We start from the raw sequence: 57,671 nt of genomic DNA, 5'->3' as shown, positions 1-57,671 counted from the left end.
CGCAATCTGGGTTCCTACTTCGCCGACTTCATCCTCAAATACCGGGGATTCGCATTCTATACCGACTTCATGGGCCGCAGCTGCGACGAACCGCTGTTCGATCCCCGGAGCAACGCCTTCGTGTACAACGGTCAGGGTCTCAACGTGCAGACCAGCTACCTCTTCGACAAGAAATGGGAGATCGCCCTGCGCAACTCGACGCTCTTCCCCGAAAGCGAGGTGCAGCCTTTCGCCGGTTACAAACGCTGGAACCAGACGACTTTCGGCGTCACCCGCTACATCATCGGACACAGCCTGAAAGTGCAGGCCGACATGTCCTACAACCACCGCAGCGAGTCGATCGCCCCCAATTACAACCGCTGGGAGATCCGGTTCCAGCTGGAACTGGGACTCTGATACGAAATACCCACTTTCAAATGGAATGCACCCCAAAGCGAGATAACTTTGGGGTGCATTTCAATAGAACCGTATGCTTTTACAGGATTTTGAGCGCGATCCGGGCGCAGGCTTCGGCATCGGCCAGAGCGTGGTGATGGTTCGCCAAGTCGAAACCGCAGGCGGCCGAGACGGTGTGCAGCTGATGATTGGGCAGCTGCGTGCCGAACGTCCGCCGCGAAGCCCGGCAGGTACAGTAGAACCGATAGCCGGGATAAGGCATGCCGTAAAGTTCGAAGACGGCGCGCAGGCACCCTTCGTCGAAGGGCGAATTGTGGGCCACGAGCGGCAGGCCCTCGATGCGCGGGGCGATCTGTTTCCACACCGTTTCGAAATCGGGCGCTTCGGCCGTATCGTCATAAGTCAGGCCGTGGATGGCCGTGGTGAAGCGGCTGTAAAAATTGGGCCGCGGGCGGATCAGGCTGTAAAACGAATCGGTCACCTCGCCGCCGCGTACGACCACCACGCCCACCGAGCAGACGCTCGTGCGCTTGCCGTTGGCCGTTTCGAAATCTATCGCTGCAAAATCTTTCATATCGCTTTCCGGGACTTGTCGCCGCCGCAAATATAGGCATTTTCCGCGGCGGCCGCACCCTGCAAACGCAAAAAAATCCCGTTCATTGCGAACGGGAGGGGTGAAGTTTTCAGGATCGGTCAATAGATTCGCCGTCGGCGGGAATCCGGAGTGCGGTTTTCTTTCGACACCGCAAAACTACGCTCCCCCTGTTTCGCCGTTGCGATGCCACGATGACAATACGAAGAGAAGAACGTTTCAAATATGTTACAACGCTCCGGCGACCGGCGCCGGGAACCGCCGGCATATCGCCCGCCTGACAATCAGAACGCCCGCAACCATACTGTCGCGGCGGGCTTGGTCCGGAAAAATTTTAGCCGGCCGAATATCGTCCGATTATAATTATACTATCTTTGTATTCCTGAATACCAAAACAACACTACCTATTATGAAACACCTACCCCTGCTTCTGCTGCTCGGCGGCCTGCTTTCCGCATCGGCAGCCCGCTCCGCAGACCCCGTCCGCTACGTGGACGCCGCGACGCTGACCGTCATCGGCAAGGCGCTTCCCACCGAACAGCCCTACAACCGCATCGACACCACCCGCTTCCGGGTGCCCGCAAAGACACCCGGCTACTGCTACCACCCGACGGGACTGGCCGTCGTGTTCCGCACCGACAGCCGCACGATCCGCGCCCGCTGGGAGACATCGGGCAAAAATCCGAGCGACAACATGGCCGCCGTCGCACAAAAAGGGCTGGACCTCTACATCCGCAGCAACGGAGAGTGGGTCTTCGCCGGAGTCGGCAGACCGAAGATCAACGGCAAGAACGACCGCCACGACGCCGCAATAATCAGCAATATGGCGGAGGGCGAAAAGGAGTGCCTGCTCTATCTGCCGCTTTACGACCAGCTGAAGAAGCTCGAAATCGGCGTCGATGAAAAGAGCGTCATCACCCCGATGGAAAATCCCTTCCGCCACAAGATCGTCGTCCACGGTTCGAGCATTACGCACGGAATCGCGGCCGGACGCGCAGGCATGGCCTATTCGTCGCGGCTCGGACGCGACACGGGACTTTACTGCATCAATCTGGGATTCAGCGGACAGTGCACCATGCAGCCCGAATTCGCATCGTATCTGTCCCGCGTCGAAGCCGACGCCTTCGTCTTCGACTGTTTCTCGAATCCCAGCGCCGAGGTCATCAACGAACGTTTCGACGCTTTCGTCGATACCATCCGCCGCACGCATCCCACCACGCCGCTGATTTTCCTGCAAACCATCCGGCGCGAAACCCGCAACTTCAGCACCCGGATTGAGAAATTCGAACGCGAGAAGCAGGCCGCCGCCGAAGCGCAGGTCCGCGACCGCATGAAGACCGACAAAAACATCTATTTCGTCGATCCGGGCGATCTGCTGGGCAGCGACCATATCGCCACGGCCGACGGAACGCATCCGACCGATCTCGGATTTACCTACATGCTCGACCGTATCGAGCCGCAGATCCGCAAGATACTCGGCAAATACGGCATACGCTAACCGCCCCGCCGCAGGGCGAAAGCAGCGCCGCCGGAGTGAGGACTCCGGCGGCGCTGCCGTTTTATAGGGAAAAATCCGCTCTCCCGTTACGTATCGGGCACGTCTGAAGTGTTCTGTCAATAGTGCGGTGCTGCCGCATGCACCCGCTTAAACAGATAAACCAAAACTACCGACTTCAGCCAATGAATTTCCTTACCCGTTTTTACCGCATCTCTTCACCGGTTCCCCGCCGGCAGCTCGATCCCGCACAAGAGCAGAAACTATACAAACGGCTCCGGCTGCAGGCATTCATCGCCGCAACGCTCGGATACAGTCTCTATTACGTGTGCAGGACGTCGCTCAACGTCATGAAAAAGCCTATCCTCGACAGCGGCACGCTCGACGCCACGCAGATCGGGGTGATCAGCTCGGCCCTCCTGTTCGCATACGCCGTCGGGAAGTTCGTGAACGGATTCATCGCAGACTACTGCAACATCAAGCGTTTCATGGCCACAGGACTGATCGTATCGGCCGTGGCGAACATGCTCATGGGAGCGCTCGGCGTCGCACACTCGGTGATTCCGACAGCCGTCATCTTCATTTCATTCGCCGTGATGTGGGGTCTGAACGGTTGGGCGCAGTCCATGGGTGCGCCGCCCGCAATCATCTCCCTCTCGCGCTGGTATCCGCTCAAGGAGCGGGGAACCTATTACGGATTTTTCTCGGCAAGCCACAACCTCGGCGAGTTCTTCTCCTTCATCTTCGTGGGGAGCATCGTTTCGATAGCCGGCTGGCAGGCCGGATTCTTCGGGTCTGCGATTGCAGGCGCCATCGGAGCCGTCATCGTGCTGCTGATGCTCCACGACACGCCCGAATCGAAGGGACTGCCGCCCGTGGAGACGCTGGCGCACGAAGAGCCGGCAACCGGGCAGGAGTTATCCGTAAAAGAGATTCAGAAGCAGGTATTGCGGACGCCTGCGGTGTGGATTCTCGCGGCCGCGAGCGCATTCATGTACATATCCCGCTATGCCATCAACGGGTGGGGCGTGTTGTTCCTGCAGGAGGCGAAAGGCTTCTCCGATGCACAAGCCATATCCATCGTATCGATAAACGCCCTGCTGGGAATCATCGGAACCGTATTGTCCGGATGGTTTTCCGACAAGTTGTTCAAGGGAGACCGGCATATGCCCGCCCTGATATTCGGCATACTGAATTCCGTGGCGCTGATTCTGTTCATATACGGCGGCGACGCATTATGGGTGAACATTCTCAGCATGGTGCTGTTCGGCATTGCGATCGGCGTGCTGATCTGTTTCCTCGGCGGGCTGATGGCCGTAGACATCGTGCCGCGGAAGGCGACGGGTGCCGCGCTGGGAGTGGTAGGCGTGGCCAGCTACATCGCTGCGGGACTGCAGGACGTGGCGAGCGGATGGCTCATAGACGCAAACATTACGGTGGCGGAGAACGGCGAGAAGATATACGACTTCTCGCAGGCGGCGATCTTCTGGATCGCGGCATCCGTGATTTCGTTCCTCCTCCCGCTCCTCAACAGAAAGAAAAAGCAGGCCGCATAGCAATTCCGAATAACCGGAATCTATAGACAGGACGAAAAACGGCCCAAAAGACAAGCCGCCCGGTTCATTCGAGAACCGGGCGGCTTTATCGTAGGGCATTTCACCTCCGATCAGGGTATTCACCCTTCACCGGCCCCTACTCCCACTCGATCGTTGCGGGCGGTTTCGAGGAGATGTCGTAGACTACGCGGTTCACCCCCTTGACCTTGTTGATGATGTCGTTCGACACATTGGCGAGAAACTCGTAGGGCAGGTGCACCCAGTCGGCGGTCATGCCGTCCGTCGAAGTCACGGCGCGCAGCGCGACGCAGCTTTCGTAGGTGCGCTCGTCGCCCATGACGCCCACGCTCTTCACGGGCAGCAGAATCGCGCCCGCCTGCCACACCTTGTCGTAAAGACCCGCATCGCGCATGGCGTCAATGTAAATCTTGTCCACGTTCTGCAGGATTTCGACCTTTTCGGGTGTAATGTCGCCCAGAATCCGGATCGCAAGGCCGGGTCCGGGGAAGGGATGACGGCCGATCAGCTGCTCGGAAATACCGAGCGAACGTCCCACGCGGCGCACTTCGTCCTTGAAGAGCAGGCGCAGCGGTTCGACGATCCGCAGGTTCATCTTCTCAGGCAGGCCGCCGACGTTGTGGTGCGACTTGATCGTAGCCGAGGGACCATTCACCGACACCGATTCAATCACGTCGGGATAGATCGTCCCCTGCGCCAGCCAGCGCACGTCCTTGATCTGGACAGCCTCTTCGTTGAACACTTCGACGAAGTCGCGGCCGATGATCTTGCGTTTGGTTTCGGGATCGCAGACGCCCGCCAGATCGCCGAGGAACTTCGCGCCGGCTTTGACACCCTTGACGTTCAGTCCCATGTTCTTGTAGGATTCGAGCACGTCCTCGAACTCGTTCTTGCGCAGCAGGCCCGAATCCACGAAAATACAATAGAGGTTCTTGCCGATGGCCTTGTGCAGCAGCACGGCCGCCACCGAGGAATCGACGCCGCCCGAAAGTCCGAGCACGACCTTGTCGTCGCCCAGCTTTTCGCGCAGTTCGCGCACGGTGGCTTCCACGAAACTCTCCGATGTCCACTCCTGCTTGCAGCCGCAGATGCCTGCGACGAAGTTTTTCAGCAGCTGCGTGCCGTCGGTCGAATGGTACACTTCGGGGTGGAACTGGATGCCCCACGTCTGCTCGCCCTCGACGTGGAACGCCGCGACGCGCACGTCTTCCGTGCTGGCGACGATCTTATAGTTCGCCGGAACCGACGTGATCGTATCGCCGTGCGACATCCATACTTGCGTGGTTTTGGGCAGGCCGCGCATCAGCGCGTCGTCAGCATCGCCCACCGTGAGCATGGCGCGGCCGTATTCACGGCTGGGGGCGGGCTGCACCTCGCCGCCGAAGGCCGATGCGAGGAACTGCGCGCCGTAGCAGACGCCCAGCAGGGGCAGTTTGCCCTTAATGGCCGAAAGATCGGGTGTCGGAGCGTTCTCGTCCCGTACGGAGAAGGGACTGCCCGACAGAATCACACCCCGCACCGAAGCGTCGAGCGCCGGAATCTTGTTGAAGGGGTGGATTTCGCAATAGACGCTCAACTCGCGCACACGCCGCGCGATGAGCTGCGTGTACTGCGAACCGAAGTCGAGAATCAGGATTTTTTCCATAATATAACGTAAGTCCGACGAATCTGGGTTCATCAATTTCGGAAGGTTTACAAGCCATGAAACTCGTCGGACTCACGTTACGGCGTCTCAGACGCCGGTTTCATGCTTAAAATCCCTCTTGATCTCCCTTTGTCAAGGAAGACTTCGAATCCTTTAATTACTATTTCTTTACCGGACGGTTGTAGCTTCCCGAAAGACGCATTTCCGCGGCGAAAGCCTCCGGTCCCACTTCGCGGATACGTTCGACGCATCCCCGGCGGTCGGAACGGAAAACGACCTGAAAGACCTTGGCGATAAAGTTGTCGAACTTTTTGCAGGTCTGAGGCGGCATCAGCGTACATTCGGCGCAGCTCTGCCAGCCGTGTTCGATGCAGCATGCCCGCACCTTGCACCACGACGCCTTTTCGTTCGGGCGGCACCCCGGACAGCTTCCTTTGCCGAATTTGCGGCAGTTTCCGCAAAAAAGCCCGCAGGCCGCGATTTCGGGATTCATAACTAACGTTCGCTGCTGTAGTTGGGCGCTTCGCTGGTAATGGCCACATCGTGCGGATGGCTCTCGTGCATACCCGAAGAGGTGATGCGGACGAAGCGCGCGCGCTGCAGGGTCTCGATGTCCTTCGCGCCGCAGTAGAACATGCCGGCGCGAACGCCGCCGACCAACTGATAGACCGTCTCGCTCAGCGTTCCCTTGAACGGCACACGGGCCGCAATGCCTTCGGGAACGAGTTTGCTGAAGTTGTTTTCGCACCCTTTCTGGAAATAACGGTCGGCCGATCCGGCCTTCATGGCGTCGATCGACCCCATGCCGCGGTAGGATTTGAATTTACGGCCGTTGTAGATGATCGTTTCGCCCGGAGCCTCCTCCGTGCCGGCGAACATCGAGCCGATCATCACGCAGTCGCCGCCTGCAGCCAGTGCCTTCACCAGATCGCCCGAATAGCGCAGACCGCCGTCGGCGATGACGGGCACGCCGGTTCCGGCCGCCGCCGAAGCCGCGTCGAAGATCGCGGAAAGCTGGGGAACGCCCACGCCCGCGATGATGCGCGTCGTGCAGATCGAACCCGGACCGATACCGACCTTCACGCCGTCGGCCCCGTTTTCGATCAGGAACCGGGCCGCTTCGGCCGTAGCCACGTTGCCTGCGATCACCTCCAGCGAAGGATAAACCTCCTTGATCTCCCGCAGCTTGCGCACCATGGCGATCGAATGCCCGTGCGCGGAATCGAGCACCACGGCATCGACGTCTTCGGCGACCAGCGCCTTGACACGCTCCAGCGCATCGGGCGTAATGCCCACGCCGGCGGCCACGCGCAGGCGGCCCTTGGCGTCCTTGCAGGCATTGGGATGGTCCTGCACCTTGGTAATGTCCTTATAAGTAATAAGCCCCACCAGATGGCCCTTGTCGTCCACCACGGGGAGCTTTTCGATCTTGCTGTTGAGCAGCACCTCCGACGCGTGCGACAATTCGGTGCTATGGGTCGTAATCAGCCGGTCGCCCGGAGTCATCACCTCTTCGATGCGGCGCATCATGTCGCGCTGGAACCGCAGGTCGCGGTTGGTGACGATGCCGATCAGGATGTTGTCGTCGTCCACGACCGGAATGCCGCCGATCTTGTTCTCACGCATCAAGTTCAGGGCGTCGCCGACAGTATTCTCCTTGGAGATGGTCACCGGATCGTAGATCATGCCGTTCTCGGCGCGTTTCACCCGGCGGACCTGCGCGGCCTGCTCGGCGATCGACATATTCTTGTGAATCACGCCGATTCCGCCTTCACGGGCCAGCGCGATAGCCAGCGGCGCTTCCGTAACGGTGTCCATGGCAGCGGACACAATGGGGATGTTGAGTTTGATATTTCGCGAAAAACGGGTCTGAATATTGACCTCTCGCGGCAACACTTCCGAATAGGCGGGTACGAGCAGCACATCGTCGAAGGTAAGTCCTTCGGGCTGAACCCTTTCATTGATAAAAGACATAATGAACGTGGATTTTTGTTGCATGCAAAAGTAATCATTTTTTTTTGAAACGGCCTAAATTCCGGGCCTTCCCTTCGATTTTTTTATCAACAATTTATGATAAACGCAACAGCCTGCCGTATCTCAACGCGATACGGACCGCAGGCATCGCCACCGCCTTTGCGGTCGGACTGCGGGCAACAGCCCGGCGATCCGCCGCTGCAAAAAAACGGGGCGCCGTTCCGCGCCCCGCAATTCACTTTAAAATATCTCCTAATACTGCTCCTTCTCGCTGGGGAAGTCGCACTCCTTCACATCCTTGATATATTGCTGTACAGCCCCCGTCATCAACTCGTGCAGGTCGGCGTAGCGGCGCAGGAAACGGGGCGAAAATCCCTTGTTGATGCCCAGCATGTCGTGAATTACCAGCACCTGACCGTCGCAGGCACCGCCGGCGCCGATGCCGATCGTCGGGGTGGGAATTTCACCCGTCACGCGGGCGGCCAGCGCGGCGGGAATCTTTTCGAGCACGATGCCGAAACAGCCCGCTTCGCTCAGCAGGTGGGCGTCGCGCACCAGCTTCTCGGCCTCGGCCTCCTCTTTCGCACGCACATTGTAAGTGCCGAACTTGTGGATCGACTGCGGCGTAAGTCCGAGGTGCCCCATCACCGGAATACCGGCCGAGAGGATGCGGTTGACCGATTCGAGAATCTCCTCGCCGCCCTCGATCTTCACGGCGTCGGCTTCGGTCTCCTTCATGATGCGGACGGCCGAATCGAGCGCCACCTTCGAATTGCCCTGATAAGTGCCGAACGGCAGATCGACGACCACCAGCGCGCGATTGACGGCGCGCACGACCGAGCAGGCGTGATAGATCATCATATCGAGGGTGATGGGAAGCGTCGTTTCATAACCGGCCATCACATTGGCCGCCGAATCGCCGACAAGAATCACGTCGATACCCGCGGCATCGACGATCTTCGCCATCGAATAGTCGTACGAGGTCAGCATGGCGATCTTTTCGCCGCGCTGTTTCATCTCCGTCAGCCGGTAGGTCGTAACGGCCCTGACAGTACTTTCTACAGACATAGTTCACTGCGAACCCGATGGAGCATTTAACATTTCACTCGTTCGCAAGGTTCCGACATGGAATCCATCGGATTCGTATTACGGCGCAAAAACGCCTATTCCATATCGACAATACCTCCCGGACCTCCCTTTGCAAAGGAAGACTTACTGTTATCTCCTGTAAATCGGGGCAAATATAGCGCAAGCCGGGCGCAATGCCAAATTTATTTGAACCCGGCCGTCCGCCGGCCATTCTCCCGGCCCGGTCAGCGTCCCGGCCCGATCCGGCGGAAAAAACTCCACAAAACGACGCCGCCCGAAACTGCGACGTTGATCGAATGCTTGGTCCCGGCCTGCGGGATTTCGATCGCGCCGTCGCACCGGTCCACGGCCGACTGCCCCACACCCATCACTTCGTTGCCGAAGACCAGCGCATACTTCACGCCGGGCGCGGCGCGGAAGACATCGAGCATCACGGCGCCCTCGACCTGCTCGACGGCCAGCACCTCGTAGCCGTCGGCGTGCAGGCGGTCGATACACGCTTCGGTGGTCTCGTAATAGCTCCACGGCACGGTCAGCTCCGCGCCCAGCGCCGTTTTATGAATGTCGCGGTTGGGCGGCACGGCCGTAATCCCGCACAGGGCGATATGCTCCACGGCGAAAGCGTCCCCCGTACGGAAGAACGCCCCCACGTTCTGCAGCGAACGGACGTTGTCGAGCACGACCGTAACGGGCATTTTCGCCATCGCGGCGAACTCTCCGGCCGTGGGACGCCCCAGCTCCTCGTTGGTGATTTTTCGCATAACGTGTTCAAATAAGTGATTTCGGGGTCAAAAGTATCACAAATTTGGTAAAAAGGCAAATGTAAGCACTGGTATTGATAATCAGGTAGTTTTTCTATCCAGTTCACTCTATACAGGTTGTCGAATCGGTAGTCGGCGGCATCATCAAGCGAGAGTTCAGTTACCAAAGCATTACCTCGTTCGGGAATGCCTTTTATTTCCTAAAACAGTGATTTACCGTCTATTGCATTTTTGTTCATCTTGATCGGAGACTCTGCTGAAATTAGTTTTGTACCCCTCAAAAAGCAGAGTTTATGCGCAGCACGTTCAAGGTTCTGTTCTACCTGAAAAGGAACAAGGAAAAAACACAGTCGGCGGTTCCTGTCATGGGCCGCATCACGGTCAACGGTACTATTTCGCAGTTCAGTGCGAAGCTCACGGTTCCGGAGCGTTTGTGGGAAGTCCGCGGGGGCCGCGCCAAGGGCCGGAGTCTCGAATCCGACCGCATCAACCGCCATCTGGACGAGATCCGCTCGCAGCTCGACCGTCATTATCGGGATATCCGCGACCGGGAAAGCTATGTGACGGCCGAGAAGGTCAAGAACGCCTGGCTGGGATTCGGGAAGCGTTACCGCACCCTGCTGTCCACTTTCCGCAGCTTCACGGAGGACCTGCACGGGCGTATCGGCGTCGACCGCTCGAAAAACACGTGGTACCGTTATCTTGCCACGATGAAACACCTGCAGGCGTTCCTTACGGCGAAATACCGTGTGAGCGACATCGCCCTTGCCGAACTGGAACAGTCCTTCATTGAACAGTTCCATGTCTATCTGAAAACGGAACGGGCGCTTAAACTCACGAGCATCTGCCGTTATCTGGACTGCCTGATCAATGTGGTCAAGATCGCCTTCAACGACGGGATCATGCCCCGCAACCCGTTCGCCTCGTACCGATACAACGAACCCGCGCCGGAACGTGCCTTCCTGAACGAGGAAGAGATCCTCACGCTTCAGCATGCCGCGTTCCGCACGAAGAAACAACGTATGATCCGCGACCTGTTCCTCTTCTCCTGTTTTACGGGCATCTGCTACGCGGATCTGAAAACCCTTGCATGGAAACAGTTCGAACAGGATACGCACGGTGACTGGTGGGTCACAGGCAACCGCTGCAAGACGGACACGCAGTATGTCGTCAAACTGCTGCCGGCTGCCTTGTCCATTCTGGAACGTTACCGGGACGGCACGGATTACGTCTTTTCTTTTATGCCGCACCTGAATACGGTGGATCGATCCCTGAAGCGTATCGCCGTCTTATGTGGCATCGAAAAGAAACTGACCTTCCATGTTGCACGTCATACCTATGCCACGACGATCTGCCTGATGAACGGCGTGTCGCTGGAGACGCTCTCGAAGATGCTGGGGCATAAACGCATCACCACGACGCAGACCTATGCGAAGGTGACCCAGCCAATGGTCGACCGGGAGGTGGAGATGCTCAAAGAAAAATTGGCGGATAAATTCATGGCTGTATAGAAATAGCAGATAGTTGGGAAAAACGATACGGAGCCATGTGAGAACAACATATATCGTCTCACCCTTAAAAGCAAAAAAGTCTGATGTATCCTTGTAATCTCTTTCCGCCGGCAGGGAATTTATCGCCGGAGATGGAAATACGCAAGGCCATGCAAATCGCCCGAGGGGCGAGCCTTGCGTATTTCCATCCCCGGCATTTTGCTGAACGCTACCGTCGGAAAAGGAGGCTTTCTGCGCCCCGGACGGCACCTAACGGGTATTTGCTCCACAGCACGCATATCTGAACTCTGATAGTCGCAGTCTACGACAAGCACGTCATGCCTCAAAGTGTAATGCAGGTAACTGGCGAGCAGTACCGTGAAGGTTGATTTCCCACGCCGCCTTTTGGATGGCAAATTGAAATACTCGGATTGGCAGAAATATAGAAATATTTCTTTAAGCATCGCTTTATCCCTTTATCTGAAAAATCGCCTGCATCCATAATTGACTGTCTGTCCATCTGCCGGAATAACTCTTTCTGCCGTTCCAATTCGCATTGTCTGTTCAAAACGGTCGTCTATTGTTCTTCTTCTCGTGGAGATAATTCAGCTCGTCGCTGTAAATGTCCATGACAAAGCGCAGCATATTGTCGACCAAGGCCGTAAGCCTTGTACTCTCATTCCCTAACAGGTGGAGTATTTCCGATACTTTGTGCTTGGTTCGGGTACTGACATAGATCGCCGATCGGTTGCGACAATCCACCGGCGCGAAGAAGGTGCGTTCGAAATCCGGCAGCGCGAGCTTTTTACGACGGAATCCGGCCGGTTCCTTTACGCCACTCGTTTGGGTGTCGACATCTGTTTTCTCAGCAGTCGGTGCCGATGCTCCGGATACCGTTTCCGATGTGTTTTCCTCAAGAGCGTTCGTATCTTCCTCTTCCGGTTCGGGAATCCTGCGGCCGACTTTCGAATCCAAAGGGGCCTGTCCGGCGATCATCTGACGCATCAATTCTTCGTCGACTTCGATACGGGAACGTTTCGGAGGTTCTGTTGCGGATTTGTCAGTTTCTTTTAATGAATCCATGGTACAACGTTTTTAAGATTGATTGTCAGCCATACGGGCATAGAGCATGTATGTCTGGTTTATTGGGTTAAACCATTCAAAATACCGTGTTTTATTTCGTGTGGTTTATAGCGGGATAACGACTTTCGAATCCAAAGAGGCCAGTCCGACAATCATACGGCGCACCATCTCTTCGTCGACTTCGATGCGGGGAGGCTTCGAAGACTTGGTGGCGGGTCTGGTTTGTTCTTTTAATGAATCCATGATACAACGTTTTTAAGATTGATTGTTCGTTTTGCAGTCGTAAAGCATGTGTGTGCGGTTTTATGTTTTAAACCATTCAAAATACCGTTTTCTGTTTAATGCGGTTTATATCGGAATAATGAACGGAATAAGAAAACTTGCCTTTCATGCTGCAAGATACAACCGACAGAAATACCTCGATTCCGATGTCCGCTCACGACCGCTCCAGTCCGTTCGGCGGGCTTTTTTTTCGTACCGGACGGTTGTAATATTGCACCGGGAACAGCCCCAGTCCCGGAAGCCGTAGCGGAGGAGTTTTCAAACTTTCGATAGCAGTTCTCCGGCGCGGCTTTTTCCCATCGCCAGATGGGAGCAAGCTGTACCTTTGTATGCCGAAAAACTTTTCGGCATACAAAGGTGCTCGCTCTGCGAGGCCGGGCGTTCTCCCGAGTCGAACGCCTTTTTAACCGATATTATGGATACCAACCCAAAACTGACAGACATGACAGGAAAGAAGCCTCGAACACCGAGTTATAAATACTCTTTCCGGCTCAATGAAGAGCAGAACATCCGCTTCAACGAAGTGCTCTCAAAGGCCGGATCAGAGCATAACCGCAGCCGTTTTATCGTCAAACGTATCTTCTCCGAGGAGTTCGTCGTTATCAAACGCGACCCTTCGAAGACGCAATTTGTCGCCCGGCTGAACGACTTTTATTTCCAATTTCAAAAGCTCGGGAATAACTATAACCAGATTGTAAAGGCCATCAACGCGCACTTTTCCAACGTTGCTATCCCGCATCAGATCGCTATGCTGGAGCAGCGAACCCGCGAGCTGAAAGCCCTCAGTATCGAGATTCTGAACCTCGCAAAACAAGCTAAGGAGTGGTTGCGAATATAAGATCGGGCTCCTCGCCCGGTGGAGCGTTGTATTATAACAAGGAGAAAGTGGATAAGGATGACGCCGAAGTGCTCCTCTGGCAGAAGATGTTGGATCCGTTCGACAAACACGGACGGATGGATGTCGAGGGCCTAGCGACCGCTCGGAGTGAGCATCTCCCCCCCCTTCAACCAAACAATAAACGGCTTCAACCAGTTGGAGAAAGGTTCAAGAAACTTCCAAGTCATCTCAATGACTAAATACCGTAACTGGGACTTGATCCGGTTCTTCTGACGAGTTGTGTCTTTGGTGATCGAGTTCTTCAATCTTATCAAGGAACACATCACCAACGATATGCTGTCCGGCGTGTAAATGCCTTTCAACTTGTTGCCCTGTAAACTCCACGCTTGCTTGCATCTGTCCACGGCGTCACTCTTACGCAGCATTTCACTGCTCTTGATCAGTACATCGGCCGGATTGACCACGATGTTGTCGATCCTTAAGGTTGTCAGGTATTTGTATGTCCAGAACCCGCAGAATTCTGCTTTATACACCGAATGATATCAGCATCCGGATAACTCCTCGTTAGAAATCCGCGCAACGCTTCCGGATCCGGATTTTGCCTGAATGTCTTCAGTACAGAAGTCGAGGACAAAACCGTAACCGACCAACTCTTCAAATCTTTGCGCTCTCATGGCTATCGTCATTTTAGTTAGTAAAAATTGACATCTTTAAATCTAACCAAAATCTCGATAGCTTTTTTTCTGCTATCCGCTATCCTCGCAGTTTACTCGGATTGTAAACAATAGGAATTGATGTGTCACTTGTGTTCGGGGAGCTGTCACTCGTTGTCGCCGGCAAACCACTCGGCGAACGAGGTTGCGGTTTCGTGGAGCTTCAACGAATGGAGCGCAACGCCTTCGGGAAGCCGGGCGGCGATGCGGCGGGCGAAATCGGCGAGCATGTTCTCGCACGTGGGCTGGTAATCCACCGTCAGGATGTTGCCGAACCGCTCGGCGAGCACCCGGCGCAGCTCCGCACCCGACGCCGAACCGCGCAGCACCAGCGCATGATCGAACCGCGAGACGATCTCTTCGTTCACAATCCGCTTCAGCACCCCGAAATCCATCACCATCCCGCATTTGGGATCGGCCTCGTCTTCGGCCGGGGTGCCTTTCACCGTCACGAACAACCGGTAGGAGTGCCCGTGGATTTCGCGGCACGGCCCGTCGTATCCGTCGAGGGCATGCGCTGCCTCGAATGAAAATTCCTTGGTCAATCTGATCACTGTCATAGGGCAAAGATAGTGCAAGGTGAGCGGAGTGCCAAATTTATTTGAGCACTTCCGAACCGCAGCCTATCTAAGACAAAAGTCAAAGATAGTGCAAGCCGGGCACAATGCCAAATTTATTTTGGGAGGGGGTCGCCGAGAGACAGCCGGCCCAAGACAGCACGCAGGCCGCAGGCAAAACCGAACGATTCGTCGGCTCTACCCGCGGCCCGTGCACCCGGTCCTCCGGAACGCCCGCTCAGCGGCGGCCTCCGAGTTTCAGATAACGGTCGTAGAGGCGGTCGTAAACCGCGTGACGCTCCATATCGGGCAGGTATTCGTCCGAGAAACCGGGACACATCGCCCGCTGGGCCTCCTGCACCGATCCATAGAGCCCGGCGGCGACCGCCGCGAACATCGCCGCACCCAGGGCGCAAGCCTGATCGCTGGCCACCACCCGGATCGGAACGCCGATGACATCGGCCATCGTCTGCATCACGAAAGGCGATTTGCGGGCGATGCCGCCGATGGCGAGGATGTTGTCGATGGGCACCCCCTCTTCGAGCATCCGCTCGTCGATGGCCCGGGACCCGAAGACCGTCGCTTCGACCAGCGCCTTGTAGATCGCCGGCGCCGATGTCGCAAGGGTCAGTCCGTCCAGCGCACCCCGCACCCGGGGGTCGGCATCGGGCGTCCGACGGCCGTTGTGCCAGTCGAGCGCCACGGGATCGTCGGGTGTCAGGGGCAGCCGTTCGGCCTCGGCCGTCAGCTCCCCGAGAATCCGCTCTTCGAGCTGCGGATCGCTTCCGGCAATCTGCCGCAGCGGCCACGCCATCACCCGCCGGAACCAGGCGTACAAATCTCCGAAGGCGGCCTGCCCGGCCTCGAAACCGATATACCCGGGCAGCACCGAACCATCGACCTGACCGCAGATGCCGCGCACGGTCCGGTCGCCGACCTCGTCGTAGGTGCCGACCACGATGTCGCACGTCGAGGTTCCCATCACCTTGACCAGCGTTCCGGGGACGATCCCGGCCCCGACGGCCCCGACATGGCAGTCGATGGCCCCCACGCCGACGGCGATGCCCGGTTTCAGCCCCAGCCGGGCGGCCCACTCGCCGCACAGCCGGCCGACGCACGCATCGCCCGTGACGGTGTCGGAATAAAGATGTCCGCGGAAGATGCCCAGCAGCGGATCGACCGCCTCCAGAAACTCCGGCGCGGGAAGTCCGCCCCACGAGGCGTGCCACATCGCCTTGTGTCCGGCCACGCAGCGGCTGCGGGCGATGGTCTCGGGGGTCGTGTCCCCGACCAGCAGGGCGCTGATCCAGTCGCAGTGCTCCACCCACGAATAGGCCGCAGCCCGCAATCCGGGCGAACGGCGCAGGCAATGGAGCATCTTGGCCCACACCCATTCGCAGGAGTAGGTGCCGCCGCTGTAACGGGTGTAGTCGGTTTCCCACTTTCTTGCTAAATCGTTTATCTCATCCGCTTCGGCGAGGGCCGTATGGTCTTTCCAGAGCACGAACATCGCATCGGGCTCCTCGGCGAACTCCGGCAGCAGGGCCAGCGGGGTGCCCTTGGCATCGGTCAGCGCCGGGGTGGACGCCGTGGTGTCGAAGGAGATGCCGCAGACGGCATCGGCAACGTCGCGTCCGCAGGCCGCCAGCGCCTGACGGACAGACGCTTCCAGAGATTCGACATAATCGAGCGGATGCTGGCGGTAGCGGTTGTGCGCGGGATCGCAGTAGAGCCGCTCGGCCCACCGGGGATAGGCCACCACCGCCGAAGCGAGTTCCGACCCGTCGGCGGCATCGACGACGAGGCACCGCACGGAATCGCTCCCGAAATCGACGCCCAGAAGATAGTTGGTTCGAGGTTGCATAGTTATTTCGATTAATGGTTGAACGCTTCTTTCACAGCCCGCAGCCCTCCGGGTATCAGACCGCGGAGAAGTTCTTCGAGTAGGGCTTCGTCCCCTTGCAGGTGGAAGACCTCCTGCGTGTGGCACAGCGTCTCGCCGGGCCGCAGGAAGGCCGCCGGCGAAGAGGTTTCGATTTCATAGAACGGGCCCATCACCTCGCCGGTCTCGGTCGGCCCGTCGTTGTAGGCGTTGACGACATCCCCGCCGAACGGATCGGCCTGCGCGCCCCAGCGGCTCTCCACATAGCGGTCGCCCGGCGCGGAACGGCGGTAGCGAACCAGCGTCACGTGATGCGCCGCCGCGTCGTAACTGCCACAAAGCCCCGTATCGCGGCCCGCAGGCAGCCCGATCTTCGACCGGAAAGCGCCGTCGATCCGCAGGCATACGAGCCCTCCGGAGACGGAGAGCCGATCGTCCGGAAGCTCTCCGAAATAGTCGCTGTTGACGGCCGCACGCACCTCTTCGCCGTCGCAGGGAAGGAAAACGACGGTCGTCGGCGACGGCGTGAACATCCCGAGCATCCAGACCGACGGAGCGCCGCCCGCGGGCGTCCAGGGCTCCGGACCGCAGTTCCCGATCCGGTTCTCGCTGCGGTAGGCCACCAATGCGAGTTCCGGCGGCAGAACACGCCCCAACGACACCTCCGCCTGCCGGTGCGAGAGGAGTTCGACGCGACGCGCCACCCCGATCTCAAAACGGGTTCCGGCGGCGTTGCGAAGCGACATTTCAGCCTCGAAGCGCACCTGTCGGGCATCGCGCCCGACCACCCGGAAAGGCTCGGTGTCCAGCGCCGCCGGAACCTGCCAGTTGGCATAGACCTGCTCGGCGCCGGGCGCGAAGTAGAGCGAGAAGGGGCCGCCCTCGGGCCCGAGCCAGAGGCGTTCTTCGCCGCCGAAAGGGTTGAACCGGGATTTCCGGACCCCCGAAGCGATCAGCGAGCGGTTTATCCAGCCGTAGCCGGGTCCCCCGGTTCCGGCCGCCGTCGAGGTCATCACCCGTCCCTGCCACGCCGGAACCAGACAGACCCGCGCCCGGCCCGATTCGTCGGACAACTCCACGACCCGAACCCCGCAACTCTCCAGGAATGAGCGCTCTTCACCGTAAGTTTTCATATTCCGAAAGGGATAAAATCAAAAAAATTGCGAAAAAATTTGTTTGTTAAAACGTTTTAATTACTTTTGCAAATGTAACAGAAAATCCCAGATATTGCAAAAAATCGCAAAAAATATGCGCACGAAGCGAGTCACCATAAAAGATATAGCCACGGAGGCGGGAGTTTCGATCGCCCTGGTCTCGTTCGTGATGAACAACAAGGCCGACGGCAAGGAGACCTACCGCGTGAACAAGGAAACGGCCCAGCGCATTCTGGAGGTCGCGCAAAAACTCAATTACCAGCCCAACAACGCCGCCCGCACCCTGCGCAGCGGCAAGACGAACACCATCGGCGTCATCGTTTCGGACATCTCGAACAAGTTCTTCGCCGACATCGCCCGGTGCATCGAGAACCACGCATATAAACATAAGTACACCGTGCTGTTCGGCAGCACCGACGAGAATCCGCAGAAGCTGGAGAATCTGGTCGAGGTCTTCCGCAACAAGGGCATCGACGGCCTGATCGTGGTTCCGTGCGAAGACGCGGACGAGATCATCCGCGACATCGCCCGCCAGAACATCCCGCTCGTGCTGCTCGACCGCGAGGTGCCCGATCTGGAAGTCAGCAGCGTCGTGCTGAACAACCGCCGCGCCGGGTACGAAACGACCGAGGCGCTGATCCGGCGCGGATTCACCCGCATCGAGATGATCTCCTACTCGATGGGGCTCTCGAACATCCGCGAGCGCGAAGAGGGCTACCGCCGCTGCATGCAGGCACACGAAATGAGCGAAAACGCCGTCATACACCACCTGCGCCACGACAAGTTCGCCAAAATCGAGGAGATCATCCGCGAGGCCCGGCAGCGCCGCGTCGAGGCTTTCCTCTTCGCCACCAACACGTTGGCAGGCCAGGGCCTGAGCGCCATCTTCCGCAACGGCTGGCGCGTGCCCCAGGATTTCGCCATCGCCTGCTTCGACACCAACGAAGCCTTCGACATCTACAAAACCGCCATCGCCTACGTCCGCCAGCCCATCGAACGGTTCGGGACCGAGGCCCTCGACCTGCTGATCAAGAGCATCGAACAGCGCGACAAACCCGGAAGCTGCACACGCATCGTGCTGACGCCCGAAATCGTCGAGAGCGCCCCCGAAGAGGCGCTGCGGAGCGCGGAAGAGGCGGCCGTGAAAAGTTAAAACATTTGCCCCGAGGCTAAAACGATTTACAAAAAACCGACATAAAACCATGAACCCGGCAACCCATCTTTACAAAACGAGCGTCCTCGCCATCCGCACCGCAGCGCTGGCCGCCGCACTCTTCGTCACGACATCGGCACCGGCCCGAACGGCGCATACAGCCAATCCCAAGGAGGGGGGGGGGAAATGCCCCGGCCCAATCCGACCCGGACATCCTGCGCTATAACAATCCGGGCCTCACGGTCGATCTGGGAGTCGGGCTGTGGGGCATTCCGCTGCCCGTGGACTACGACGGCGACGGTCTGAAAGACCTGCTGGTGTCGTGCCCCGACCGCCCCTACAAAGGACTCTATTTCTTCAAAAACATCGGTACGCCGCGCCATCCCCGTTTCGCCGCCGCCGAGCGCATCAGCGAGAAGGGGATGAACAACATCCGTCTCTCGGAGGCGGACGGCAAACCCTACGTCCTTTCGAAGAATTTCGAATACCCCGACTTCTTCAAGGCCCCCTATGCCAAAAAACGCCGCCTGCACTACGAAGGCGAGGAACTCGGAGCCACCTACAACAAGTCGCGGAGCAATATGTGGAGCTACGCCGACTGGGACGGCGACGGCGACAAGGACATCGTCGTAGGCATCGACACGTGGGACGACTACGGCTGGGACAACGCTTTCGACAGTCTCGGACGCTGGACCCGGGGTCCGCTGCACGGCTACGTCTACCTGCTGGAAAACACCGGCAGGGGATATGTCAACCGCGGCAAGGTGGAGGCCGCAGGCGCCCCGATCGACGTTTACGGGGCGCCCAATCCGTGTATCGCCGATTTCGACGGCGACGGCGATCCGGACCTGATCTGCGGCGAGTTCGTCGATGGACTCACCTGGTTCGAGAACGTCGGCACCCGCACGGAGCCCCGCTTCGCCGCGGGACGGCCGCTTGCGAACAAACACGGGGAGATCCGCCTCCATCTGGAGATGATCGTCCCGGTGGTGTCGGATTTCGACGGCGACGGGCATCCCGACCTCATCGTCGGCGACGAGGACGGCCGGGTGGCCTGGGTGCGCCACACGGGGAAGGTCAAAAAAGGCATGCCGCAGTTCGAATCGCCCGTCTACTTCACCCAGCAAGCCGATCCGGTCAAATTCGGGGCCCTCTCGACCCCCTGCGCCTTCGACTGGGACGGCGACGGAAAACAGGACATCATTGCCGGGAACTCGGCCGGCGAAATCGCTTTCATCCGCAACCTTTCGGGCGGCGAAAACCCCGTGTGGGACGCTCCGCGCCTCTTCACCGTCAACGGCAGGCCCATCCGCATCCAGGCCGGGGAGAACGGCTCGATACAGGGTCCCGCCGAACGCAAATGGGGCTACACGGTGCTCTCCGTGGCCGACTGGGACGGCGACGGGCTTCCCGACATCATCGTCAACTCGATCTGGGGCAAAATCGAATGGTTCCGCAACCTCGGCGGCAAAGACGGGCTAAGACTCGCCCCGGCGCAGCCCGTGCGCGTGGCCTGGGAGGGCGAGGCCCCCAAACCCGCCTGGAACTGGTGGACGCCCGAGCCCGGCACGCTCGTCACGCAATGGCGCACGACGCCCGTGGCGATGGACTGGAACGGCGACGGGCTGACGGACCTCATCGTCCTCGACCAGGAGGGTTACCTCGCCTATTACGAACGTTTCCGCACGCCCGAAGGCGAACTGCTGCTCCACCCCGGACGCCGCATCTTCCACGGCACGAACTGCTCGCTCTACAACTCCAGAAGCGGGGTAGCGGATGCGTCGGAAGGGCTTCTGCGGCTGAACGACGGCATCGGCGGACAATCCGGACGCCGCAAGATCTGTTTCACGGACTGGGACGGCGACGGACGGTTGGACCTGATCGTGGACAGCCAGAACGCCTGCTGGTTCCGCAACGTCCGCGAGGAGCGGGGCGAGGTGTGGTACGAATACATGGGCAACGTCAGCGAACGCATACTGGCCGGCCACACGACCTGTCCGACCCCCATCGACTGGCGGGGCGACAGTACGCCGGAACTCCTGCTGGGGGCTGAGGACGGCCACTTCTACCGGATGGCGAACCAACAGAAACAGGCGCGATGAAAACCTGCCTCACGACACTCTGCGCCCTATTGCTGGCCGTCGCCGTATCACAGGCCGCCGAGCCGCTGCACGTCAAACTCTTCCCGGAGGGAACCCCGACGAAGAGCGGTCTGGAAGAGCAGCCCGAAGGCGTGAACGACAAGGGATATTACGTCGGCGTCAGCGACCCCGAATTGTTGGTCTATCTTCCCGATCCGGCGCGCGCCACGGGGCAGGCCATGCTGGTCGTGCCGGGCGGAAGCTACGAGAAAGTCTGCATCACGCACGAGGGCTACAAGACCGCCGAATGGCTCAACGAACACGGCATCGCCGCGATGATCCTCAAATACCGGATGCCGAACGGCCATCCCGGGATTCCGCTCGAAGACGGCGAGCAGGCGATGCGCGTCATCCGCCGCAACGCCGCACAATGGGGTGTCGATCCTCACAATGTGGGAATTATCGGCTTCTCGGCGGGAGGACATTTCGCCTCGACGCTCATCACGGAATACACGAGCGAAGAAACGCGCCCCGATTTCGCCGTCCTGGTCTACCCGGTCGTCTCGATGAACTATTCCAGCGTCCGGACCCGGGAGAACCTCCTCGGGGCCCGCAGCGAAGAGGAGGCATTGCGCAAACGTCACTCCACCTTCGGACAAGTGCACGAAGGGATGCCCGAGGTGATGCTTCTGCTGTGCAACGACGACAAAGCGGTGGTCCCGGACAACTCCATCGCCTTCTACCGGGCTCTCAACCGCCGCGGAGTGAAGGCCGAAATGCACATCTATCCCGAAGGAGGCCACGGCTTCTGGATGCGCGAACGCTACAAGTACGGCGAAGAAACCTATCCGGCCGTCATCCGGTGGATCAAACAACACAAGACAACCAACTGATCAAACACAAAAACATAAAAAAAATGAAGACTATCAAAGGGATCATTCCCCCGATGATTACCCCCTTGAAGGGCGACGACCAAATCGACCGTGAAGGCACCGTACGGCTCACGGAGCACATCCTCGCCGGCGGCGTCCACGCCCTCTTCCTGCTCGGCACCACCGGCGAGGCGCAGAGCCTCTCCTACAAATGCCGTTACGACTTCGTCGAACTGGTATGCCGTCAGGTCGCCGGGCGCGTTCCCGTGCTGGTGGGCGTCACCGACACGTCGCTCGACGAGAGCGTCAAACTGGCCGCCCACGCCGCGAAATGCGGCGCCGTGGCGGTCGTGGCCGCCGCTCCCTACTACTTCGCGCCCTCGCAGCAGGAGCTGATCGAATACTACACGGCGCTGGCCGACGCCCTGCCGCTGCCGCTCTTCCTCTACAACATGCCGTCGCACGTGAAGGTGTTCCTCGAACCCGCGACCGTCAAGACGCTGGCCGAACACCCGAACATCGTCGGGCTGAAGGACAGTTCGGCCAACATGACCTATTTCCAGACGCTGCTCTACCACCTGGGCGACCGCGAGGATTTCGCCCTCTACGTGGGTCCCGAAGAGCTGACGGGCGAAAGCGTCGTGATGGGGGCCGATGGCGGCGTGAACGGCGGCGCCAACATCTTCCCCGAACTCTACGTGCAGATGTACTACGCCGCCTGCAACCGCGACGTGAACACGATGCGCGCGCTGCAACGGAAGATCATGCAGATCAGCACGTCGCTCTACACCGTCGGGAAATACGGCTCCAGCTACCTCAAAGGCGTGAAGTGCTCGCTCTCGCTGATGGGCATCTGCGACGACTACATGTCCTACCCCTACCGCCGTTTCCGCACCGAGGAGCGCGCCCGCATCCGCAAGGCCCTCGAAGCGCTGGGAACCGCCTGCGGCGAATGACACACGACCGAACTACCTAACCCGACAAAAAATGGAGATAACCATACTCGATTACCTCGTCTTCTTCATCTTCGTGGGCGGCGTCGCCCTCTTCGGCTGCTCGTTCTACTTCCGCAGCCGTAAAGGCGCCGCGGCATTCACCGCCGCCGAAGGTTCGCTGCCCACGTGGGTCGTGGGCATGTCGATCTTCGCCACGTTCGTCAGCAGCATCAGCTTCCTCGGACTTCCCGGCGACGCCTACAAAGGCAACTGGAACCCCTTCGTATTCAGCCTCTCGATCCCCATCGCCACATGGCTCGCGGCCAAGGTCTTCATCCCGCTCTACCGCGGAATCAACAGCGTCTCGGCCTACCACTACCTCGAAATGCGCTTCGGCTACTGGGCCCGCTGTTACGTGGCGGTCTGCTACCTGCTGACGCAGCTCGCCCGCGTGGGGTCGATCCTGCTGCTGCTGGCCCTGCCGCTGAACACGATGTTCGGCTGGGACATCCAGACCATCATCATCTGCACGGGCATCGCCACGCTGATCTACACCCTGCTGGGCGGCATCGCCGCCGTGGTCTGGACCGACGCCATCCAGGGCATCATCCTCATCGTCGGGGCCGTCGCCTGCGCCGCGATCCTCACCTTCACGATGCCCGAAGGTCCCGGACAGCTCTTCGCGATAGCCTCGGAACACGGCAAGTTCAGCCTCGGGAGCTTCGGCGCGAGCCTTACGGAACCGACCTTCTGGGTGGTGCTCATCTACGGACTGTTCGTCAACATGCAGAACTACGGCATCGACCAGAACTACGTGCAGCGCTACATGACGACCCGCTCGACGGCCGAAGCCGTGAAGTCGACCCTTTTCGGCGGTCTGCTCTACATACCCGTGTCGCTGGTCTTCGTCTACATCGGCACGGCGCTCTTCTCCTACTACACGGCGCGTCCCGAACTGCTGCCCGCCGGCACGCCCTCGGACCAGGTCTTCCCGTGGTTCATCGTCCACGGACTGCCTACGGGCCTCACGGGCCTCGTGATCGCCTCGCTCTTCTCGGCCGGCATGTCGACCATCGCCACGAGCATCAACTCCTCGGCGACGATCGTGCTGACGGATTTCGCCAAGCGGCTCTCGAAAAAGGAACTCTCCGAGAAAAAGAGCATGCGGGTGCTCTACGCCACGTCGTTCGTCGTGGGAGCCCTGGGCATCATCATGGGGCTGATGATGATGCGCATCGACGGCGTGCTGGACGCCTGGTGGAAACTGGCGTCGATCTTCAGCGGCGGCATGCTGGGGCTGTTCCTGCTGGGCGTCGTCTGCAAGACCGTGCGCCGGGCCCATGCGGTCGTCGCCGTGATCCTCGGACTGCTGACCATCGCCTGGATGAGCCTCTCGCCGCTGATTAACGAAGGTTCGCCCTTCTACCGTTTCCACAGCCCGCTGCACACCTACCTCACCATCGTCTTCGGAACGACGGTCATCTTCCTGACGGGCTTCCTGCTCACGAAACTCACGAACCGCAAAGCCGAAAACGCATGAAAACCCGACTGAAAACCGGACTGCTGCTCTGCGGCGGCGTCCTGGGCGGCAGCGCCGCCGTGGCGGCCCAGAAACAGCCCAACATCCTGCTGGTGCTGAGCGACGACCAGAGCGCCTTCGCCGTCGGCTGTTACGGCAACGCCGACATCCGGACGCCGAATCTCGACCGTTTCGCCTCCGAAGGAGTGCGCTTCAACCGCGCCTACGCCACCTCGCCGCAGAGCGTGCCTTCGCGCGCCTCGATTATAAAACAAATCGCGCTTTTCCTCATCGTACTGACGACCCTTCTTCCGGGACTTTCGGCGACAGCGCAGCAAACGCCTGCCGCCGACAGGGTCACGATGTACACGTTCAGCGACGGATTATCCGACCAGCTGCAAGAGCTGACCGGAAATCCGCTTCTGCACCGCTATGCTCAAACGCGGGAACGACTTTCGTCGGGCAAATACCGCCCGCTCTACCACTTCTCCGCCCCGGAAGGGCGGCTGAACGACCCCAACGGACTCTGCTATTGGAACGGCAACTGGCATCTGTTCTACCAGGCGTATCCCATCGAGAATCCCATTGCCCATTGGGGCCACGCTTACAGTCCCGACCTGATCCATTGGAAAGACCTTCCGATCGCCATCGCCCCTTCCATCGAAGAACGGGTATATTCAGGTTCGACGCTGATTCAGGGCGACAGCGTCATCGCCATGTACCGGGGTGTCGGGCAGGGGGAGATGGTCGCTGTCTCGCGCGACCCCCTGCTACTGAACTGGCGCAAACCGGCAGCCAATCCCGTCATTCCGGATCTCGATCCCGAAAAGGAACAGCCGGTCTTCGCCCGGGGCGGCGACCCGTTTCTGTGGTACTGCGACAAGCTCTATTACGCCATATTGGGCGGTTACTCGGACTCCGGTCCCGACGGCAAGCGCATGTTTGCCGAATACCTCTACCGCTCGCCCGATCTTCTCCGCTGGGAGTATCTCCATCCGTTCATCGACGCCGATCCCTATGCTTTCGTGGGCGACGACGGAGCCTGTCCCTACTTTTATCCCATCGGTAACGGAGACGAGCACATCCTCCTTCATTTCAGCCACAAAAGCGGAGGCAAATACCTGATCGGCAACTACGACACACAGCTTCAGAAGTTCATCGTCACGGACGGAGGAAATTTCAACCACGGACCCGCCAAAGGAGGGGGCATACATGCACCATCGGCCTGCCCGGACGGAAAAGGGGGTATCGTCGTCCTGTTCAACACGAATCCGGGATTCCCCCGCAAAGACGATTTTTCCGAGATGATGACCCTTCCGCGCCTTCTGACATGGGAGGAAGGCGCCCTGCGCGTCCGTCCCTGGGACGCCGTGGAATCGCTGCGCCGCGATCACATTCGGCTGGAACATATCGCCGTGCTCGCCAATCAGGAAACCATACTGGACGGAATAACGGGAGATGCCCTGGAAATTTCGATGGAAATAGACCTCGGGAAAACAAAAACTTTCGAACTGTCCGTCCTCCGCTCCCCGGACGGACAGGAACACACCCGGATTCTTTTCCAACGTGACATGGGAAAACCGACCCGGGAATACGAAAACCACACGCCCACCAGTACCATCACAATAGACAATACCCACGGTTCACGTTCCCCTCTTTTCGCATCCCGGCCTCCGGAAACGGCCGAACTGTCATTCGCCAAAGGAGAAAAACTGAAACTGCGGGTGTTCATCGACCGAAGCATCGTCGAAGTCTTCGTCAACGACCGGCAAAGCGTTACGCTGCGAACCTATCCCGAGCGGGACGACAGCAAGGGAATCTCGGTCCGCACCGCAGGCAACGGTGCCGAAATACTTTCGCTCGACGCCTGGCGGATGGAAAGCATCTGGACCGATGCGTCCCGGCAGACACGAAGATCCGCCGATGGAACCCGATCGCAGCAATCTGCCGACGGACTTCCAACTCACGAAATTCATAAAACTTACAAAAACAGATAAAATCTTAAAACGTACAATCATGAAAAATTCACATCCTAAAATCGGTATCCGTCCGATCATCGACGGCCGCCGCGGCGGTATCCGCGAATCCCTCGAAGAGATGACCATGGGCATGGCCCAGAGCGTCGCGAAACTCTATGCCGCGAAGCTGCGCTATGCCGACGGAGCACCCGTCGAATGCGTCATCGCCGACACGACGATCGGCGGTGTGGCCGAAGCGGCCGCCGCGACCGACAAATTCCGCGACAACAACGTCGGAGCCGTCCTCTCGGTGACCCCCTGCTGGTGCTACGGCTCCGAAACCATCGACATGGACCCGCTGATGCCCAAAGCCATCTGGGGCTTCAACAAGACCCAGCGTCCGGGAGCCGTCTACCTCGCCTCGGCGCTGGCCGGACACAACCAGAAAGGGCTGCCCGCATTCGGCATCTACGGCTCCGAAGTGCAGGAGCAGGACGACAACAGCATCACCCCCGACGTGGAGGAAAAGCTGCTGCGCTTCGGCCGCGCGGCCGTCGCCGTCATGGAGATGCGCGGCAAATCCTACCTCTCGATCGGCTCCGTGTCGATGGGCATCGCCGGTTCGATGCCCGATCCCGATTTTTTCCAGGAGTATCTGGGCATGCGCAACGAAGCCGTCGATTGCTCGGAGATCGCGCGCCGCATCGAACTGGGCATCTATGACAAGGAGGAGTTCGAACGGGCTATGGCCTGGGTCGAAAAGCACTGCAAGACGCACGAAGGCGAGGACCTCAACCCGGAACACCTCCGCTATTCGCGCGAAAAGAAAGACGAGGTGTGGGAGTATGTGGTCAAGATGACGATGATCTTCCGCGACCTGATGGTCGGCAATCCGAAACTCGCCGAAATGGGCTTCGAAGAGGAGGCCGCCGGACACAACGCCATTGCCGGAGGTTTCCAGGGCCAGCGCCAGTGGACCGACTTCCGCCCCGACGGCGACTTCTCGGAGGCCATCCTCAACACGTCGTTCGACTGGAACGGCATCCGCGAAGCCTACACCTTCGCCACCGAAAACGACACGCTGAACGGCGTTTCGATGCTCTTCATGCACCTGCTGACCAATCAGGCGCAGCTTTTCTCCGACGTACGCACCTATTGGAGCCCCGAAGCCGTAGAGCGCGCCACGGGCAGGAAACTGACGGGCAAGGCCGCGAACGGCATCATCCACCTGATCAACTCGGGAAGCAGCACGCTGGACGCCTCGGGCGCGATGTCCGACGCCGAGGGCAACCCCGTGATGAAACCCTTCTGGGAGATCACCGAACAGGAGGCCGAACGGTGCCTCGAAGCGACGACCTGGCACCCGGCCGGCCGCGAATACATGCGCGGCGGCGGTTTCTCGTCGAAGTTCTTCACGCGCGGCGACATGCCGGTGACGATGTGCCGCCTAAACCTGATAAAAGGCCAGGGTCCGGTGCTGCAAATCGCCGAAGGGTGGGCCGTGAACGTCGACCGTGCGATCTTCGAGCACATCGACAAACGCACCGACCCCTCGTGGCCCACGACCTATTTCGCACCCCGGCTGACGGGCAAGGGTGCCTTCCGAAGCGTCTACAACGTGATGAACAACTGGGGCGCCAACCACGGAGCCATCACCTACGGTCACGTCGGAGCCGATCTCATCACGCTCGCCGCGATGCTCCGCATTCCGGTTTGCATGCACAACATCGACGAGGAGAAGATCTTCCGTCCTTCGGCCTGGGCCGCCTTCGGCTCCGATCCCGAAGGGGCCGACTACCGCGCCTGCAACAACTACGGACCGATATACCGGTAGCGTATTGAAAAAAAGACCTTAAAACTTCCATCTATGAAGAAAATTCTATATTCGCAACGACTTCGCCTTTTGTGGGCCGCGGTCTGCCTGACGGTCGGCATCGGCCCGATCCTGGCGGTCCCCGCCCCAAAGGGCAAAATCACCGTATCCGGTATGGTAACGGACAAGAACAAACAGCCGCTCATCGGCGTAACCGTGATCATCAAGGACACGTTCTCCGGCACGACGACCGACAATGCAGGCAAATACACCATTAACGCCGCCTCAAGCGACGTGCTTGAATTCAGTCTGCTGGGCTATACCCAGCAGGAAGCGCTTGTCGGGACCCGCACGAAAATCGACGTCACAATGGCCGAAGACTCCAAAGAAATCGACGCCGTGGTGATCGAAGTTGGCTACGGCGAGCAACGGAAAAAGGACGTCAGCGGATCGGTCGGCGTCGTCAAGGTCACCGACCTGATCAAAGCCCCCGTCACATCGTTCGACCAAGCTTTGCAGGGCCGTGTAGCAGGCGTCAACGTCTCCTCGTCCGACGGACAACCGGGCACGGATTTCAACATCGTGATCCGCGGCACGAACTCCCTCACGCAGGACAATTCGCCCCTTTACGTCATCGACGGATTCCCCATCGAGAACTTTTCGAACGCAGCGCTCAACCCCGAAGACATCGAGTCGATGACCATTCTCAAAGACGCCTCGGCAACAGCGATCTACGGTTCGCGCGGCGCCAACGGCGTCATCATCATCGAAACAAAAAAAGGAAAGGTCGGACGCGCCGTCGTCTCCTACACGGGAACCTTCGGCGTACAGTCGGTAACGAAAAAGATCGACATGATGTCCTCCTACGATTATGTCAACTACATGATCGAACGCGACGAGTCGAACTATGCGACCTTCCTGACCAATGAAGGCCGTACGCTGGACGATTACCGGAACATCCGGGCGATCGACTGGCAGGACAAGATCTTTCGCACGGCATTCGTCCACATGCACAACGTATCGCTTCGGGGCGGTAACAAAATGACTCGTTACGCCGCCTCGGCATCGCTCAGCAACCAACCGGGCGTAATCGTCAATTCCGGCTACAAGAAATACCAGGGCCGCTTATCGCTCGATCAGCAAATCAGCAAAGCCGTGAAGCTGTCGCTCAACGCCAACTACACTCAAGACAAGATCAGCGGCCAGACCAGTTCGTCAGCCCTCTCCACATCCAACTCTTACGCCACCTACCTTATGTACCGCACGTGGGCCTTCCGGCCCGTGATGCTTTCACACCAAAGCACCGACGATCTCTTCGACGACGATTTCGACGGCAGCAACTCGGCCGTAATGAATCCCTACATCACCACCATGAACGAAAACCGACACCAGAAACGCACGACCTTTATGGCCAATGCCAAACTGGGCATCACGCTGGCAAAAGGCCTGACACTCAATATTAGCGGCGGTTACACATCATACAACTCCCGAACGACGGAATTCAACAATTCGGAATCCTACAAAGGCTATCCCCGTCCCAACAACAGCAAGAATGTAAATGCCTCGGTCGCCGATTACCTCCGGAACGACTGGATGAACGAAAACGTGCTGACCTATAAACGCAAATACAACAACAAACACAACTTCGACGTAATGGTCGGCTTCACGATGCAGGGCACTACGACGGAAAAATACGGATTTGAGACCACCAACATCCCCGACGAGGGGCTGGGATTGAGCGGTATGGACGACGGACTTCCCTACGCGACGAACGTCTCCCTGTCGGAGAACACACTCATGTCGGCACTGGTGCGCGTCAACTACAACTATAAATCCCGCTACATGTTCACGGCCTCGTTCCGTGCCGACGGCTCCTCGAAGTTCATGGACGGACACCGATGGGGTTATTTCCCCTCGGGGGCTTTTGCATGGCGCATGGGCGAAGAGCCATGGCTGCGCATGGCAGGCTGGATCAACGAGGCCAAACTGCGCGTGAGCGTCGGCATGACCGGAAATAACCGTGTGGGGGACTTTTCGGCCTACCCTTCGATCAGTATGTCCGACTACTATTCGATCGGGAACGCTACGCCGGGCGAAGCCTACATTCCCAACAACCTCGGCAACCGCGACCTGACGTGGGAAACGACCACGCAGTACAACATCGGTTACGACCTTTCATTGTTCCGCAGCCGGCTCAATTTCACCGTCGATCTCTACCGGAAGAACACGACCGACCTGCTGCTCAACGCCAACATGCCATACAGTTCGGGATATACCAAAGTGTTTAAGAATGTCGGCGCCGTACGCAACCAGGGTATCGAGCTATCGCTAAGCACCGTGAACATCCAGACCAAAGACTTTACATGGTCCTCGGATTTCAATATCAGTTTCAACCGCAGCAAGGTAATGGAGTTAACCGAAGGTGAAGAATTCCTGCTTTCGAAAGTCAGTTTCACGGCTGACTACAACAGTTCCTACCTCTACATCGCACAGGTCGGACAACCCATGGCGCAATTCTACGGCTATGAATGGGCCGGAGTCTACGGTCTCGACGATTTTGACTGCGATAGCAGCGGAAATTATACGTTGAAAAAAGGTGTTCCCACTAACGGAGAGGAGCGCGACAAGATTCAGCCGGGAGACATCAAGTACGTAGACCAGAACAACGACGGGGTTGTAAATGACAAAGACCGCGTTGTCATCGGCCGCGGCGAACCGATCCACACCGGAGGGTTCAATAACAACTTCACGTACAAAGGACTGACGCTGAACGTCTTCTTCCAATGGAACTACGGTAATGACATCATGAACGCCAACCGCATCATTTTCGAAGGCAACGCATTGAGCAAGAACATCAACCAGTACGCCTCCTACGCCGACCGCTGGTCGCCAGAAAACCAGACAAGCCGGAATTTCCGTACCAACGGCCAGGGGCCTTCGGGCGTTTACAGTTCGCGAACGATCGAAGACGGCTCGTTCCTGCGCCTGAAAACTCTACAACTCAGCTACAAACTGCCCCGGAACTGGATCCGCAAACTCCACATTGCAAGTTGCGAAATCTTCGTATCGGGTCAGAACCTCTTCACCTGGACCGATTATTCGGGACTCGATCCCGAGGTATCGACCCGTTATACGGCGCTCACCCCGGGTTTTGACTACTCGGCATACGCCCGCAACCGCATCTTCACCGGCGGCATCAAACTCATCTTCTAAATGCTTACGACCATGAGAAACACATTATATTATGCCCTGTTTGCCGGAACAGTGGCTATAATGCTCTTCACATCGTGTTCGCTACTGGACACCGAACCCGAAGACTTCGTTCAGCCCGGTGAATTCTACAAAACCGAAAAACAACTCCAGTCGGCCTTGCTCGGCGTCTATGCGACACTGGCCAACAACTCGGTCTACGGCGTCAATATGCTGGGGCGCGTAGGCCTGACGGCCGATCTGGGATACGAACGCTATTCGATCGACGAAAGCTCTGTCGGTTACTACAACGTCTCCTCGGCCGACGCCAAGATATTGGGCTACTGGCGCGACTTGTACAGCGGTATCGGACGAGCCAACATGCTACTCAAATACATCGGCCAGCCCCAAATGGATGAGACAATCCGCACGAAAATCGAAGCTCAAGCCCGGTTCCTGCGAGCCTACTACCATTTCATGCTCGTCATCCGGTTCAAAAATATTCCGCTCATCACCGAAGTTCCCGAAGACAGCAACAAAACAAGCGTGCAAATTCCGCAATCCGATCCGCGCGAAGTTTACAGGTGGATCATCCGTGAGATGGAATGGGCTGCCCCGTTGCTACCCGACGCATCGACACTTACAGGAGGCGGAGAACTCAGCAAATCGGCCGCCTACGGACTTCTCGCCCGCGTAGCGCTCTATATGGCCGGTAATCCGCTCAACGAACCAGGAATGTATGCCAAAGCCAAGGAGTATGCCGCCACAGTCATCGGCTACGAATTCCACGAACTGAATCCATCGTACAAAGATGTCTTCCTAAAACTCATCCAAGACGAATACGACATCCGGGAATCGATCTTCGAAGTGGAATTCTACGGGAACAACCAGTCGACCTATACCACGACAGCCGGACAGGTAGGACGCATCAACGGCATCGCTTACAGCATCGACATCAACAACTGGGGCCGCAGCCTGGGCACGATCCGCGCCTCGCAGTATTTTTATCAGTTGTTCGACAAAGACGACCTGCGGCGCGACTGGACCATCGCCTCCTATTCTTACGATGGGAAGACCGGGGAGAAAATCGACTGCGCAAACAATTACTGGATGCGCTTCTGCGGCAAATTCCGACGGGAGTACGAACTCTCCAATCCGAAAGACTCGCAATACACTCCAATCAATTTCCCGGTACTGCGTTATGCAGACGTTCTGCTGATGTACGCCGAGGCTGTTGCGGCCGATCCGGATAACGACGACAGCCAGGAACTTGCCGACGCTTACGAATACCTGAACAGGATACGCCGTCGCGGTCACGGGTTGGACATCCATACACCCGCACCGGCCGTCGATCTGGAACAGGCCGGCAAATCGGCACTGCTCGACGAAATCAAAGACGAACGCGCCCGCGAACTGGGCTTCGAGCTGCTGCGCAAAGACGATCTCGTGCGCTGGGGAGAGCTATACGACCGCATGCAAGCCATACGGTCCACGATTCCCGACCATTACACGTCGTCCTACTATGTGGCCGCCCGCCTCTATTACGGAAACGTATCCCGCCGCGACATCGTATGGCCGATTCCGTCGTATGAACTGGGAGTCAACCGCAGACTGGTGCAAAACGAAGGATTCTAACCCCAACCGACAATTTCAGAACCATGAAAAAAATCATAGCATTCATCGGAATATCGCTGCTGGCCGCAGCCTGCGAAAAAGGGTCGGTATCTTCCCCCGATTTCAAAGTTACGGTGGCCTCAACGACCGTCAAAGCCGGCACACCCGTCGTTTTCAGCATCTCGGGCAATACCGACCTCATCTCGTTCTACTCCGGGGAACTCGGGAACGACTATGCTTATAAAACCACCGACCGGATCACACCGACGACGATGTTCATCACCTTCTCGACCGAGAATCCCAACGGGACACCCGGACACGGCAACCCGTCGCGTGTGCCATTCTGCTACTCGTTTGATTTCAACGGCGCGGACAAAGTTTACACGGTCGAAGACGTAACGAGTGCAACCTGGACCGATTTTACCGACCGATTTAAAATGCCAACCGACATCAACCAGACCGTCGCATCGGGCGAAGTGAGCATCAACGAACTTTTTCCCGACGCCCAAACCCCGATGTATCTCATGTTTCATTACTGCGTGGATACCTACGACGCCTCGTTATACGGAGGACAGGGAAATCCGCGCACGCAATGGCTCATCAAAAACTTCCGCATAGACGGCGTAACGGAAGCGGGCAACAGCACGCTCTATCCATTCGTCGACTGCAACTGGCAGGTCGTGGAGACCGAATCGTTCGAGGACAACGGCAAACAGCATCCCAACGTCAACGCAACCCGTATCCTGATGTACTGCGACGCCTATCCCAAGACCCCAAAAGAGTGTTACGTGATCGGCGGACCTTTCTACCGGCAGGCGGACATCAACACGGGACCGGATCTGGCAGAGGGAATCAAATCGACAGCCGATCCGATGCCCTCGACCTACGAACATACGTTCGAACAGCCGGGAACCTACACCGTAACGTTCGTCGGCATCAACTCCAGTGTCTACGGGCGCAAGGAGGCCATACGCCAACTTACGCTCACCGTCGTCGAGGACAGCGGCGGCATCACACCGCCCGATCCGGGAGAATGGAACGACTAAATCCAATTAAGTTATGAAAAACAACATCTTCCTATTCAGCATGCTGGCCACGGCCATGCTCGCCGGCTGCCAGGACGCCCCGATCCCCGGCGACAATACGGAAAACTATTTCTCCTTTTCAGCCGGAGTCGCCAAAACACGCACCGAAGCCATCGTAGAAGATGACGGGCTGACCTTCCGTTGGACGGACCGCGACGAAGTCGGTATATACGGTATTCAGGACGACAGATCATTGGGCGACAACTATGCTTATACGGCATATCCCGATTCGGAGGACGCCGCCAATTGCGTCTTCCGGTTCTCGACCTACGGGCAGGCCTACCAGAACGTAGCCGCAGGCAGCGAGTTCTACGCCTACTACCCCTACGATCCCGCCGCAAACGAGAGTACGCCGGGTGCGTTGCCGATCGTATTGCCCGCCGAACAACAGCAACTCACGGCTGGCTCGCCGGACCACCTTGCACGCTATGGATTCATGACCGCCGCTCCGGTACGGATTGCAGATCCGGCGAAGGGAGCCGGATTCAATTTCCGAAACCTCTATACCATCGTGGAACTGAAGCTGAAAATGGCGGCATCATCCTCGTTGGAAGAGGTTCCCGTGAAACAGATCCGCATCACATCGGCAGCGACCGACCTCGCCATCGTCCGGGGCACGACGGATCTTACCGCTGTTGAACGACGGATCGACATCATCGAGGGCGGCAAATCCGTCACGATGACCTTCGGACAAACAGCCTCGTTAGCCAAATCGGAGCGCAGTTTCTACTTCGTAGTCGCACCCGGAAACCATCCCGACGGCGACATCACCCTGGAAGTCACGGCCATCGACAACTCGGTCAATACGCTCACACTTCCCGGTAAAGTGGATTTCAAATCCAACATGCACTATGTTAAGTCCGTCGAACTCGCGCTGGAAGATTTTAGACTGACCGACGAATTCAACGTCGTCCCGACAACACTGAGCTGCAACGCAGGCGAAAGCATCGACTTTGTTTTCAGCGGCATAGCCGACAAAATCACATTCTGGTCCGGTGAAACAGGCCATGAATACCGTTACGCTACGCAGGGCAAATTGCAAGAGTCTTCAGTAAACATGAATTTCAAATCCATCTACATCAACGGCATGCAGCGCAACTGCGCCACGGTACGCTATTCGACCAACTTCAACGGAGAGTATACCGAAGAGGCAATCAACAAGGCCTCTTGGACCGACGTATCCCCGCAATTCCAGCTTCCACCCTATATCAGCGTCAGCTCGGGCGCCGCAATCGACCCCGAGGCCAATGCGATCACCCAGCCTTATGACTCGGGTGTCGCCGACATAACCTCTTGGTTCCCCGACTATGACACGCCCGTCTATTTTGCATTTTTCTACCACGTGGACACTTACGACGCCGATTTCGTCGATGAAAAAACCGGATTGAAAGGCAACGGACGCACCTGGTTCCAGATCTACTCCGTCGAGTCGCAAAGCTGCTACCCGAACGAGGCTCCTACACCATTGATCTCCGTCGTCGGAAAGGCGCAGGAACAGATCGAAGTCGTCAACGGAGCATCCTATGCCGAGGGTAAGGACACGAATATCTGCAAAAAAGGCGTCTCCAGCGGTGGCACGACCGTAATCCGTATGCAGGCGGCATTCAAGCCGACGACCGACCGCGACGCCTGGGCCATAACCCATGCCATCTACCGCCCCGCCCCCAAACATGCCCCGGCCGACACCGGAATGACAGTCAAATCGGCGAGCGGCGAACAGCCGGAAAAATATTCCCATGTCTTCATGCAGCCGGGGGAATATGTCACAACAGTAGTCGCCACCGTAACCACCCTGGCCGGCGAACTCAAACTCGAAAAAGAATTCAACATCCGTGTCAACTAACAACAACGAATCATGGAACGAATCACCCTGAAAAGCCTTTGCGCGGCACTGCTCCTGTTGGGAGCAGGAGCCGGGCAAATCACAGCCCAGCCGATCCTGCGGCTGCCGTCAATCATCGGCGACCACATGGTCCTGCAAGAGAACTCAAACGTCAAGATATGGGGATGGGCCGAACCCAACAAGGAGGTACTGATCATTCCCTCCTGGTCGCAAGATACGGTCCGAACCAAATCGACCGGCGACACCAAGTGGCTGGCAAGCATCCAGACCCCGGCGGCGGACAACCGGACATATACACTGACAGTCCAGACACAACAGCGGAAAATCGAAGTCAAAGACATTCTCGTCGGACAAGTGTGGCTGTGCGGAGGACAGTCGAACATGAACTACAGCGCCGCACAAGGGATCACTGACATGCAAGAAGAGTTAGAGAAACCCATGAACCCTTCAATCCGGCTCTTTACCGTCACCCGCAACAGTTCCCCGTGGTATCAGGAAGATTGCGAAGGAGAATGGCAGGTGTGCGATGCCCAAAGTGCCCGTTGGTTCAGTGCCGTAGGCTATTTCTTCGGGAAAGCGCTCACAGAAGGACTCAATCAGCCTGTAGGACTGGTCCACGCCTCGTGGGGCGGCTCGCCCGTCGAAACATGGATACCGGCATCGAACATGTCCAAAGAACCGGTACTCAAAAACATGTGGTCCAAAAACCGCAAGAGCAAAAGCCCATACAAATACTCGATCGGATCGATGTACAATGCCATGATCCATCCGATCGTCAACTTTGCACTCGCCGGAGTCGTCTGGTATCAAGGTGAAGCCAATGTGGGTCACACAAGTTATGCCGATGCCTTTTCGCTGCTGATCGACGCTTGGCGCACACGATTCGGCCGCGAACTGCCTTTCTATTTCGTACAAATAGCTCCTTATAAATACAAGCACCCGAACAGCGGGGCTGAAATCCGCGAACAACAAGCCCGGGTAGCGGCATTGAAGGACCGAACCGGCATGGTCGTCGTATCCGATCTGGTCGAAAACGTCAAGGACATCCATCCGCGCCGGAAGCAAGAGGTCGGACGCCGCCTAGCGAATTGGGCGTTGGCTGAAACCTATGGCAAATCCGGTTCGAAATACCGCCACGCGACATTCGCCTCTATGACAGTCAAGGGTCAGAAAGCGATCATCTCGTTCAACGATGCAGAAGACGGTATCACCTGCGACGGAAACCCGGCCCAGGCGCTCGAAATATGCGATGCATCGATGGTCTTCCAACCCGCCCGGGCCATGATCGACCAGAAGAACGGAACACTCATCGTCTGGAGCGATGCCGTGCGTAAACCCGTCGCCGTGCGCTACATGTTCAGCAACGACGGCATCGGGAACCTGAAAGACGCTGCCGGACTGCCGGTAGCTCCGTTCCGTACCGACTCTCCGTTCCATGCCGCTGACATGGCTGCCGCAGAACTTGCCAAAGAGATGACTCTCACGGGAGTCAAAGCTACGGGACAAGGGTATAAACTCGTCAAACTGAAAAAAGGAGCCAAGTTGTTCCTCAACCGGAATTATCCTGTAAATATCCTCCCCGAACGATTCGAAGATTTCGATATGCTGATACGCAACGCAACGGTCGGCATCTTATCTCAATCCTGCACGATCGTGCCCGACGCGGATGGTATGGTATATATTATAGCTCGCAAGAACGAACGGACTGCCGAAGATCTCTTCGGCTGGCGGGAAGTGAAAAATTCCGAGGTGACCTATTCGACACACAAAGGAGACGAATCTCTCAAGATTTTCAGCAAGAAGGCAAAAGCCGGAAAAGAGATCGAAATTCCGCAAACCAAGGATTTTTGCGGCATAACGCCCATCGCAAAAAAAATAGATTACCGAAACGAATAACCGAACCTCGATCATGAAAAAAAACATCACACTTTTCATCTGCCTGGCATGGTGTGCTATCCAGTCAGCATCCGCATGGAACCGTACAGCCCATGAGGCCATTGCATATATCGCCGAACAGCACCTCACCCCCTCGGCAAAGGCCGCTATCGAAAAATATCTCGACGGGCGGTCTATCGTCTACTATGCTGCATGGATGGACCAGCGCCATGAACATATTCCGTATAAACACACGGTCACCGTCGATGAGGACAATGAACCCCTGTCCGCATCGAAACGTCCCGAACTGGATGGCATGAATGCAATCATGAGATCCCTCGATCGACTCGAGAACCGGGACATGCACCCAAAAGACTCGATAGCCCTCGACATCAAATTTATTGTTCACTTGATCGGCGACATTCATTGTCCCGCGCACATTGTCTATCCGAAAACCACCCGATTCTTTCCAGTAAAACTCTATGGCCGGGTCCAGAAATACCATCCAATTTGGGATGCCATGCTCGATAATAACCACGGCTGGACCTACCGCGAATATCAGGAACAACTCGACCGTTTCACCGACGAACAAATGGCTGAAATGGCAGCGGGGACACCGATCAGTTGGGCCCGGGAAAACGCCCGGCGGTGCCGCATCATCTACAAATGGGCAAAAAAAGACGATGAGTTGGACCGTCCTTTCATCAACAAGGCCTACCCGCTGGCCGAGGACCTGATGTTACGCGCATCTTACCGGTTGGCTAAATTGCTCAATGATATTTTCAGCGAAGAATAACCGCTATGATAGCCAAACATTCGCACCGGTATACTGATATCCGAACTGCAACAAATCGAAGGGCTCGCTCCGACATTTATCACAAAGAGTTCTCGACAATTATATCTCACTGAATAGCCCCGACAGCTATGGTCATTCGCAAACTCACGCTTCTCTTGTTGCTGGCAGGTTCGTGCTCCTCCGGGGACAATACCCCCTCTTTGCCGACTTTCGATCCGGATGCTCTGATCTCTGTTTCCGGAACAATGATCGACATTCGAGACGTACGTAGCGGCGATGCCCTATATCCCCAAAACGACGACTTCAAAATCCCACAGGAGTTCGCAATCGCATTTGGAAGCAATATGCATTATGCCACCACACTCCGTGAATACCGGGGTGTAGAGCGTGTATCGGCCGACCACCCCACCATCCTGCGAATAGCCGTAGCAGACAATACTCACCCAGGTAGCATGTGGAACGACAGCCGTACTTCTTTCCGAATCGGTTCGCTCCGCATGCACCTTTATACCTGTCATTACACGACTCCCGGCAAATGGATTCCGGTTCCGTCCGGCCAACCTAACGCCGCAACATTGGTTTTCGGCCGAAAGATTACCGTCGATGGAGTCCCTCCGGCTCCCGGTAAACTTATCGCCTCGGCAACCGAACTCCGCAAGCGTAACATCACCAATCCGAGTATCATGATTCTCTCCGACGGAAGCTATTTCGTCGGCAGTTCCGGCCCCGACCCCAAAGGCAATACGTATTTCCGTTCGACCGACAAGGGTCTCAGTTGGAAAAAATGCTCGAATCCGGACTATATGAATTTCTGCAAATGCTTCACTTGCCCTTCAGACCCCAGCACCCTCTACGAAGTCGGTATCAGTGCAGCGACACGCGGCAATATTGTGATTCGCAAATCCTCTGACAAAGGACACACCTGGTCATCCTTGACAACCCTTTTCAAAGGCGATTATCACGGAGCCCCAACCCCTTTCATCGAGTATCAGGGACGCATTTGGCACGCCATGGGAACAGCCCCTGCCGACGGCAAAATGGGAATAACCGTACTCTCCATACCGATCGGTTCCGACCCTATGCGTCCGGCCAACTGGACCCTCACGAACACACTCACGGGCGATACCTCCTGGCTCTCCGGAAATCCGGACCATATCTTCAACGAGTGGCAGGAAGGATGTATCGTCGTTGATCCTGCTGGCAAATTGGTCGTACTTATACGTATCGATGATTCGAGGACAAACGATTTGGCTGCACTCGTCTCCGTCACCGATCAGCGAACGATCACCTTTAATCCGGCAACAGGTTTCTGCGACATGCCGGGCGGCGGCAAAAAATTCACTGTCCGCTACGATACCGTAAGCGGAAAATACTGGACACTGGCCAATCCCTGCTATGACAAAGACCGAGTCCGGACCCATACAGGTTGGTATAGCACCCGAATCTATCCCATTTTTCTGCGTAGCAGATTGGTGCTCTGCTCTTCCGCTGACCTACGGAACTGGACAGTCGTGAAAGAAGTGATCTCGAGCAACAATTGTTTTTTCCACGGATTCCAATACACCGACTGGGAGTTCGATGGGAATGATATCATTGCCGTGAGCCGCACGGCATTTCCCGAAAGCCGGGGCCTTCCCATTCGTCAGCATGACGCCAATATGCTGACCTTTCATCGGATTGTCGATTTTCGCTCGGCCGGTTTTACAACTGAAAATATCACTTACGATCAACTTTAGTCCTTTTAACCAAACAATCGTGATTTTTTGTAACTTCAAAGCAACCTCACACTCTAAACTATCTAAACTATGAAAAAAAATGGACCAAAAACAAGCCCGGTACAATGTAACCGCTGGCTTCTGATTCTGACATTCATGCTTATGTCGTTTCATGCCGGAGCCCAAAACAAGGTTACAGTCTCAGGCGTTGTTTCTGACGAAAAAGGCACACCAATGGTAGGTGTAACAGTTTTGGTGAAAAACACCAATATCGGTCGAATTACCGGCATAAAAGGAGAATACCGTCTCGAAATTCCGGCAAACTCCGTACTGGTATTCTCCTATATGGGTTACACGACCGAAGAGAGGCTTGTCAGCACGCAGACACAGATCAACGTGACACTGACCGAACAAGCACAAGCGATCAACGACGTCGTCGTGACGGCCCTCGGTATCAAACGCGAACAGAAGGCACTGGGATACGCAACGACCAAACTCGGCGGCGACAAAATCTCCGAGGCGCTTTCGACCAACTGGACTTCGGCTCTTTCGGGTAAGATCGCCGGTCTGAATTTGGTGCGCTCGGGTGCAGGTCCCGCCGGATCGAACAAGATCATTCTTCGAGGTGAAAGCAACCTGACAGGTGATAACCAAGCGTTGATCGTGATCGACGGGGTGGTCATCAACAGCAGTAGCGGACTTTCGACGGGATCGGGCAACAGCTCCTATTTAGGAGAAGATTCTCCGGTCGACTTCGGTAGCGCCTTGAACGATATCAATCCCGAGGACATCGAAAGCATCAACGTACTGAAAGGTGCAGGAGCAGCGGCGCTGTATGGCCAGCGAGGTGCTCACGGAGCGATCATCATCACAACCAAAACCGGAGAAGAAACAATGAGAGGACTCAAAGTATCGTTCTCATCAACCGCCAATTTCGAGACTCCATACCATTGGCCTGACTATCAATACGCATATGGTTCAGGAACAGAAGGTGTCAATTATTTTTCGTGGGGAGCGACCGAAGACGGCCCAAACACCCGCAATACAAGCCAGGCATGGGGCCCCAAATTCGACGGACAGATGTTCTACCAATACGACCCGGCGACCCATGGCCAAGCTACGGAAAGGACATTGTGGCGTCCCTATCCCAATAACCACAAGGATTTTTTCCGCACAGGCCAAACTTATACGAACAGCGTATCGTTAAGCGGAGGCTCTACCAATACGAATTTCCGAGTAGGGTATACCAATGTCTACAACGAATGGATTATCCCGAATACAGGATATAAGCGTAATACCATTTCGGTTTCGGTCAATCAGAAAATGACCGAAAAATTACGGCTTTCCACCAAAATAAATTACACGAACAAAAAGAGTGACAACCTGCCTGCTACCGGTTATAACAACCAGACGGTCATGTATTGGAATATCATGCAGGTTCCCAACGGCAATCTCGATTGGCTGAAAGAGTACTGGATGCCGGGTAAAGAAGGAGTTGATCAGAGTTATCCGTTCAGCACTTCGCCTGACAACCCTTACCTGATCGTCAACGAGATGCTCAATAAGCTCAATCGCCATACCGTAACAGGCAATGTTCAGATGAATTACGACATTATCAAAGGACTCAACCTAATGGTCAGAGGTTCGATGGACATGTCTTACGAAGATCGTTCCGAACAGCGCCCAATGGATACGCAGAAGTTCAAATACGGCATGTATCGTACCACCAAAATATTTGCTCAGGAAATTACGGGGGACTTCTTGCTCAAGTACGAAAAGAAGATTTCAGCTTTTGAACTGTCCGCTTCACTCGGAGGCAGCACTTTACACAATCGCTACCGTCGGGAGAACAATCGGGCCAACGCCTTGATGTTCCCGCAGATCTTCAGCCTTTCCAACAGCAAATTCGCTTTGGTGACCATTCCTTATGAGAGCGATTATATCATCAATAGCATCTACGGTCTTCTCACGCTTTCATATAAAAACTACCTCTTCCTCGACGTTACCGCACGTAACGATTGGAGCAGCGTATTGGCGACACCGGATTCGACGGATAATTCTTCGTTTTTCTATCCTTCCGTAAACGTGAGTGCCGTGTTATCGGATATGTTCCGGATGCCACGATGGATTACTTTCGCCAAGTTAAGGGCATCTTTCTCCGAAGTGGGCAGCAGCGGGACCAAAGTTTACCAAAATACTTACGTATATTCGACTGCCGACGGTTTTTCAGGCGGGCTGACGAATCCTACAACCCTTCCAAATCCCGATTTGCGTCCACAGCGTACACGCACCTGGGAAGTAGGTGCGGATATCCGGTTTTTCAATAATAAACTGGGCGTGGACATTGCCTTGTATCAAGGGGAAACTCGTGACCAGATACTTACGGCCACACTCGACAGAGCGACTGGGTACAATAATATGATTGTGAACGGCGGAATCGTCCGTAACCGGGGTATCGAAATCGAAGCTAATGCCACCCCATTCCGCAACAAGAACGGCTGGACCTGGCGGCTCTTCGGCACCTATTCAGCGAATGAGAATACCGTGATGGAATTGACGGATGATCTGTTTGCACTTCAATTACAGAATACCCTATCAGGACGAGGTTCTATGGAGGCACGTGTGGGACAAAGCATGAGCGCCATCTACGGTACGGGTTACAAACGTGCTCCCGACGGACAGATCGTTTACGGAGAAGACGGCTATCCGCTTCTGGCCAACGATCTGATCTATCTGGGTGACAGCAACCCGAAAGGCAAAGGTTCGTTCGGAACGGAGATAAAATACAAGGGTATCAGCCTCAATATTCTATTCGACGGGCAGTTCGGCGGCAAAGGCTACTCTTTCACCAATGCCATGTTGATGGAACACGGAAAGCACCAAAAGACACTGCCCGGACGTTACAACGGTATCATCGGCAACGGCGTTATCGAGAATCCTGACGGAACCTATCGGAAAAACGATGTCGTGGCGAATGAAATCTGGACCTATTATACACGCCATAGCGGTCGTGAAAACCTGGAGGGAAGCATGTTCAACACCGATTTCCTCAAACTCCGGGAACTGACCCTGAGCTACTCTTTCCCGGCCCGTATCTGCAAAAAAATCGGTATGCGGAAACTGAGCATCGGTGTTTACGGCCGCGATTTGTTCATGATCACCAATTGGCCGGCTTTTGATCCGGAATTCGGCACGCTGAACAACGGGTCCATCGACAAAGGATTTGAAATTGCCCAATTCCCCGCTACACGCAATTTCGGTGTCAAACTCAATATCGAATTTTAAACGACAAAACCATGCGTAATCATTTCAAATATATTGTCGCAATTCTGCTCCTCCTTTTCGTATCCGTATCGTGTACGTCGAATTTCGAGGATGTCAGCAAAAATCCCAATGCCAGCGACGAGGCACTGCCTCAGGCATTGCTCGCTCCTGCCCTGACAAGTGTCGTGAAGGCCAATATGAGCCGCACACGCAGCCTTACCAATGAGCTGATGCAAGTCACGGTGCTGATGGGCGACATCGAAGGCCGTATCTTTCGCTACGACATTCGCAAATCCGTGGCCGACTACCTTTGGAACAACTGGTATGTTCAGTTGACTAATTTCAAGGATATGTACGAAACGGCACAAACCCTGTATACGGTGGAAAGCGACAAGACGTACAATACCTATATGGGAATTTCGCTAATTTGCCAATGCTGGGTCTTCTCGATGCTCACCGACACTTACGGCGACATCCCCTATACGGAAGCATGCCAGGGCAAGAAAGGTATCCTCACCCCGGTTTTCGACCGTCAGGAGGATATTTATACAGACATTTTCGCCAAACTTGAACAAGCAAACGAATTATTGGCAAACGGAAGCGATCTCCCCGAGGACCAGGTGATTTGTGACCCTCTTTTCCAAGGAAATGCCCTGAAATGGCGTAAATTAAGCAATTCTTTGTATTTAAGGCTATTATTGCGCGTCTCCGGCAAAGAGGAGGAAACGGCTGCTGCAAAAATTGCCGAAATACTGGAAGAGCGCCCGACGGATTATCCGATCATGACGAGCAACGACGATTCTGCGATTCTGCGCTGGACCGGAGAGCAACCCTATGTTTCGCCTTTCTATACGCTCCGCGATTCCGACTGGCGCACGTATGTCCTTGCCGAATTTTTCCTGGACAATCTCAATCGTTGGAACGATCCCCGCCGGCCCAAATGGGCGGATACTTCCAACGGCGAATACGCCGGCGTCCCGAGCGGTTATCCCGTCGGAGAGGAGGTGTCTGCAAGATCACGCCTTCCCCTCGCCCTCAAAAACGACCCCCGGCTGGGCAACATCATGAATTATGCCGAACTGGAATTCATAATCACCGAAGCCTCCGTCAAAAGATACATCTCGGCCGATGCGGAAACCCATTATAAAAACGGCGTCATCGCGGCCCTCGGCATGTGGGACCTTACGGCCTCGTCGGCATATTTGGACAATACCGCTGTCAAGTGGGACGATGGCGAAAGTTTGGACGACAAGATGTCCAGAATCCATCTGCAAAAATATTATTCCCTGTTTTACACAGACTTACAGCAATGGTTCGAATGTCGCAGAACCGGATACCCAATCCTGCCCAAAGGCGCCGGGCTGCTCAATGGCGGCGAATTGCCGTCAAGGCTCAACTATCCGGTTTACTTGCAGACAACCAACCGGAAAAATTACTACGATGCCGTATCCTCCCAAGGCGAAGACGAAATCAGCACCAAAGTATGGTGGCAGCGTAAGGACAACCAATAATGGAAAACGTGATTGAAAACAAAGCAATTATGAAAAAGATAGTATTGGCAACCGCACTTTTCGCCTTATGCGCAACGAGTGCATGCAAAACGGACCCGGACTGGGTCGCGGGTACACTAAACCCGACGGTATCGATCTCCGACGTCCGGTTCCTTTACAAAGGCAACAATCGGCAGCTCACCACGGACGACCTTTCCGGAGCCGTCCAGATCAGCGGAGTAGTCAGTTCAAACTACGCCGAAAAGAATGTTCCCGAAGGCATCGTCATCATACAGAACACCTTTCGCAGCAAGACCAGCGGAATCGCTGTACATGTAGGTCCGGAATTAGCCTCAACTTTTCAGCCGGGAGATTCGCTCTTACTTCAAATCGCAGGCAAAACCCTCACCCGGGAGAACGGAGCATTGACTATCCGATCGCTGAATAGTACGGAAATAACGGTTCTGAGCACCGGGCACAAGCTGTCGCCAATCCCGGTTACCGCAGCTACTTTGGAAGCCAATCCCGAAGCTTACGAATCAATATTGGTCCGGGTTTCCAACTGCACCCCAGAAGACCCTTCTGTCGAAAATCCCTCCTATAAGGAAGGTTTAACCGTCGGAGATGGGACCGGGACACTGACCATCTATGCCCGAGAAGGGAGCGATCTGGCAACCCTTGCCGTTCCCGAAGAACCGGCCACCTACATCGGACTGGTATTTACCGAAGCCGGAGAAGATGGCAATACACAACTGTTTATCCAACCCCGATCGCTCCGCGACGTAATCGAGAAATACATTGTGCTGGCATGGAACCTCACGGGGCACGATAATATAAAGTACCCGACCCGGGATGCCACCGTTGTCAACGCCAATCTGGAAATGTCGGCTTTGAGCCGCGGTCCGGGGCTCACGGCTCAAAAGGCAGGCAATGCTTTCGCCTCAGAATGGCCCATGGACATCAGCAAAGAGGCCGCCATCGAACGCGGGTCCTACTACCAATTCACCATCACCCCCAAAAACAATGCCCAGGTTTCACTTCTGTCGCTGGATGTCGCATTGCGTGTCCAGCCCAACGGACCGAAAAACTACATTTGGATGTACAGCCTGGACAACGGAGAAAATTTCTCCGAAATGAGCGGCAATCTGGTTTTCAAAGGTTCGACAACCGACAATAACGGCATTCAACAACCGACTTTGAATCTTGAGGAAGTAGCCGGAGTTCAGGAATTCTCCGAGCCGATGATCGTTCGCATTTACGCTTGGGGAGCCGCCGATGCCAAGTCCACTTTCCGTATCGGACAGAGCCTTGCGAACAGGCCCTACGCACTCACCCTTGAAGGAATGATCCGTCCCTGATAAACACCGAAATCATGAAACATTATCTGTTATCTTTGCTGCTGCTCCTGTTTTCGGGAACGAGCTATGCCCAATTGGTCGCGTGGAATTTCGGCCCCGCGACACGAGGTGATGAAAAAACGAGTGTATCGACATTCGCAGATCCTTGCATGGAGGCTTCCGAACTCAGCCGCGGTCCCGGCGTCCGGCCACAGCGGGCAACTTATTCGTTTGCCGGGCTCTGGCCGGGGTGCAATTCCATGCTGGGAGCTGTTCGCCAGGGGGCTTTCTACGAATTCTCGCTGAAAGCCCGCAAGGGATGTCTTTTCTCGCTGAAAAGACTTGCTCTTGTATTGCGAGTGCAACCCGACGGTCCGAAAGCGTATATCCTCACCTACAGTACCGATGGCGAACATTTCATAGACATCGGAGCGCCGGTACGCGTTGGGTCCACCGGGAATGACGGCAAATTACAAAAACCGATCGACCTCTCGGCCGTTCCGGAATTGCAGAATGTTCCGGCGAAAAAGACCATAACATTCCGTCTCTATGCCTGGGGCAGCAAAGAAGGATCGGAAAATACGGCCTTTCGCATCGGTAAAAGTACGGCGGATCGTCCAGCCTTGACCGTGCAGGGAACAGCTTGGAAAAAGTAACCAGAAAACGAAACTGTAATGATTCGAAAAACATTGATCGGTGCATTGGCCTTTCTGTATCTGCCCGGAATTATTTCCGGGCAGATACAGAAGCCATATGGTATTAGAATGGTGGACATTCCTTCCGGAGAATTCATCATGGGTTCGCGGGGTTACGGAGCGGTCGAGGAGTTCGACGAGGCCCCGGCACACCTCGTCCGCATAAGCCGGCCGTTCCGAATGTCGGCAACGGAAATCACGAATATCCAGTATGAACAATACGACCCGTCGCATCGTAAACTGCGCGGGAAAGCCGGATTTTCCACCGAAGATGACGACGCGGTGATCTTCGTCAGCTACGACGATGCCCTCGGTTTTTGCCGCTGGCTCTCTGAGAAGGAGGGAAAAAATTACAGACTCCCGACCGAAGCGGAATGGGAATACGCCTGCCGCGCGACGAGCATTACTCCATTCAATACTGGCACCAATGGCCTACCGACCAAACAGCATAAGGTCCAGGAGTATAACCGCACTCCAAAAACTGTTTCACTTCAAACGGCCCTCTTTCCACCGAATGACTGGGGCCTGTACGATATGCACGGCAATGTGGAAGAGTGGTGTCTGGACTGGTACGGGCCTTATACACAAGACCCTCAGACAGATCCCTCGGGACCTGCAGAGGGTCTGTATCGCGTCACACGAGGCGGCAGTCACAATACGCCCGTAAAATATCTTCGTTCGGCCAACCGCTCGGCAATGATTCCGGAGGATGCCACTTGGGCCGTAGGATTCCGAATCGTAGAGGCTTCGAACCCCACTTCACACACCCCGGTCATAGCCACACGGCCCGAGCATATTTCCCAAAAACGTTACAAATGGGCCGCACCGACCGATAAACCCTTCTTTTTAGAACCGATTTGTTACGTTCACAAACCTTATGCAAATTCCGGCGTCCCGTTCTACGGTCATAATCATTGTCCGGCAATCACTTGGTGTGCGAACGGTGATTTACTGGCCGCCTGGTTCTCGACAGATGACGAAGCGGGACGCGAGATGGTCATTCTTTCAAGCAGACTGCGTGCCGGAAGCGACATATGGGATTCGCCCCAGGAATTTCTACGTATCCCCGACCGTAATCTGACGGGCACATCTCTGCTTCACGACGGTGAAGGAACGATCTACCATACAAACGGAGTCGAAGTAATCGGCGGCTGGAAGAATCTGGCCATCATCCTCCGCGAAAGCCGTGACAACGGAGCGACGTGGACCCGTCCGCGGATTATCGTCCCGGAGCACGATCAACGGCACCAAGTGATCGCCGGATTGTTCCGTACCCGGGAGGGGTATCTCGTACAACCTTGCGATGCCGTCCCGGGACACTACGGAGGCTCGGCCATACACATCAGCCGCGACAAGGGCCAGACTTGGGAAAACCCGTATACAAACCCGGAAATTCCGATATACGAAGAAGGTGCAACCGGAGGTCTGATCGCTGGCATACATGCCGGGGTCGTACAGTTGACAAACGGAGATCTAATGGCCTTAGGACGCAACAACGACATCGAGGGAGGTGCGAAATATCCGGGACTGCGAATGCCTCGCAGCATCTCATCGGACATGGGACAAAACTGGAGTTATTCTGCAACAGAGTTCCTGCCGATCTATTCAGGTCAGCGACTCGTCCTGCGCCGGTTGAACGAAGGTCCACTGCTACTCATCTCTTTCACACATCATCCCTACGACAAAAAGCGCCGGGGCATGGAATTCGAGGACGCCCGCGGGAACAAATTTACTGGCTATGGAATGTTTGCGGCCCTCTCATTCGACGAAGGAAAAAACTGGCCCGTCAAACGGCTATTGACCGACGGCAAGCGTCGTTTGCTTGACGGAAGAGGTTGGACCGGCTATTTTGAAATGACCGAAACGCAAGCTGAACCGCTTGGTTATCTTGCCGCAACTCAAACCCCGGACAATACGATTCATCTGATAAGCAGTAATATTCACTACCGATTCAACCTAGCCTGGATACTAGGAAAACCGGACATGAACAACTGATAAGATTAAAAAAATGAAAAAATTCTTTATCGTAGCAACATTTTTTTTCGCTTCGACCTGCTTCGCCTGCGCCAAAGGTACGGACACGGAAACCAGCGGGAAATCGAATGTCTCAGAATACCAGACAACGGTTTCGGGCCGAGTGACCTGTCAGGGACAACCTGTTGTCGGAGCCGTGATTTCCGACGGCATCGAATTAACACAGACAGATGCCAACGGACATTATACGCTCCGTTCCCCGGAGCGCATGGGCTATGTATTCATCTCCGTCCCATCAGGCTATAAAGTGGCCCACAAGGGTGTATTGCCGAATCATTACCTCGACATTAAGAGTAAAAAAACCGAAAACGCGGATTTCGAGCTGCTGCCGATGGCCGACAAGAAATACAAGCTCTTCGTCATGGCCGACGTACATCTGATCGGCAGTGCGACACACCGGGATTTAGAGCAATTTCGTTCTACATTCCTGCCCGACATCACAGCCGCAGTCGATACAACCTCGGAAGAAGTATTTTCCCTCTCATTGGGCGATATGACCACAGACTCCCGGTGGTATCATGAAAATTTCATGTTGCCGAATTACCTGAAAGAGTTCAAAAACTACCCTTCGCCGATCTACCATATCATGGGTAACCACGACAATGACCCCTCGGCCACGGGCACAACGGAAGAAAAGCTGGATTGGAGTGCATCGGCTCTTTATCGCAAGCATATCGGCCCGACCTACTATTCGCTCAACATCGGAGATGTACATTATGTCATGCTGGACAATATCGTCGGACTCGGCAACTGCAAGTATAAATATCTCATTAATTCGGCACAACTCGCATGGCTGAAAAAAGATCTTGCATTGGTCGATAAATCCACACCGCTGATCGTCTCCATGCATGTTCCTGCCTATACCTACACCGGTATTTCCGATGGAAAGCCCATGACCAAGAAACGGAATACACAATACCAGGATGTGCAGGTATTGATAAATATACTGAAGCCATTCAAAGAAGCGCACATCCTGACCGGACATGATCATCGTAACCGGAATATCCAAATTACGCATAATATCCTCGAACATAATTTCGCATCGGCATCGGCCATTTCCTGGAAACTAAACGACGTCCGAATCATGACTACCGACGGGACGCTGAGCGGCTATCAGATTTTCGATATTTCCGGCAAACAGATACAATGGCACTACAAGGCCGTGGGATTAACGCCCGAAAAGAGCCAGTTCCGGGCTTATGATCTCAATACGGTTCCGGAGAAATACGGCGGAAATCCCGCGAGCAATGAAATTCTGGTCAATGTCTTCAATTGGGACCCCCGGTGGAAAATCTCAGTTACAGAAGACGGACAGGAACTTCCTGTCGAACAATTGTGGGAAAAAGACCCGCTTTATATGTACATCCGAGATAAAACCCAGAGATTCAACAACCGTCCTAAAGATTGGAGAGCCGTCAATTGCATCCATATGTTCCATACGAAAGCGACAGAAGCAAATTCCGAAATCGTGGTCTCCGTAACAGATCGGTTCGGAAACGTATATACGGAAAAAATGGATAGACCCAAACCTTTTACGGAAAATATGAATTAACAAAGTTTAGATTGATAGAAAAAATACAAAAAAGGCTCTCCGAACAAGTGGAGAGCCTTTTTTTCATCGAACGATAATGCTACCGAATCTCGACCTTGTAGGGCGAGTACATCAGCACGCCCTGCTGGCGGAAGGCTTCGCGGACGGTGTTGTAATCCTTCATCATCAGCCCCAGTTCCGAACGGGTGAAAGCCTCGCGGACACTCATGTTGAGCGACGCGATGAAAGCCGCGAATCCGGTCGGAGTCTCGGTCACTTCGGTCACGCGGTAGTTGTCGCCCAGATCGGCTTTGTCCACAGCCAGCGCAATGGCCGTCTTCAGACCGCCGTAGGTGTCGATCAGGCCGATGCCCAGCGCATCCGCACCCGACCAGACCCGTCCGCCGGCGATGTCGAGGACCTTCTCGATGGGCAGATTGCGGCCTTCGGCCACGTCGTTCGTGAAGGTGGTGTAGACCTTGTCCACGCCGCGCATGATCATCGAGCGCTGGACCGGGGTGAGGGGCTGCGTGGCGAGGAAGCTCGACGAGGCGTTGCTCTGCACGCCGTCGATGGTGATGCCGAGTTTGTTCTTCAACGCCTCGCGGGTGTCGAGGATCATGCCGAAGACCCCGATCGAACCCGTAAGGGTCAGTTTGTCGGCCACGATCACGTCCGCCGGGCAGGAGATGTAGTAACCGCCGCTGGTAGGCGACTACATCGCACGACGTGGTTGCGGCGTACTCTTTTCATGTTGTACTGTATCTTCAACCTGCTGTTCAAGGTCTACTCGCTTCTGGAGTGGTTCCCGCCATCGAGCCTGTGGCTCGTCGGCGGGGGCATCGTCGTGGAATATTTCGGATTCGTGGGCTTCACGCTGTTTATGATGCAGCAGGAAGCCGTAATTGCCGGTAGCTTCCATGACGTAGTGATGCTCAGCGACAGCAAGCGCACCGATGAACTTACGCACTCCCGCAGCGGTGTTAGGAAAAGTCTTAATACGGCTACCGTTCGTTGATGGATAAGTCGCTACGAAACTGCTCTTGCTGATATAGATACCACTGTAAACTATGATAAAAAGACTTTGAGTGAAAATTACATCTTGTAAAACCATCGTCGCGAATACGGGCTTGATTGGATGGCTTTGCCTCCTTTTGAGCTGGCAGATGGTTCGGCAGCTCCGTTCAATCTGTTTGTTCGGGTCTTCGAGAATACATTGCATGTTAAACTCGGCGATCCGACCGATGTCAAACGCCGTATTTTGGAACGTAAAAAAGATCGTACGAAATTTACCGAGGCATTGCTTTATAGCTTAAATAAGGAAGACGAGTGATTTTTTCCGACTTTTTATATCCGGGCGGATATTCGGATGTGCAATTCGGCATCGCGGAAATTCCCATTTTTACGAAGCAAACCATCTAAATTCTTTATGAACCGGATTATGGACAACTTGGACAAAAATCAATTTATCGTCATGCTTGACACACTGCTTAACAGTCGATTGTCGGATGCGGTGTGTACAGCCTTTCATGCTTCTTATAAAGAGTTTATCGACCTGCTGCACGAACTTGCCCGCCTCCAATCCCGCCTGATGCGGTTGCAGGAGCGGATTGTCGAGAAGGAATCTCCGCAAGCGTCGCTGCTCAAATCGGCGCTTCTGTTGACGAATTTCGAAATCCGATTGGTCTTTACCCGGCTTGTTATCCATCCATCGCCGCTCCGGTATCGGTCGAAGTATCCAAATCACCACTGTTTCTCTCCGAACAATATCATGGAACTGATAACGGCTCTGCATCTCTCCGGAGCCATACGCCGCATAGACGGCACACGGGTCGATCTGGCGACACTTGTCGATGTGCTTTCCAGAACTTTCAACGTCCGTATCAACAATCCGGAATAGTGTCGCCATACGCTCATCAATCGAAAGTTGCGGCTGACGCATTTTCTCGACATCCTGCGCAATAATCTGATTGCCTACAGTCAGCGATAGCTGGAATGCCCAATTAGAGAAAAGCAAATGAGACAATTCTTTCCATTTGCTTTTTTATCGGCTATTTCATATCTTTGTCATAGAGTCTTTGACAAGTTAAATGGAATGCAAAAGCACTGGCTTTATAATCGCCAAACCATTACCTATTATTTCACAATATATTGTTTATTAAATAGTTGAATTTGATTGAAGCTTTTGCCACCAAAAGTAGTCAAATAAAAAATATTTTACCTATTTTTGGGGTCCTAATCAACACAACACTATGTCTCTGAAAAAAGTCTTGACATTCGCGCTCGCCCTCTTCATTACGGGGGGAGGTCTCCAAGCGCAGAAGCTGATCGTCGGCGCCGACTTCACGACCCGCTTCGACAACCGGGAGTACGCCAACAACGATTTCAACGAATCGCAGACGCTCTTCAGCGCCCGGCTCACACCCCGGATCGGCGTGGAATGGATGGACAAAAACCGGCTGATCGTCGGCGTGGACCTCTTGCAGAACTTCGGCGACGACACCAAATTCCTGAGCAAGGCGCGCCCCTTAGCCTACTATCAGTTCAACAGCAGGAACGTGCAGGCCAACGCCGGAATCTTCGACCGCAAAGAGCTGCTGGGCGACTACTCGCTGGCGTTCTTCGGGGATTCGACGGCGTTCTACCACAACCGCCTTTCGGGTTTTCTGGGACACTACAAATCCACGGAACGCAGGAACACCTATGTGGAAATGGCCATCGACTGGGAGGGCATGTACTCCGAGGAGTCGCGCGAAATGTTCCGCATCATCTCGGCGGGCCGCTACACGCTCGACAAGGGGTTCTACTTCGGCTACGCCTTCTCGATGTTCCATTTCGCCGGAAAGATCGGCAACGAGAACGTGACGGACAACCTGCTGGTCAATCCCTATGCGGGCTGGGAGTTCAACGCCTACTTCGACTTCGACATCAAGGCGGGCTTTCTGTTCGCACCCCAGCGGGCGCGCAGCATCGAGTCGGGATGGAAAAAGCAGAAGGGCGCCCAGATCGACTTCGTCATGACCAAATGGGGCGTGAAACTCGAAAACAACCTCTATCTGGGTGAAAACCTCCAGCCGTTCCGGTACGCCTATGTCGGCGAACCGCTCTATGCCGGCGAACAGTTCTACTCGACCACCGACCATATCTACAACCGCACGTGGATCGGTTATGACCGCCGGTTCTTCAAGGGAACGATGGGCGTCGAGGCGGGCATGGTCTTCCATTACGACGGCTCAGGCATGGGCACGCAGCAGATGGTCAAGCTCTCGGTAGACATCCAGAAGCTGTTCAACATCGGCCCCAAGGCTAAAAAATAAAAATACAACAAGCGAAACATATGGCAAGCGAAACAAACGAAACACGGGAGAAGTCGCTGAACTTCCTCGAAGAGATCATCGAAGAGTCGATCGCCAAGGGCGAAACGCGCGTACAGACCCGTTTCCCACCCGAACCGAACGGCTACCTGCATATCGGACACGCCAAGAGCATCTGCATCAACTTCGGACTGGCGAAGAAATACGGCGGCAAGTGTAACCTGCGCTTCGACGACACGAACCCCGTCAAGGAGGACGTCGAATACATCGATTCGATCAAGCGCGACATCCACTGGCTCGGCTTCGACTGGGCCGTAGAGCGCTATGCGTCGGACTATTTCGACCAGCTCTACGATTGGGCCGTGGTCCTCATCAAGAAGGGGCTGGCCTACGTGGACGACCAGACGCAGGAGCAGATCCGCGAAAACCGCGGCACGGTATCCGTTCCGGGTACGCCGTCACCGTGGCGCGACCGCTCCGTCGAGGAGAACCTCGACCTGTTCGAGCGCATGAAGAAAGGCGAATTCGCCGACGGCGAAAAGGTCCTGCGCGCCAAGATCGACATGGCCCACCCCAACATGCTGTTCCGCGACCCGATCATGTACCGCATCATCCACGCCGAGCATCACCGCACGGGCGACAAGTGGTGCATCTACCCGATGTACGACTACGCCCACGGCCAGAGCGACTCGATCGAGCAGATCACCCACTCGATCTGCACGCTCGAATTCGACGTACACCGTCCGCTCTACGACTGGTTCATCCAAGCGCTGGAGATCTTCCCCTCGCATCAGTACGAATTCGCACGTCTGAACCTCACCTATACGATGATGTCGAAGCGCAAACTGCTCAAATTAGTGCAGGAAGGCGCCGTGATGGGCTGGGACGACCCCCGCATGCCGACCATCTGCGCCCTGCGCCGCAAGGGTTACACCCCGGCTTCGGTGCGCAACTTCGCTGAAATGGTAGGCGTTGCCAAACGCGACAACGTCATCGACCTCGGCAAGCTGGAATACTGCGTCCGCGAAGACCTGAACAAGGTCGCCCAGCGTCGCATGGCCGTACTCAACCCGCTGAAAGTGGTCATCACCAACTACGACGAGAACAAGACGGAACTCTTCACGGCGATCAACAATCCTGAGGACGAAACGGCCGGAACGCGTCAGGTTCCCTTCTCGAAGGTGATCTACATCGAACGCGACGATTTCATGGAGGAGCCTCCCAAGAAGTTCTTCCGTCTCTCGCCGGGCGGCGAAGTGCGTCTGCGCTACTCGTACCTCATCAAATGCGAGGAGGTGGTTAAGGATGCCGAAGGCAACGTCACCGAACTGCGCTGCACCTACGACCCGATGTCGGGCCAAGGCTCGTCGAGCGACGGCCGCCGCGTAAAAGGCGTCATCCACTGGGTGTCGGCCAAAGACGCTGTCGAAGCCGAAATCCGCCTGTTCAACCCGCTCTTCACCAAGGAGAACCCCGACGACGTCGAGGAGGGGCAGACTTGGGAGGACAATCTCAACCCCGAATCGATGGTCCGAATCAAAGGCTATCTCGAACCGTCGCTGCGCGACGTTCCGGTCGGTCAGGCCGTTCAGTTCGAGCGCGTGGGCTACTTCTGCCCCGACACCGACTCGACGCCCGAACACCTCGTGTTCAACCGCACGGTGACGCTCAAGGATTCATGGGCGAAGATCAATAAGTAAAGGCGATCGGCTGAAAATCGAGTTGCGATACCGAACGGGGACACGCTCCCCGCGAAAAGCGGCCCGCTGAGCGGGCCGCTTTTTCGTACGACGGACCAACCACGCCTGCCGGGCGGTTGGTTCATTGCATCCGGACCGGTTTTCAGTCCGGACCGACTTCTATTTCAGCGGAATATAAATCTCCGTTTTCAGCTTTTCCGCCGGCACCCGGTCGGGATTATTGCGGTAGCGTTCAAAACCGGGGCTGTCACGCAGTTCGCAGCCGCTTCGGGGCAGCCACTCCCGAAAGATTTTGTGATAGGCGCCGCCCAATCCGGCATAAGGACCCGTATGGACGAACATCGCATAGCGGCCTGCGGCGATCGTCTTGACGCCCACGGGGCCGACGGCCACCGGGCCTTTGGGAATCGTCAGGCATACGTCGCACCGCAGGTCGCCGGATTTCGAAATGTCGGGATCGTTGTGGTAAACGACGATGGACTCGATCCCCGCCGAGAAGAGTTTCTGCTCTTTGACGTATTGCCAGAGCCGGGCGAAACAGTCGCCGTAATCGACTTCGCCGTAATCCCCCTGAGCGCGGAGATAGGCCACGGTCTTTTCGGGAATTTCCAGCATTTTGGGTTTCGACAACCGGATTCCGGCGTCGGAATGCATGCGTGTTGTCATGGACGGAAGGTTTTTAGCGGTTCGGTACTCTTTTGGCGAGATGCCGAAAAACCGTCCAAAAGCCTTGGTCAGCGACGACGGAGCGTCGTACCCCACGCGGTAGGCGATCTCCGCGACCGTAAGATCGGAGTAAAGCAGCAGGCGTGCCGCCGTCTCGATGCGGGTGCGGGCGATGAACTCCCCCGGCGGCTCGCCCAGAAAGGCCGAAACGATGCGGTGGAAATGGCAGGGCGAAAACGACGACACCTCGGCCAGCGTACACAGGTCGAGCGTTTCGTCCAGATGGGTCCGGATGTATTCGACGACGGTGTTGATCCGCCGCTGATAATCGGCTGTCGTGGCTGGTTTGTTCTTCATCTCGGCGACAAAGGTATTCTCCGCCGGAGAAACGGACTTTTCCGATTTTGCGAATTTGCCTACATCATCCGCCCGAAAGTCCTCCTGCCTAAAAGATAACGCAGCACCACCGATCCCCGGTAAATCTTCTCTTCCGCGGCCCCTTTGCGATTCTGCCGGATGGTCTTCCGCTTGCGGGACAGATCGCGGTGCCACCGCAGGAAATCGCGGTAGGCGCGGAACACCGCCCGGAAATTGTCGCTCCGCCCCTGCACCAGATAGGACAGGGCCGCCAGCAAGTCGAGCGCAGGACGCACGACGGCAACCGAGACCCGCTGCACGGACGAAGAGCACTTGTAGAGCATCGCCAGATTATTGCGGTGGTTGTAGAAGACTTTGGTCGGCGAATCGGTCGTGAGCGTACCGCCGCCGAGGTGGTAGACCCTGCTCTGCGGCACGACCCGCACCCGGTAACCGGCCAGCTGCATGCGCCAGCAGAGGTCGATCTCCTCCATGTGGGCGAAAAAATCGGCGTCGAAGCCGCCCAGCGCATGGAACACATCGGCCCGGCAGCAGAATGCGGCGCCGCTGACCCAGAAAACGTCGCGGGCGTCGTCGTACTGGCCCTCGTCGGTCTCGACCTGTCTGAGGATGCGCCCCCGGCAGAACGGATAGCCGAGAAAGTCGATAAATCCGCCCGAAGCACCTGCATATTCGAATTTCGTGCGGTCGGTCCATGAGATCAGTTTCGGAGAGACGACGGCTACGTCGGGTTCGCGTTCCAGCACGTCGAGGATCGGAGCGAGCCACCCTTCGGGCGTCTCTATGTCGGAATTGAGCAGCAGATAATAGTCCGCCTCGACCTGCTTCAAAGCCCGGTTATACCCTCCGGCAAAACCGTAATTGGCATCGAGACGCAACACCCCGACGGAAGGAAATTCCGTCGCCAGCACCCTCAGCGAATCGTCCGTCGAGCCGTTGTCGGCGACCACGACCTCCACGCCGGCAGGGGCCGCAGCGACGACACTGGGCAGGAAACGGCGCAGGTGTTCCGCGCCGTTCCAGTTGAGTATGACTATCTTAGCGACCGGCATTTGTACGTTTGTGTTTCCAGCGGCGGTGCGACCACATCCAGAGTTCCGGGTGTTCGCGGATCATCGCTTCCAGCTTCCTAACGTAACGCTCCGTAATTTCGTATTCGGCAACCTGCTCTTCACCGTCGTAAATCGGCTCGAACGACATCTGGTAGCGGCCCCGCCGCAGACGGTCCATCCTGACGAAATAGACCGGCAGTTTGCAGCGCAGCGCCAGCTTCTCCCCGCCGTCGAAAA

General features: G+C 56.1%; 45 protein-coding genes and 2 pseudogenes (2 of these 47 cut by a window edge). 30 read left to right on the top strand and 17 right to left on the bottom strand.

The genetic code is table 11. The features are described from left to right. On the top strand, positions 1 to 396 hold the end of the coding sequence (locus HMPREF9720_RS09125) for a porin (RefSeq protein ID WP_039940349.1). It extends 864 nt beyond the left edge of the window; the window shows 396 of its 1,260 coding nt (coding positions 865–1,260); its start codon lies beyond the left edge, outside the window; its stop codon occupies positions 394 to 396. 79 nt (positions 397 to 475) lie between these two features. Here the strand turns inward: HMPREF9720_RS09125 and HMPREF9720_RS09120 are convergent, their stop codons facing one another. Then, the gene (locus HMPREF9720_RS09120; RefSeq protein WP_009598029.1) at positions 476 to 970 is read right to left on the bottom strand and encodes a 3'-5' exonuclease; all 495 of its coding nucleotides are present in this window, start codon (positions 968 to 970) and stop codon (positions 476 to 478) included. 427 nt (positions 971 to 1,397) lie between these two features. On the opposite strand from HMPREF9720_RS09120, the gene HMPREF9720_RS09115 reads away from it, so the two are divergent. Continuing rightward, positions 1,398 to 2,486 (top strand): SGNH/GDSL hydrolase family protein, encoded by a 1,089-nt coding sequence (locus tag HMPREF9720_RS09115; RefSeq protein WP_009598101.1) that lies wholly within the window; start codon positions 1,398 to 1,400, stop codon positions 2,484 to 2,486. A gap of 182 nt (positions 2,487 to 2,668) precedes the next feature. Beyond that, the gene (locus HMPREF9720_RS09110) at positions 2,669 to 4,039 is read left to right on the top strand and encodes an MFS transporter (protein ID WP_009597907.1); all 1,371 of its coding nucleotides are present in this window, start codon (positions 2,669 to 2,671) and stop codon (positions 4,037 to 4,039) included. Positions 4,040 to 4,175: 136 nt separating this feature from the next. Here the strand turns inward: HMPREF9720_RS09110 and guaA are convergent, their stop codons facing one another. From guaA to HMPREF9720_RS09085, 5 genes are all read right to left on the bottom strand, one after another. Further along, entirely contained in the window at positions 4,176 to 5,705 is a 1,530-nt protein-coding gene (gene guaA, locus HMPREF9720_RS09105) for a glutamine-hydrolyzing GMP synthase (protein WP_039940348.1), read from the bottom strand. Positions 5,706 to 5,862: 157 nt separating this feature from the next. Beyond that, complete coding sequence (locus tag HMPREF9720_RS09100) at positions 5,863 to 6,195, bottom strand: DUF3795 domain-containing protein (protein WP_009598100.1); 333 nt, start codon at positions 6,193 to 6,195, stop codon at positions 5,863 to 5,865. Between the two features lie 2 nt (positions 6,196 to 6,197). Next, positions 6,198 to 7,676, bottom strand: a complete 1,479-nt coding sequence (gene guaB, locus HMPREF9720_RS09095; protein ID WP_022044524.1) for an IMP dehydrogenase — start codon at positions 7,674 to 7,676, stop codon at positions 6,198 to 6,200. Between the two features lie 252 nt (positions 7,677 to 7,928). Beyond that, entirely contained in the window at positions 7,929 to 8,744 is an 816-nt protein-coding gene (panB, locus tag HMPREF9720_RS09090; RefSeq protein ID WP_009597956.1) for a 3-methyl-2-oxobutanoate hydroxymethyltransferase, read from the bottom strand. A gap of 245 nt (positions 8,745 to 8,989) precedes the next feature. Continuing rightward, a complete protein-coding gene (locus HMPREF9720_RS09085; protein WP_009598056.1) occupies positions 8,990 to 9,526 on the bottom strand; it encodes a TrmH family RNA methyltransferase in 537 nt (178 codons plus the stop codon). Positions 9,527 to 9,819: 293 nt separating this feature from the next. Here HMPREF9720_RS09085 and HMPREF9720_RS09080 point away from each other — a divergent pair, with 293 nt between their 5' ends. Beyond that, entirely contained in the window at positions 9,820 to 11,037 is a 1,218-nt protein-coding gene (locus HMPREF9720_RS09080) for a site-specific integrase (protein WP_009598081.1), read from the top strand. 269 nt (positions 11,038 to 11,306) lie between these two features. Here HMPREF9720_RS09080 and HMPREF9720_RS16040 read toward each other — a convergent pair. The 3 genes and pseudogenes from HMPREF9720_RS16040 to HMPREF9720_RS15660 all read right to left on the bottom strand — a co-directional run. After that, positions 11,307 to 11,458 (bottom strand): annotated as a pseudogene (locus tag HMPREF9720_RS16040) (ParA family protein); the annotation flags it as partial. A 122-nt stretch (positions 11,459 to 11,580) separates the two neighbouring features. Then, positions 11,581 to 12,099 (bottom strand): DUF3408 domain-containing protein, encoded by a 519-nt coding sequence (locus HMPREF9720_RS09070; protein ID WP_009597914.1) that lies wholly within the window; start codon positions 12,097 to 12,099, stop codon positions 11,581 to 11,583. Positions 12,100 to 12,204: 105 nt separating this feature from the next. Then, the gene (locus HMPREF9720_RS15660; RefSeq protein WP_175282407.1) at positions 12,205 to 12,342 is read right to left on the bottom strand and encodes a hypothetical protein; all 138 of its coding nucleotides are present in this window, start codon (positions 12,340 to 12,342) and stop codon (positions 12,205 to 12,207) included. 481 nt (positions 12,343 to 12,823) lie between these two features. Between HMPREF9720_RS15660 and HMPREF9720_RS09065 the strand changes: the two genes are divergently transcribed. Beyond that, a complete protein-coding gene (locus HMPREF9720_RS09065) occupies positions 12,824 to 13,219 on the top strand; it encodes a mobilization protein (RefSeq protein WP_009598051.1) in 396 nt (131 codons plus the stop codon). A 131-nt stretch (positions 13,220 to 13,350) separates the two neighbouring features. Here HMPREF9720_RS09065 and HMPREF9720_RS09060 read toward each other — a convergent pair whose 3' ends face one another. From HMPREF9720_RS09060 to HMPREF9720_RS09045, 4 genes are all read right to left on the bottom strand, one after another. Next, positions 13,351 to 13,752, bottom strand: a complete 402-nt coding sequence (locus HMPREF9720_RS09060) for a hypothetical protein (protein ID WP_254654377.1) — start codon at positions 13,750 to 13,752, stop codon at positions 13,351 to 13,353. Positions 13,753 to 14,039: 287 nt separating this feature from the next. Continuing rightward, positions 14,040 to 14,492: a 6-pyruvoyl trahydropterin synthase family protein gene (locus tag HMPREF9720_RS09055; protein WP_022061551.1), complete on the bottom strand. Its 453-nt coding sequence runs from the start codon at positions 14,490 to 14,492 to the stop codon at positions 14,040 to 14,042. Positions 14,493 to 14,727: 235 nt separating this feature from the next. Continuing rightward, positions 14,728 to 16,353 carry a ribulokinase gene (locus HMPREF9720_RS09050; protein WP_009598063.1) on the bottom strand — a complete coding sequence of 542 codons (1,626 nt, stop codon included), beginning with the start codon at positions 16,351 to 16,353 and terminating at the stop codon, positions 14,728 to 14,730. An 11-nt stretch (positions 16,354 to 16,364) separates the two neighbouring features. Beyond that, positions 16,365 to 17,504, bottom strand: a complete 1,140-nt coding sequence (locus tag HMPREF9720_RS09045) for a DUF6786 family protein (protein WP_022061550.1) — start codon at positions 17,502 to 17,504, stop codon at positions 16,365 to 16,367. 115 nt (positions 17,505 to 17,619) lie between these two features. Here HMPREF9720_RS09045 and HMPREF9720_RS09040 point away from each other — a divergent pair, with 115 nt between their 5' ends. The 20 genes from HMPREF9720_RS09040 (at position 17,620) to HMPREF9720_RS08945 (ending at position 50,345) form a co-directional block, all read left to right on the top strand. Next, positions 17,620 to 18,678, top strand: coding sequence for a LacI family DNA-binding transcriptional regulator (locus HMPREF9720_RS09040; protein ID WP_022061549.1), 1,059 nt, complete (start codon positions 17,620 to 17,622; stop codon positions 18,676 to 18,678). A gap of 281 nt (positions 18,679 to 18,959) precedes the next feature. Then, on the top strand, positions 18,960 to 20,780 hold the full coding sequence (locus HMPREF9720_RS09035; protein WP_009597997.1) for an FG-GAP repeat domain-containing protein: 1,821 nt from the start codon (positions 18,960 to 18,962) through the stop codon (positions 20,778 to 20,780). Then, positions 20,777 to 21,652 (top strand): alpha/beta hydrolase, encoded by an 876-nt coding sequence (locus HMPREF9720_RS09030; RefSeq protein WP_009598060.1) that lies wholly within the window; start codon positions 20,777 to 20,779, stop codon positions 21,650 to 21,652. The genes HMPREF9720_RS09035 and HMPREF9720_RS09030 overlap by 4 nt, the downstream gene beginning before the upstream one ends. Positions 21,653 to 21,675: 23 nt before the next feature. After that, positions 21,676 to 22,587, top strand: a complete 912-nt coding sequence (locus HMPREF9720_RS09025) for a dihydrodipicolinate synthase family protein (RefSeq protein WP_009598055.1) — start codon at positions 21,676 to 21,678, stop codon at positions 22,585 to 22,587. A 31-nt stretch (positions 22,588 to 22,618) separates the two neighbouring features. Then, the gene (locus HMPREF9720_RS09020) at positions 22,619 to 24,106 is read left to right on the top strand and encodes a sodium:solute symporter (RefSeq protein WP_009597978.1); all 1,488 of its coding nucleotides are present in this window, start codon (positions 22,619 to 22,621) and stop codon (positions 24,104 to 24,106) included. Next, complete coding sequence (locus HMPREF9720_RS09015; RefSeq protein ID WP_009597976.1) at positions 24,103 to 26,082, top strand: glycoside hydrolase family 32 protein; 1,980 nt, start codon at positions 24,103 to 24,105, stop codon at positions 26,080 to 26,082. Before HMPREF9720_RS09020 ends, HMPREF9720_RS09015 begins: the two co-directional genes overlap by 4 nt. A gap of 19 nt (positions 26,083 to 26,101) precedes the next feature. Continuing rightward, the gene (locus tag HMPREF9720_RS09010; RefSeq protein ID WP_009597957.1) at positions 26,102 to 27,877 is read left to right on the top strand and encodes an L-fucose isomerase; all 1,776 of its coding nucleotides are present in this window, start codon (positions 26,102 to 26,104) and stop codon (positions 27,875 to 27,877) included. Positions 27,878 to 27,910: 33 nt separating this feature from the next. Next, positions 27,911 to 31,069, top strand: a complete 3,159-nt coding sequence (locus tag HMPREF9720_RS09005; RefSeq protein ID WP_009597910.1) for a SusC/RagA family TonB-linked outer membrane protein — start codon at positions 27,911 to 27,913, stop codon at positions 31,067 to 31,069. 12 nt (positions 31,070 to 31,081) lie between these two features. After that, a complete protein-coding gene (locus tag HMPREF9720_RS09000; protein ID WP_240945792.1) occupies positions 31,082 to 32,680 on the top strand; it encodes a RagB/SusD family nutrient uptake outer membrane protein in 1,599 nt (532 codons plus the stop codon). A 23-nt stretch (positions 32,681 to 32,703) separates the two neighbouring features. Then, positions 32,704 to 33,705 carry a DUF5017 domain-containing protein gene (locus HMPREF9720_RS08995; protein WP_009597941.1) on the top strand — a complete coding sequence of 334 codons (1,002 nt, stop codon included), beginning with the start codon at positions 32,704 to 32,706 and terminating at the stop codon, positions 33,703 to 33,705. A gap of 13 nt (positions 33,706 to 33,718) precedes the next feature. Beyond that, positions 33,719 to 35,587 (top strand): DUF5017 domain-containing protein, encoded by a 1,869-nt coding sequence (locus HMPREF9720_RS08990; protein ID WP_009598002.1) that lies wholly within the window; start codon positions 33,719 to 33,721, stop codon positions 35,585 to 35,587. Between the two features lie 12 nt (positions 35,588 to 35,599). Then, positions 35,600 to 37,483, top strand: a complete 1,884-nt coding sequence (locus HMPREF9720_RS08985; RefSeq protein ID WP_009597947.1) for a sialate O-acetylesterase — start codon at positions 35,600 to 35,602, stop codon at positions 37,481 to 37,483. Between the two features lie 13 nt (positions 37,484 to 37,496). After that, the gene (locus tag HMPREF9720_RS08980) at positions 37,497 to 38,258 is read left to right on the top strand and encodes a S1/P1 nuclease (protein WP_009598092.1); all 762 of its coding nucleotides are present in this window, start codon (positions 37,497 to 37,499) and stop codon (positions 38,256 to 38,258) included. Between the two features lie 128 nt (positions 38,259 to 38,386). Beyond that, positions 38,387 to 39,994: a sialidase family protein gene (locus HMPREF9720_RS14820; protein WP_009598003.1), complete on the top strand. Its 1,608-nt coding sequence runs from the start codon at positions 38,387 to 38,389 to the stop codon at positions 39,992 to 39,994. Positions 39,995 to 40,063: 69 nt separating this feature from the next. Further along, positions 40,064 to 43,258 carry a SusC/RagA family TonB-linked outer membrane protein gene (locus tag HMPREF9720_RS08970; protein ID WP_009598043.1) on the top strand — a complete coding sequence of 1,065 codons (3,195 nt, stop codon included), beginning with the start codon at positions 40,064 to 40,066 and terminating at the stop codon, positions 43,256 to 43,258. Positions 43,259 to 43,269: 11 nt separating this feature from the next. Continuing rightward, positions 43,270 to 44,748, top strand: a complete 1,479-nt coding sequence (locus HMPREF9720_RS08965) for a SusD/RagB family nutrient-binding outer membrane lipoprotein (RefSeq protein ID WP_009597988.1) — start codon at positions 43,270 to 43,272, stop codon at positions 44,746 to 44,748. A gap of 29 nt (positions 44,749 to 44,777) precedes the next feature. Then, positions 44,778 to 46,085, top strand: coding sequence for a DUF5689 domain-containing protein (locus HMPREF9720_RS08960; protein ID WP_138265153.1), 1,308 nt, complete (start codon positions 44,778 to 44,780; stop codon positions 46,083 to 46,085). 14 nt (positions 46,086 to 46,099) lie between these two features. Next, the gene (locus HMPREF9720_RS15425; protein ID WP_009597973.1) at positions 46,100 to 46,720 is read left to right on the top strand and encodes a hypothetical protein; all 621 of its coding nucleotides are present in this window, start codon (positions 46,100 to 46,102) and stop codon (positions 46,718 to 46,720) included. Positions 46,721 to 46,738: 18 nt separating this feature from the next. Continuing rightward, positions 46,739 to 48,754 carry an SUMF1/EgtB/PvdO family nonheme iron enzyme gene (locus HMPREF9720_RS08950; RefSeq protein WP_009598039.1) on the top strand — a complete coding sequence of 672 codons (2,016 nt, stop codon included), beginning with the start codon at positions 46,739 to 46,741 and terminating at the stop codon, positions 48,752 to 48,754. Positions 48,755 to 48,767: 13 nt separating this feature from the next. Continuing rightward, positions 48,768 to 50,345 (top strand): calcineurin-like phosphoesterase C-terminal domain-containing protein, encoded by a 1,578-nt coding sequence (locus tag HMPREF9720_RS08945; RefSeq protein WP_009597952.1) that lies wholly within the window; start codon positions 48,768 to 48,770, stop codon positions 50,343 to 50,345. A 79-nt stretch (positions 50,346 to 50,424) separates the two neighbouring features. Here the strand turns inward: HMPREF9720_RS08945 and HMPREF9720_RS08940 are convergent. Continuing rightward, a pseudogene (locus HMPREF9720_RS08940) lies at positions 50,425 to 51,030 on the bottom strand (S49 family peptidase); the annotation flags it as partial. Between the two features lie 45 nt (positions 51,031 to 51,075). Between HMPREF9720_RS08940 and HMPREF9720_RS15895 the strand changes: the two are divergent. From HMPREF9720_RS15895 to HMPREF9720_RS08920, 5 genes are all read left to right on the top strand, one after another. Further along, on the top strand, positions 51,076 to 51,342 hold the full coding sequence (locus tag HMPREF9720_RS15895; protein ID WP_009598087.1) for a hypothetical protein: 267 nt from the start codon (positions 51,076 to 51,078) through the stop codon (positions 51,340 to 51,342). A gap of 120 nt (positions 51,343 to 51,462) precedes the next feature. Further along, entirely contained in the window at positions 51,463 to 51,657 is a 195-nt protein-coding gene (locus HMPREF9720_RS15155; protein WP_009598079.1) for a conserved domain protein, read from the top strand. A 108-nt stretch (positions 51,658 to 51,765) separates the two neighbouring features. Beyond that, entirely contained in the window at positions 51,766 to 52,224 is a 459-nt protein-coding gene (locus tag HMPREF9720_RS15150) for an RteC domain-containing protein (RefSeq protein WP_244997682.1), read from the top strand. Positions 52,225 to 52,576: 352 nt separating this feature from the next. Beyond that, positions 52,577 to 53,641: a hypothetical protein gene (locus HMPREF9720_RS08925; protein ID WP_009598078.1), complete on the top strand. Its 1,065-nt coding sequence runs from the start codon at positions 52,577 to 52,579 to the stop codon at positions 53,639 to 53,641. A gap of 20 nt (positions 53,642 to 53,661) precedes the next feature. Beyond that, positions 53,662 to 55,338, top strand: a complete 1,677-nt coding sequence (locus HMPREF9720_RS08920; RefSeq protein WP_009597915.1) for a glutamine--tRNA ligase/YqeY domain fusion protein — start codon at positions 53,662 to 53,664, stop codon at positions 55,336 to 55,338. A 159-nt stretch (positions 55,339 to 55,497) separates the two neighbouring features. Here HMPREF9720_RS08920 and HMPREF9720_RS08915 read toward each other — a convergent pair whose 3' ends face one another. The 3 genes in view from HMPREF9720_RS08915 to HMPREF9720_RS08905 are tightly spaced (at most 59 nt apart) and all read right to left on the bottom strand, a layout consistent with a single transcriptional unit that may run on beyond the window. Next, positions 55,498 to 56,361: an AraC family transcriptional regulator gene (locus HMPREF9720_RS08915; protein ID WP_009597943.1), complete on the bottom strand. Its 864-nt coding sequence runs from the start codon at positions 56,359 to 56,361 to the stop codon at positions 55,498 to 55,500. A gap of 59 nt (positions 56,362 to 56,420) precedes the next feature. After that, positions 56,421 to 57,434 carry a glycosyltransferase family 2 protein gene (locus tag HMPREF9720_RS08910; RefSeq protein WP_009597960.1) on the bottom strand — a complete coding sequence of 338 codons (1,014 nt, stop codon included), beginning with the start codon at positions 57,432 to 57,434 and terminating at the stop codon, positions 56,421 to 56,423. Continuing rightward, positions 57,421 to 57,671: the final stretch of a lysophospholipid acyltransferase family protein gene (locus tag HMPREF9720_RS08905; RefSeq protein ID WP_009597948.1), read on the bottom strand. The gene runs 670 nt beyond the window's last position; the window shows 251 of its 921 coding nt (coding positions 671–921); the start codon falls outside the window, past its right edge — the gene reads right to left on this strand; its stop codon occupies positions 57,421 to 57,423. The genes HMPREF9720_RS08910 and HMPREF9720_RS08905 overlap by 14 nt, the downstream gene beginning before the upstream one ends.

This window comes from Alistipes sp. HGB5 (assembly GCF_000183485.2).
Taxonomy (GTDB): domain Bacteria; phylum Bacteroidota; class Bacteroidia; order Bacteroidales; family Rikenellaceae; genus Alistipes; species Alistipes finegoldii.
This window is presented reverse-complemented; position numbering and strand designations above follow the sequence as displayed.

Bases quoted from the DNA above. Each gene is read 5' to 3' on its own strand.
- HMPREF9720_RS15150 (WP_244997682.1), top strand. From the start codon at position 51,766: ATGGACAACTTGGACAAAAATCAATTTATCGTCATGCTTGACACACTG.
- HMPREF9720_RS09110 (WP_009597907.1), top strand. From the start codon at position 2,669: ATGAATTTCCTTACCCGTTTTTACCGCATCTCTTCACCGGTTCCCCGC.
- HMPREF9720_RS09055 (WP_022061551.1), bottom strand. From the start codon at position 14,492: ATGACAGTGATCAGATTGACCAAGGAATTTTCATTCGAGGCAGCGCAT.
- HMPREF9720_RS09120 (WP_009598029.1), bottom strand. From the start codon at position 970: ATGAAAGATTTTGCAGCGATAGATTTCGAAACGGCCAACGGCAAGCGC.
- HMPREF9720_RS08945 (WP_009597952.1), top strand. From the start codon at position 48,768: ATGAAAAAATTCTTTATCGTAGCAACATTTTTTTTCGCTTCGACCTGC.
- HMPREF9720_RS09020 (WP_009597978.1), top strand. From the start codon at position 22,619: ATGGAGATAACCATACTCGATTACCTCGTCTTCTTCATCTTCGTGGGC.
- HMPREF9720_RS09040 (WP_022061549.1), top strand. From the start codon at position 17,620: ATGCGCACGAAGCGAGTCACCATAAAAGATATAGCCACGGAGGCGGGA.
- HMPREF9720_RS09070 (WP_009597914.1), bottom strand. From the start codon at position 12,099: ATGGATTCATTAAAAGAAACTGACAAATCCGCAACAGAACCTCCGAAA.
- HMPREF9720_RS09000 (WP_240945792.1), top strand. From the start codon at position 31,082: ATGAGAAACACATTATATTATGCCCTGTTTGCCGGAACAGTGGCTATA.
- HMPREF9720_RS09045 (WP_022061550.1), bottom strand. From the start codon at position 17,504: ATGAAAACTTACGGTGAAGAGCGCTCATTCCTGGAGAGTTGCGGGGTT.
- HMPREF9720_RS08920 (WP_009597915.1), top strand. From the start codon at position 53,662: ATGGCAAGCGAAACAAACGAAACACGGGAGAAGTCGCTGAACTTCCTC.
- HMPREF9720_RS08925 (WP_009598078.1), top strand. From the start codon at position 52,577: ATGTCTCTGAAAAAAGTCTTGACATTCGCGCTCGCCCTCTTCATTACG.
- HMPREF9720_RS09030 (WP_009598060.1), top strand. From the start codon at position 20,777: ATGAAAACCTGCCTCACGACACTCTGCGCCCTATTGCTGGCCGTCGCC.
- panB (WP_009597956.1), bottom strand. From the start codon at position 8,744: ATGTCTGTAGAAAGTACTGTCAGGGCCGTTACGACCTACCGGCTGACG.
- HMPREF9720_RS15895 (WP_009598087.1), top strand. From the start codon at position 51,076: ATGTTGTACTGTATCTTCAACCTGCTGTTCAAGGTCTACTCGCTTCTG.
- HMPREF9720_RS08990 (WP_009598002.1), top strand. From the start codon at position 33,719: ATGAAAAACAACATCTTCCTATTCAGCATGCTGGCCACGGCCATGCTC.
- HMPREF9720_RS09050 (WP_009598063.1), bottom strand. From the start codon at position 16,353: ATGCAACCTCGAACCAACTATCTTCTGGGCGTCGATTTCGGGAGCGAT.
- HMPREF9720_RS09025 (WP_009598055.1), top strand. From the start codon at position 21,676: ATGAAGACTATCAAAGGGATCATTCCCCCGATGATTACCCCCTTGAAG.
- HMPREF9720_RS09080 (WP_009598081.1), top strand. From the start codon at position 9,820: ATGCGCAGCACGTTCAAGGTTCTGTTCTACCTGAAAAGGAACAAGGAA.
- HMPREF9720_RS08950 (WP_009598039.1), top strand. From the start codon at position 46,739: ATGATTCGAAAAACATTGATCGGTGCATTGGCCTTTCTGTATCTGCCC.
- HMPREF9720_RS08915 (WP_009597943.1), bottom strand. From the start codon at position 56,361: ATGAAGAACAAACCAGCCACGACAGCCGATTATCAGCGGCGGATCAAC.
- HMPREF9720_RS09065 (WP_009598051.1), top strand. From the start codon at position 12,824: ATGACAGGAAAGAAGCCTCGAACACCGAGTTATAAATACTCTTTCCGG.
- HMPREF9720_RS14820 (WP_009598003.1), top strand. From the start codon at position 38,387: ATGGTCATTCGCAAACTCACGCTTCTCTTGTTGCTGGCAGGTTCGTGC.
- HMPREF9720_RS15155 (WP_009598079.1), top strand. From the start codon at position 51,463: ATGGCTTTGCCTCCTTTTGAGCTGGCAGATGGTTCGGCAGCTCCGTTC.
- HMPREF9720_RS09085 (WP_009598056.1), bottom strand. From the start codon at position 9,526: ATGCGAAAAATCACCAACGAGGAGCTGGGGCGTCCCACGGCCGGAGAG.
- HMPREF9720_RS08960 (WP_138265153.1), top strand. From the start codon at position 44,778: ATGAAAAAGATAGTATTGGCAACCGCACTTTTCGCCTTATGCGCAACG.
- HMPREF9720_RS09005 (WP_009597910.1), top strand. From the start codon at position 27,911: ATGAAGAAAATTCTATATTCGCAACGACTTCGCCTTTTGTGGGCCGCG.
- HMPREF9720_RS08970 (WP_009598043.1), top strand. From the start codon at position 40,064: ATGAAAAAAAATGGACCAAAAACAAGCCCGGTACAATGTAACCGCTGG.
- HMPREF9720_RS08910 (WP_009597960.1), bottom strand. From the start codon at position 57,434: ATGCCGGTCGCTAAGATAGTCATACTCAACTGGAACGGCGCGGAACAC.
- HMPREF9720_RS08965 (WP_009597988.1), top strand. From the start codon at position 43,270: ATGCGTAATCATTTCAAATATATTGTCGCAATTCTGCTCCTCCTTTTC.
- HMPREF9720_RS08985 (WP_009597947.1), top strand. From the start codon at position 35,600: ATGGAACGAATCACCCTGAAAAGCCTTTGCGCGGCACTGCTCCTGTTG.
- HMPREF9720_RS08980 (WP_009598092.1), top strand. From the start codon at position 37,497: ATGAAAAAAAACATCACACTTTTCATCTGCCTGGCATGGTGTGCTATC.
- HMPREF9720_RS09015 (WP_009597976.1), top strand. From the start codon at position 24,103: ATGAAAACCCGACTGAAAACCGGACTGCTGCTCTGCGGCGGCGTCCTG.
- guaB (WP_022044524.1), bottom strand. From the start codon at position 7,676: ATGTCTTTTATCAATGAAAGGGTTCAGCCCGAAGGACTTACCTTCGAC.
- HMPREF9720_RS09100 (WP_009598100.1), bottom strand. From the start codon at position 6,195: ATGAATCCCGAAATCGCGGCCTGCGGGCTTTTTTGCGGAAACTGCCGC.
- HMPREF9720_RS15660 (WP_175282407.1), bottom strand. From the start codon at position 12,342: ATGGATTCATTAAAAGAACAAACCAGACCCGCCACCAAGTCTTCGAAG.
- HMPREF9720_RS09010 (WP_009597957.1), top strand. From the start codon at position 26,102: ATGAAAAATTCACATCCTAAAATCGGTATCCGTCCGATCATCGACGGC.
- HMPREF9720_RS08995 (WP_009597941.1), top strand. From the start codon at position 32,704: ATGAAAAAAATCATAGCATTCATCGGAATATCGCTGCTGGCCGCAGCC.
- HMPREF9720_RS15425 (WP_009597973.1), top strand. From the start codon at position 46,100: ATGAAACATTATCTGTTATCTTTGCTGCTGCTCCTGTTTTCGGGAACG.
- HMPREF9720_RS09115 (WP_009598101.1), top strand. From the start codon at position 1,398: ATGAAACACCTACCCCTGCTTCTGCTGCTCGGCGGCCTGCTTTCCGCA.